General features: G+C 71.1%; 57 protein-coding genes (2 of these 57 running past the window's edge). 34 read left to right on the top strand and 23 right to left on the bottom strand.

Going from position 1 to position 55596, the window contains the following annotated elements; translation table 11 throughout:
* The 4 genes from O5O46_RS01995 to O5O46_RS01980 all read right to left on the bottom strand — a co-directional run.
* On the bottom strand, positions 1-749 hold the 5' portion of the coding sequence (locus tag O5O46_RS01995; protein WP_269853422.1) for an ABC transporter permease. It extends 229 nt beyond the left edge of the window; the window shows 749 of its 978 coding nt (coding positions 1-749); its start codon is at positions 747-749; the stop codon falls past the left edge of the window.
* Positions 750-896: 147 nt separating this feature from the next.
* Positions 897-2660, bottom strand: a complete 1764-nt coding sequence (locus tag O5O46_RS01990; protein WP_269853421.1) for an ABC transporter substrate-binding protein — start codon at positions 2658-2660, stop codon at positions 897-899.
* 82 nt (positions 2661-2742) lie between these two features.
* A complete protein-coding gene (locus O5O46_RS01985) occupies positions 2743-3768 on the bottom strand; it encodes an ABC transporter permease (RefSeq protein ID WP_269853420.1) in 1026 nt (341 codons plus the stop codon).
* A gap of 473 nt (positions 3769-4241) precedes the next feature.
* Positions 4242-6368, bottom strand: coding sequence for a S9 family peptidase (locus O5O46_RS01980; protein WP_269853419.1), 2127 nt, complete (start codon positions 6366-6368; stop codon positions 4242-4244).
* A gap of 631 nt (positions 6369-6999) precedes the next feature.
* On the opposite strand from O5O46_RS01980, the gene O5O46_RS01975 reads away from it, so the two are divergent.
* The 8 genes from O5O46_RS01975 (at position 7000) to O5O46_RS01940 (ending at position 14543) form a co-directional block, all read left to right on the top strand.
* Complete coding sequence (locus O5O46_RS01975) at positions 7000-7194, top strand: hypothetical protein (protein ID WP_269853418.1); 195 nt, start codon at positions 7000-7002, stop codon at positions 7192-7194.
* Between the two features lie 25 nt (positions 7195-7219).
* Positions 7220-8122 (top strand): N-acetyl-1-D-myo-inositol-2-amino-2-deoxy-alpha-D-glucopyranoside deacetylase, encoded by a 903-nt coding sequence (gene mshB, locus O5O46_RS01970; protein ID WP_269853417.1) that lies wholly within the window; start codon positions 7220-7222, stop codon positions 8120-8122.
* A complete protein-coding gene (locus O5O46_RS01965; protein ID WP_269853416.1) occupies positions 8119-8493 on the top strand; it encodes a DUF6113 family protein in 375 nt (124 codons plus the stop codon). The genes mshB and O5O46_RS01965 overlap by 4 nt, the downstream gene beginning before the upstream one ends.
* Positions 8494-8632: 139 nt before the next feature.
* Positions 8633-10735, top strand: coding sequence for a hypothetical protein (locus O5O46_RS01960; protein ID WP_269853415.1), 2103 nt, complete (start codon positions 8633-8635; stop codon positions 10733-10735).
* A 171-nt stretch (positions 10736-10906) separates the two neighbouring features.
* On the top strand, positions 10907-11857 hold the full coding sequence (locus O5O46_RS01955) for an ABC transporter ATP-binding protein (protein WP_269853414.1): 951 nt from the start codon (positions 10907-10909) through the stop codon (positions 11855-11857).
* Positions 11854-12609, top strand: a complete 756-nt coding sequence (locus O5O46_RS01950; protein ID WP_269853413.1) for an ABC transporter permease — start codon at positions 11854-11856, stop codon at positions 12607-12609. Before O5O46_RS01955 ends, O5O46_RS01950 begins: the two co-directional genes overlap by 4 nt.
* Before the next feature lie 10 nt (positions 12610-12619).
* Complete coding sequence (locus O5O46_RS01945; protein ID WP_269853412.1) at positions 12620-13891, top strand: sensor histidine kinase; 1272 nt, start codon at positions 12620-12622, stop codon at positions 13889-13891.
* A gap of 46 nt (positions 13892-13937) precedes the next feature.
* Positions 13938-14543 carry a response regulator transcription factor gene (locus tag O5O46_RS01940; protein WP_269853411.1) on the top strand — a complete coding sequence of 202 codons (606 nt, stop codon included), beginning with the start codon at positions 13938-13940 and terminating at the stop codon, positions 14541-14543.
* A gap of 18 nt (positions 14544-14561) precedes the next feature.
* Here the strand turns inward: O5O46_RS01940 and O5O46_RS01935 are convergent, their stop codons facing one another.
* Both O5O46_RS01935 and O5O46_RS01930 read right to left on the bottom strand, forming a co-directional pair.
* On the bottom strand, positions 14562-15407 hold the full coding sequence (locus O5O46_RS01935; protein WP_269853410.1) for a SirB1 family protein: 846 nt from the start codon (positions 15405-15407) through the stop codon (positions 14562-14564).
* Between the two features lie 10 nt (positions 15408-15417).
* A complete protein-coding gene (locus O5O46_RS01930) occupies positions 15418-16434 on the bottom strand; it encodes a GNAT family N-acetyltransferase (RefSeq protein ID WP_269853409.1) in 1017 nt (338 codons plus the stop codon).
* 135 nt (positions 16435-16569) lie between these two features.
* Between O5O46_RS01930 and fdxA the strand changes: the two genes are divergently transcribed.
* Both fdxA and dapC read left to right on the top strand, forming a co-directional pair.
* A complete protein-coding gene (fdxA, locus tag O5O46_RS01925) occupies positions 16570-16899 on the top strand; it encodes a ferredoxin (RefSeq protein ID WP_269853408.1) in 330 nt (109 codons plus the stop codon).
* A gap of 105 nt (positions 16900-17004) precedes the next feature.
* Complete coding sequence (gene dapC, locus O5O46_RS01920) at positions 17005-18108, top strand: succinyldiaminopimelate transaminase (protein ID WP_269853407.1); 1104 nt, start codon at positions 17005-17007, stop codon at positions 18106-18108.
* 68 nt (positions 18109-18176) lie between these two features.
* Here the strand turns inward: dapC and O5O46_RS01915 are convergent, their stop codons facing one another.
* Positions 18177-18593, bottom strand: coding sequence for an ATP-binding protein (locus O5O46_RS01915; RefSeq protein ID WP_269853406.1), 417 nt, complete (start codon positions 18591-18593; stop codon positions 18177-18179).
* A gap of 298 nt (positions 18594-18891) precedes the next feature.
* Positions 18892-19857 carry a hypothetical protein gene (locus O5O46_RS01910; protein WP_269853405.1) on the bottom strand — a complete coding sequence of 322 codons (966 nt, stop codon included), beginning with the start codon at positions 19855-19857 and terminating at the stop codon, positions 18892-18894.
* 79 nt (positions 19858-19936) lie between these two features.
* On the opposite strand from O5O46_RS01910, the gene dapE reads away from it, so the two are divergent.
* Together dapE and O5O46_RS01900 are read left to right on the top strand one after the other, a co-directional pair.
* Positions 19937-21004 (top strand): succinyl-diaminopimelate desuccinylase, encoded by a 1068-nt coding sequence (gene dapE / locus O5O46_RS01905; protein WP_269853404.1) that lies wholly within the window; start codon positions 19937-19939, stop codon positions 21002-21004.
* A gap of 69 nt (positions 21005-21073) precedes the next feature.
* Positions 21074-21907 (top strand): TIGR00730 family Rossman fold protein, encoded by an 834-nt coding sequence (locus O5O46_RS01900; protein ID WP_391858320.1) that lies wholly within the window; start codon positions 21074-21076, stop codon positions 21905-21907.
* A 37-nt stretch (positions 21908-21944) separates the two neighbouring features.
* Here O5O46_RS01900 and folP read toward each other — a convergent pair whose 3' ends face one another.
* A complete protein-coding gene (gene folP / locus O5O46_RS01895; protein WP_269853890.1) occupies positions 21945-22805 on the bottom strand; it encodes a dihydropteroate synthase in 861 nt (286 codons plus the stop codon).
* 203 nt (positions 22806-23008) lie between these two features.
* Between folP and O5O46_RS01890 the strand changes: the two genes are divergently transcribed.
* Both O5O46_RS01890 and O5O46_RS01885 read left to right on the top strand, forming a co-directional pair.
* Positions 23009-23377: a DivIVA domain-containing protein gene (locus O5O46_RS01890; protein ID WP_269853403.1), complete on the top strand. Its 369-nt coding sequence runs from the start codon at positions 23009-23011 to the stop codon at positions 23375-23377.
* On the top strand, positions 23370-23960 hold the full coding sequence (locus tag O5O46_RS01885) for a DNA-3-methyladenine glycosylase I (RefSeq protein ID WP_269853402.1): 591 nt from the start codon (positions 23370-23372) through the stop codon (positions 23958-23960). Before O5O46_RS01890 ends, O5O46_RS01885 begins: the two co-directional genes overlap by 8 nt.
* Before the next feature lie 43 nt (positions 23961-24003).
* On the opposite strand, the gene O5O46_RS01880 is transcribed toward O5O46_RS01885, so the two are convergent.
* Positions 24004-24801 carry an enoyl-CoA hydratase/isomerase family protein gene (locus O5O46_RS01880; RefSeq protein ID WP_269853401.1) on the bottom strand — a complete coding sequence of 266 codons (798 nt, stop codon included), beginning with the start codon at positions 24799-24801 and terminating at the stop codon, positions 24004-24006.
* A 328-nt stretch (positions 24802-25129) separates the two neighbouring features.
* Here O5O46_RS01880 and O5O46_RS01875 point away from each other — a divergent pair, with 328 nt between their 5' ends.
* Positions 25130-25297 carry a DUF3117 domain-containing protein gene (locus tag O5O46_RS01875; RefSeq protein WP_126915881.1) on the top strand — a complete coding sequence of 56 codons (168 nt, stop codon included), beginning with the start codon at positions 25130-25132 and terminating at the stop codon, positions 25295-25297.
* A gap of 102 nt (positions 25298-25399) precedes the next feature.
* On the opposite strand, the gene O5O46_RS01870 is transcribed toward O5O46_RS01875, so the two are convergent.
* Positions 25400-25939 (bottom strand): O-methyltransferase, encoded by a 540-nt coding sequence (locus O5O46_RS01870; protein WP_269853400.1) that lies wholly within the window; start codon positions 25937-25939, stop codon positions 25400-25402.
* Between the two features lie 311 nt (positions 25940-26250).
* Between O5O46_RS01870 and sigE the strand changes: the two genes are divergently transcribed.
* From sigE to O5O46_RS01845, 5 genes are all read left to right on the top strand, one after another.
* The gene (sigE, locus tag O5O46_RS01865) at positions 26251-27063 is read left to right on the top strand and encodes an RNA polymerase sigma factor SigE (RefSeq protein ID WP_269853399.1); all 813 of its coding nucleotides are present in this window, start codon (positions 26251-26253) and stop codon (positions 27061-27063) included.
* Positions 27060-27938: an anti-sigma factor family protein gene (locus O5O46_RS01860; RefSeq protein WP_269853398.1), complete on the top strand. Its 879-nt coding sequence runs from the start codon at positions 27060-27062 to the stop codon at positions 27936-27938. The genes sigE and O5O46_RS01860 overlap by 4 nt, the downstream gene beginning before the upstream one ends.
* A gap of 140 nt (positions 27939-28078) precedes the next feature.
* The gene (locus tag O5O46_RS01855; RefSeq protein ID WP_269853397.1) at positions 28079-29782 is read left to right on the top strand and encodes a trypsin-like peptidase domain-containing protein; all 1704 of its coding nucleotides are present in this window, start codon (positions 28079-28081) and stop codon (positions 29780-29782) included.
* A 121-nt stretch (positions 29783-29903) separates the two neighbouring features.
* Positions 29904-30353 carry a sec-independent translocase gene (locus O5O46_RS01850; RefSeq protein ID WP_269853396.1) on the top strand — a complete coding sequence of 150 codons (450 nt, stop codon included), beginning with the start codon at positions 29904-29906 and terminating at the stop codon, positions 30351-30353.
* 160 nt (positions 30354-30513) lie between these two features.
* A complete protein-coding gene (locus O5O46_RS01845; protein ID WP_443072349.1) occupies positions 30514-31197 on the top strand; it encodes a hypothetical protein in 684 nt (227 codons plus the stop codon).
* Positions 31198-31228: 31 nt separating this feature from the next.
* Here O5O46_RS01845 and O5O46_RS01840 read toward each other — a convergent pair whose 3' ends face one another.
* The 3 genes from O5O46_RS01840 to O5O46_RS01830 are packed head-to-tail and all read right to left on the bottom strand — an operon-like array spanning position 31229 to position 34262.
* Positions 31229-32386 (bottom strand): Mrp/NBP35 family ATP-binding protein, encoded by a 1158-nt coding sequence (locus O5O46_RS01840; RefSeq protein ID WP_269853395.1) that lies wholly within the window; start codon positions 32384-32386, stop codon positions 31229-31231.
* A 29-nt stretch (positions 32387-32415) separates the two neighbouring features.
* Positions 32416-32967 (bottom strand): DUF1003 domain-containing protein, encoded by a 552-nt coding sequence (locus tag O5O46_RS01835; RefSeq protein WP_269853394.1) that lies wholly within the window; start codon positions 32965-32967, stop codon positions 32416-32418.
* Positions 32964-34262, bottom strand: a complete 1299-nt coding sequence (locus O5O46_RS01830; protein ID WP_269853393.1) for a magnesium transporter MgtE N-terminal domain-containing protein — start codon at positions 34260-34262, stop codon at positions 32964-32966. Before O5O46_RS01830 ends, O5O46_RS01835 begins: the two co-directional genes overlap by 4 nt.
* Positions 34263-34499: 237 nt before the next feature.
* Between O5O46_RS01830 and O5O46_RS01825 the strand changes: the two genes are divergently transcribed.
* On the top strand, positions 34500-35153 hold the full coding sequence (locus O5O46_RS01825; RefSeq protein ID WP_269853392.1) for a hypothetical protein: 654 nt from the start codon (positions 34500-34502) through the stop codon (positions 35151-35153).
* On the opposite strand, the gene O5O46_RS01820 is transcribed toward O5O46_RS01825, so the two are convergent.
* Positions 35140-35706 (bottom strand): hypothetical protein, encoded by a 567-nt coding sequence (locus O5O46_RS01820; RefSeq protein WP_269853391.1) that lies wholly within the window; start codon positions 35704-35706, stop codon positions 35140-35142. The two genes, O5O46_RS01825 and O5O46_RS01820, sit on opposite strands and share 14 nt — an antisense overlap.
* Positions 35707-35853: 147 nt before the next feature.
* Here O5O46_RS01820 and O5O46_RS01815 point away from each other — a divergent pair, with 147 nt between their 5' ends.
* A complete protein-coding gene (locus O5O46_RS01815; RefSeq protein WP_443072348.1) occupies positions 35854-36819 on the top strand; it encodes a DMT family transporter in 966 nt (321 codons plus the stop codon).
* 9 nt (positions 36820-36828) lie between these two features.
* On the opposite strand, the gene O5O46_RS01810 is transcribed toward O5O46_RS01815, so the two are convergent.
* On the bottom strand, positions 36829-37932 hold the full coding sequence (locus tag O5O46_RS01810; protein ID WP_269853390.1) for a magnesium and cobalt transport protein CorA: 1104 nt from the start codon (positions 37930-37932) through the stop codon (positions 36829-36831).
* Positions 37933-38198: 266 nt separating this feature from the next.
* On the opposite strand from O5O46_RS01810, the gene O5O46_RS01805 reads away from it, so the two are divergent.
* The 4 genes from O5O46_RS01805 (at position 38199) to O5O46_RS01790 (ending at position 41351) form a co-directional block, all read left to right on the top strand.
* Positions 38199-38792 (top strand): suppressor of fused domain protein, encoded by a 594-nt coding sequence (locus tag O5O46_RS01805; RefSeq protein ID WP_269853389.1) that lies wholly within the window; start codon positions 38199-38201, stop codon positions 38790-38792.
* A gap of 213 nt (positions 38793-39005) precedes the next feature.
* Complete coding sequence (locus O5O46_RS01800; protein ID WP_269853388.1) at positions 39006-39644, top strand: DUF6758 family protein; 639 nt, start codon at positions 39006-39008, stop codon at positions 39642-39644.
* 135 nt (positions 39645-39779) lie between these two features.
* Positions 39780-40637, top strand: coding sequence for a PHP domain-containing protein (locus O5O46_RS01795; protein WP_269853387.1), 858 nt, complete (start codon positions 39780-39782; stop codon positions 40635-40637).
* A gap of 105 nt (positions 40638-40742) precedes the next feature.
* Positions 40743-41351, top strand: a complete 609-nt coding sequence (locus tag O5O46_RS01790) for a MarC family protein (protein WP_269853386.1) — start codon at positions 40743-40745, stop codon at positions 41349-41351.
* Between the two features lie 87 nt (positions 41352-41438).
* On the opposite strand, the gene O5O46_RS01785 is transcribed toward O5O46_RS01790, so the two are convergent.
* The 3 genes from O5O46_RS01785 to O5O46_RS01775 form a co-directional block, all read right to left on the bottom strand.
* The gene (locus O5O46_RS01785) at positions 41439-41579 is read right to left on the bottom strand and encodes a hypothetical protein (RefSeq protein WP_269853385.1); all 141 of its coding nucleotides are present in this window, start codon (positions 41577-41579) and stop codon (positions 41439-41441) included.
* 188 nt (positions 41580-41767) lie between these two features.
* Entirely contained in the window at positions 41768-42640 is an 873-nt protein-coding gene (locus tag O5O46_RS01780) for an alpha/beta fold hydrolase (RefSeq protein WP_269853384.1), read from the bottom strand.
* An 85-nt stretch (positions 42641-42725) separates the two neighbouring features.
* On the bottom strand, positions 42726-45260 hold the full coding sequence (locus O5O46_RS01775) for a DEAD/DEAH box helicase (RefSeq protein ID WP_443072347.1): 2535 nt from the start codon (positions 45258-45260) through the stop codon (positions 42726-42728).
* Between the two features lie 287 nt (positions 45261-45547).
* On the opposite strand from O5O46_RS01775, the gene O5O46_RS01770 reads away from it, so the two are divergent.
* Positions 45548-46276: a ferritin-like fold-containing protein gene (locus O5O46_RS01770; protein WP_269853383.1), complete on the top strand. Its 729-nt coding sequence runs from the start codon at positions 45548-45550 to the stop codon at positions 46274-46276.
* Positions 46277-46290: 14 nt separating this feature from the next.
* Here O5O46_RS01770 and O5O46_RS01765 read toward each other — a convergent pair whose 3' ends face one another.
* The 4 genes from O5O46_RS01765 to O5O46_RS01750 form a co-directional block, all read right to left on the bottom strand.
* On the bottom strand, positions 46291-46563 hold the full coding sequence (locus O5O46_RS01765; protein ID WP_269853382.1) for a hypothetical protein: 273 nt from the start codon (positions 46561-46563) through the stop codon (positions 46291-46293).
* Positions 46564-46719: 156 nt separating this feature from the next.
* Complete coding sequence (locus O5O46_RS01760) at positions 46720-46947, bottom strand: DUF3107 domain-containing protein (protein WP_269853381.1); 228 nt, start codon at positions 46945-46947, stop codon at positions 46720-46722.
* Between the two features lie 80 nt (positions 46948-47027).
* Positions 47028-47669, bottom strand: coding sequence for a TetR/AcrR family transcriptional regulator (locus O5O46_RS01755; RefSeq protein ID WP_255927554.1), 642 nt, complete (start codon positions 47667-47669; stop codon positions 47028-47030).
* Between the two features lie 179 nt (positions 47670-47848).
* A complete protein-coding gene (locus O5O46_RS01750; RefSeq protein ID WP_269853380.1) occupies positions 47849-48028 on the bottom strand; it encodes a hypothetical protein in 180 nt (59 codons plus the stop codon).
* Positions 48029-48202: 174 nt separating this feature from the next.
* On the opposite strand from O5O46_RS01750, the gene O5O46_RS01745 reads away from it, so the two are divergent.
* The 7 genes from O5O46_RS01745 to O5O46_RS01720 all read left to right on the top strand — a co-directional run.
* Positions 48203-49189 (top strand): alpha/beta fold hydrolase, encoded by a 987-nt coding sequence (locus O5O46_RS01745; RefSeq protein ID WP_269853379.1) that lies wholly within the window; start codon positions 48203-48205, stop codon positions 49187-49189.
* Between the two features lie 8 nt (positions 49190-49197).
* The gene (locus tag O5O46_RS01740; protein ID WP_269853378.1) at positions 49198-50142 is read left to right on the top strand and encodes a DUF3152 domain-containing protein; all 945 of its coding nucleotides are present in this window, start codon (positions 49198-49200) and stop codon (positions 50140-50142) included.
* A 64-nt stretch (positions 50143-50206) separates the two neighbouring features.
* Positions 50207-50299, top strand: coding sequence for an Ms4533A family Cys-rich leader peptide (locus tag O5O46_RS35280; RefSeq protein ID WP_313880997.1), 93 nt, complete (start codon positions 50207-50209; stop codon positions 50297-50299).
* A 124-nt stretch (positions 50300-50423) separates the two neighbouring features.
* Positions 50424-52133 (top strand): ABC transporter substrate-binding protein, encoded by a 1710-nt coding sequence (locus O5O46_RS01735; protein ID WP_269853377.1) that lies wholly within the window; start codon positions 50424-50426, stop codon positions 52131-52133.
* The gene (locus O5O46_RS01730) at positions 52130-53200 is read left to right on the top strand and encodes an ABC transporter permease (protein WP_269853376.1); all 1071 of its coding nucleotides are present in this window, start codon (positions 52130-52132) and stop codon (positions 53198-53200) included. The genes O5O46_RS01735 and O5O46_RS01730 overlap by 4 nt, the downstream gene beginning before the upstream one ends.
* Positions 53197-54186: an ABC transporter permease gene (locus tag O5O46_RS01725; RefSeq protein WP_269853375.1), complete on the top strand. Its 990-nt coding sequence runs from the start codon at positions 53197-53199 to the stop codon at positions 54184-54186. The genes O5O46_RS01730 and O5O46_RS01725 overlap by 4 nt, the downstream gene beginning before the upstream one ends.
* Positions 54183-55596, top strand: the 5' portion of a protein-coding gene (locus O5O46_RS01720) for an ABC transporter ATP-binding protein (RefSeq protein WP_269853374.1). 245 nt of this gene lie beyond the right edge of the window; 1414 of the gene's 1659 nt are visible here — the first part of the coding sequence; the start codon lies at positions 54183-54185; the stop codon falls past the right edge of the window. The genes O5O46_RS01725 and O5O46_RS01720 overlap by 4 nt, the downstream gene beginning before the upstream one ends.

Below are 55596 nucleotides of genomic sequence, written 5' to 3'. Positions count from 1 at the left end.
ATGGGGCCCATCGCACCGCGCAGCGCGTACCGGAAGAAGACGTAGCGCCAGCTCATGCCCTTCGCCCGGGCGGTGCGCACATGCTCCTCGGAGAGCTGCTCCACCATCAACGACCGGGTCTGGCGGCTGTAGTTGGACCAGAAGATCACCGACATCACCAGCGCGGGCAGGATCATCCTGGTGATGGAGCCGACGGGGTCGTGCGCCCAGTCCACGTCATGACCGCGGTCCAGCCAGCCGAGGGTGTCGGCGAACAGGTAGATGGCGAGCGGGCCGATGAAGTAGATCTGCACCGACTGGCCGGTGAGGGAGATACCGCTGGCGACCTTGTCGAACAGCGAGCCCTGCTTGGCGGCCGAGATGAGGCCGAGTCCGACACCGATGGTCAGGAAGATGGCCGCGCCCATGATGGCGAGGGTCAGCGTGGTGGGGTAGCGGTCCTTGATGATGTCCCACACCGGCTGCTGGTTGGCGAAGGAGAAGCCGAAGCACGGGGCGTTGCAGTGTCCGATCGGCATGTCACGGCCGGCGAACAGCCCGACCATGTAGTGCCAGTACTGGACCGGGATCGGCTGGTCCAGCCCCAGGTTGTGGTGGATGAGCGCGACTTGCTGCGGCCCGCAGTTCTTGCCGCAGGACAGCAGCGCTGGATCGGCCGGGAGGGCGAAGAAGAGGAAGTAGGTGACGGCGCTGATCAGGATGAGGATGACGATGGCGCCGAGCACCCGGCGTACGAGAAATCGGAGCATTGGTCGGGATCTTCCGTAAGGGGGGCGGCGCCGTTGGCGTCGGCGTCACGGTCGGAGGGGAAGTGGTTCCAGGCCGATCCGGCCGGAGGCGGCCGGTCCCGCCCCCGTCGGGACAGGACCGGCGCGCCAATCCGGTTGGTGCGGTTCCTACTTCACGTAGACGGTGTTGGCGTTGATGACACCGAGGTCCTGGCGGTAGGTCACGCCGCCGAGGCCCTCACCGTAGATCCCGAAGAACTTGTCGTAGGCGTAGGGGATGGCCGGGACGTCGTTCTTCACGATGTACTCCGACAACTGCTCCCAGGCGGCCTGTTGCTGCGACAGGTCGGTGATCGCGTTGATCCGGTCGATCTCGGAGTTCACGTGCGGGTCGTTCAGGTGCGAGTAGTTGGGGTTGCCGTCGGCGATCTGCCGCCCGTCCTCGGTCGGCGGGATGACGGTGGAGCCGTTCGGCCAGTCCGCGCCCCATCCGGTGCGGTACAGGTCGTACGGGTTGTTCACCTTGCCGACCAGCGTGTAGTACGACGTCAGGTCCAGCGACTGCAGCTGCAGGTTGATACCCGCCTTGGCGAAGGCGTTCTTCAAGGTGCTGGCGAAGTTCTGCCACTTGTCGTTGTTGGCGAAGGCGAGGGTCAGCTTCAGGTTGGAGACCCCGGCCTCCTTCAACAGCTCCTTGGCCTTCTCGGGGTCGCCGTTGGGGTGGGTCAGCTTGCCGAACGGGTCGTAGGGCTTGAAGCCGCTGACGGTCGGACTGATCAGGTTGCTGGCCATCTCCCCCTGCGCCTCGCCGCCGAGTGCCTGCTGCACCTGCTTCATCGGGAAGGCGTACTCGATCGCCTGGCGCACCTTCGGGTCCTTGACCCGAGAGGTGTTGATGGAGAGCACGTCGACGAACGGCTGGTACTGGTTGACGGTGCGCGTCTTGTACTTCGGGTCGCTCAGGATCGCCGCCATCTGCGTCGGGGCCGCGGACTGGGAGAGCGACAGGGCGTCCTTGTCGTCACCGGCGCCGGCCATCAGACGCTCGGTCAGGCCCGGGTCCGGAACGTTGATCTCGAAGTTCCACTTGTCCGGGTAGGCGTCGCGGATCGGGTCGGTCTTGGGGTCCCAGTAGGTGTTGCGGGTGAGGACCAGCGACTTGCCCGGGTTGTAGCTCTCGATCTTGTACGGGCCGGTGGAGACCGGGTGCAGGTCGTACTTCTGCTTGGTGTCCTTGGACTTGGGGATCGGCGAGATGTTCGGCATCGACATCGCGTACGGAGCGTCCGCGTGCGGGGCCTGGAAGTGGAAGACGATGGTCTTGCTGTCCGGGCAGGAGATCAGCGAGTCCGGCAGGTCCTTGCCGCCGTACGGTCCCGGGTAGGTCTTGCGGTAGTCCGTGCCCGACAGCCAGGTCTGGACGTAGATCGGGCCCTCGGTCTCGAAGTCGGCGTAGAGGCGCTCGATGCCGTACTTGATGTCCTGGGACGTGATCGGGGTGCCGTCCTCGTACTTGAGGCCGTCCTTGAGGTGGTACGTCCAGGTCTTCTTGTCGGCCGAGGGGTCACCGGTGTCGGTCGCCAGGTCGCCTACGAGCTTCTCGGAACCGGTCTTCGGGTCGATCTTGTACCCGGTCAGTGTGCGGCTGTAGAGCGAGGCTATCGCCTGCTGGTTGCTGACGTAGAGCTGGCCGGGGTCGAGGTGGTTGAAGTCGGACTGCTCCAGGTCGTTGACCGTGCCGCCCTTCTTCGCGCCGTCGACCGCCAGAGCCGGGCCCTGCGAGTCGGCCGCCGTGCCCACGGTGATGGTCTGCACCGTGGGCTTCGCGACGTCGGCCGTGCCCCCGCCCGCACCCCCGCCGCCCCCACTGCTGCACGCGCTCAGGCTCAGCGCCCCCACCGCCAGCACCGCGGCGTAATGAGTCTTACGCATTCTCATGGATTCCTGCCTGTCACTGATCTGCGACTGCCTGGAAGTCGGCCTGCCGGGACCCGGCTGCGGCGACCTTGGACACTCAACGGATGGTCTTGGGATCGAGAGCGTCCCGGACCGAGTCCCCGAGCAGGTTGAAGGCGATGACGAAGACCGCCATCGCGATGCCGGGGAAGAACATGTAGGTGATGTCGGACTGGTAGAACTGCGCCGCGTCCTGGAACATCAACCCCCAGTCGGGAGTGGGGTTCTGCATGCCGACGCCGAGGAACGACAGGCCCGCCTCCGCGGTGACGTTGACCGGAAGCAGCAGGGTCGCCTGGACAAGGATCGTGCTCCAGACATTGGGCAGCAGCTCCTTGCGGATGATGCGCCACGAGGACGCGCCGCTGAGCTTGGCCGCCTCGATGTACTCGCGCTCGCGCAGGCTGAGCACCTGGGCGCGTACGAGGCGCCCGAGGCTCATCCAGCCGAGCGCGAACTGGACGAGCACCAGCGCCAGGAAGCGGATGGTCGTCGACTCCTGGTCACCCGGCTTGACGAAGACCGCCGCGATGACCGGGGTGAACGCGATGAAGAACAGCTGCTGGGGGAAGGACATCATCAGGTCGGAGAACCGGCCGACGAAGTAGTCGGTCCTGCCACCCGCGTAACCCTGGAAGAGGCCGACCGCGACACCGGCGACCACCGACAGGATCGTCACGCACAGCGCGATGCCCAGCGAGGTGCGGATACCGTAGACCAGCAGCGCGAAGATGTCCCGGCCCAGGTTCGGTTCGATGCCGAACCAGTGGCTGCCGTCGATCCCGCCGTTCGGCTTGATCGGGTAGCCGTAGGAGTTGAGCAGGTTGTCGTCCTGCCCGTAGAGCTTGTACGGGCTCTTGCCGGTGACCGCGGTGATCACCGGCGCGAAGATCGCGATCAGGATGAAGATCCCGACGATGACGGCGCACACGATGCCGGTCCGGTCCCGTTTGAAACGGAGCCAGGCCAGTTGCCTGGGGGAGCGCCCTACGAGTTCCGGGGCGATCTTGGAACCGGAACTGTTCGCTGTGGCGTCCTCAGGAACGGGCTCCGGCTCCGTCGCTGCCTGAGTAGGACTGGTCATTGGGCTTCCATCCCCGCGCAGTGGGTCGACGCGGCTTTGAGTGAATGCCGCGGGTTGTGCGGACTTTCGCAATGGATTCATTGCGGAGTCAAGAGGGGGAACCCCGGGAAAGTGATGTTCTTCAGCTTCTTGAGCGAAGATTTTGCGGATTGCCGCGCCCGCGTGCTTGACAATGATCAATTCATTGGGGCGAAGGTGCCTAAACGGGCATCAAGTGACTTAACATTCCGGCAACTTGACTGTCGCATCACCGATATACGGACGCTTCACGCTGAACACCGTACGGCCGTGCGGGTGCCGTGGATCGACCGGGGTGGTCCGCTTATGCCCCGGTCGATCGCCCGTGTCCCGGTCCGGTCCCGCGGCCTGCTGGAGTCCTCGGGGAATTTCGTCAACGGTAGTGACACCACCCCCAGTGGTGTCCTACTGTTCGGAATTCTCGGGAGGACGCCGGAACCATTCCTCGCCGGTTGTCACGCCATGCCCAGAGACTTCTTGAGGAAGTCGACCTGGAGCAGCAGCAAGTTCTCCGCCACCTGCTCCTGCGGAGTCATGTGCGTTACGCCGGACAACGGAAGCACTTCATGGGGGCGGCCCGCGGCCAGCAGTGCCGAGGAAAGTCGCAGCGTGTGCGCCGCGACTACGTTGTCATCGGCCAGACCGTGAATGATCATCAATGGCCGCGCGTGTTCCGCTGGTACGGACAAGCCCGCTTCTGTGACGAGCGAGTTGGCGTCGTACACGTTCCCGGATTCCGCCGGATCCCCCAGGTACCGCTCGGTGTAGTGGGTGTCGTACAACCGCCAGTCGGTGACCGGTGCGCCCGCGACGCCCGCGTGGAAGACGTCGGGACGGCGCAGCACCGCGAGCGCCGCCAGATAACCGCCGTACGACCAGCCGCGGATGGCCACCCGGCCGAGGTCCAGCGGATGGTCGGCGGCCAGCGCGCGCAGCGCGTCCACCTGGTCGTCCAGCGTCGCCCCGGCGAAGTCCCCTGCGATGGACTTCTCCCACGCCGGAGAGCGGCCCGGCGTGCCGCGGCCGTCCGCGACGATCACCGCGAAGCCCTGGTCGGCGAACCACTGCGAGGTCAGATGCGCGTTGTGCGCGGCCACCACCCGCTGGCCGTGCGGGCCGCCGTACGGATCCATGAGCACCGGAAGCGGACCGTCCGACGCCTGGTAGCCGGTGGGCAGCAGCACGGCGGCCGGGATGCGGCGCTCGGCCGCCGCCACCAGCGTTGGCCGCGCGGTCAACAGCGGGGGCTCGGCGTGCGAGGCGATCCGGGCGATCTCCTTGCCGTCGCGCAGTACCCGCACCCTCACGCCGGGGTGCTCCAGGGAGGAGGAGGACACCACCGTCAACGGGCCGCCGCGTACGGCCGAGTGCACGCCCGGTGTCGGGGACAGGCGCTCCACGGCGCGCTCCGTGACCCGGTAGACATGCACCTCGCCCAACTCACCCGCCTGCGCCTCCGGTTGGGATTCCGCTTCGGTTCCGGACGAGGCCGACACCAGGATGCCGTCCTCGGCCACGTCGAGCACCGCCCGCACGTGCAGCCGCGCATCGGTCAGCGCCCGTTCGGCCACCATGAGCACCCGGGCGCCGTCCTGGTCGGCGATCCGGACCAGTTCACCGTCCGGGGTCCAGGCCGGGGCGCCGGAGAACAGCTCCAGCCACACCGGGTCCGTCTCCTGGCGGACCGGCGTCGTCCCGCCGGTCTCCGGGTCCACCGACAGATACACCTGGGAGCGCTGGTCGCGGGACTGCACCAGCAGCAGCGGCGGACCGGACGCCGACCAGTGCGCCCGGGCCAGATACGGATAGCGGTCCTGGTCCCAGGCCACCTCGGTGCGTGTGCCGTCCAGGTCGAGCAGCGCCAGGGTGACGCGCGCGTTGGGGGTACCGGCGGCGGGGTAGCCGACCTCGGCCGGGGGGTTCGACGGATGCGCCGGGTCGGCGATCCACCAGCGCCGCACCGGGGACTCGTCCACGTGCGCGGCCAGCAGCCGGTCGCTGCGCGGCGACCACCAGAAGCCGCGGTGGCGGCCCATCTCCTCGGCGGCGATGAACTCCGCCAGGCCCCAGGTGTGCCGCGGGTCCCCGGGCTCCGCAAGCGCGCGGTCGCCGCCGCCGTCGGCGTGGACGACGCGCAGGGCGCCCTGCGCGACATATGCGATCAGGCGGCCGTCGGGGGAGGGCCGAGGGTCCATCACCGGTCCGGGCACGGGAAGTTCACGCGTGGTGCCCACACGCAGCTCGGTGGCGAACAGGCGGCCGGAGAGGGTGAACGCGGCCAACTCGACGGCCTGGTCCACCGCGTAGCCGACGATCCCGGCCGAGCCCTCCCTGCTGCGTTCCCGCCGCGCCTGCTCCTGCGGGCTCAGTTCCTCTTCCGCGCCCGCGAGGAGGGTGCGGGGGTCGGCCACGACGCGTTCGTCGCCCGTCGCGGTGTCCAGGAGCCAGAGCAGGTTGGTGCGGTTCGTACCGGACGGTGAGCGGAGGAAGGCTACCCGGTCGCCGTCGGGTGAGGGGGAGAAGGATCTGGGGGCGCCCAGGGTGAACCGCTGGGTTCTGGCGTGCTGTTTGGGGAAGGTCATGCGGTGACGCTATGCGCTCGCGGTGGCGTTGCGTATGGTTCGCCCGTCCGCCCACCCGTTTGCCCTCGCCCTCTGTCCGCCGTTGCGCACGGTCGGCCTCGGGTGCCGGTGCGCGACTGCGCCGTGGCGGCTTGTGCTTCCCCGGCCACGTTGCCCTGCGCCTCTGCCTGGCGTTGCGCTCCGCTGCCCGGGGCGGGGGTGAGTGCCCGGGAACCGCGCACCGCGTGCTTCGTCGGACGGTCGCGGTGCTTCGCGGGTCGCGTCAGGAGACTCCGGCACACCCCACGTTGAGTCCGCGCCGCGCCTGGGGCGGTGGTCGGGGCAGGTGGGCAGGGACTTCCCTGACCTGTTGCGTAGAACACATCGCACCAGTGATGGAGGCCCCGTCGGAGAGGTGTCAACACGGTGATTTCTCAGAGGAGTTACCCAGGAAGCCCTCATCTTCCCAGGCAGGCGGGGGGCGTTGCCCCCGAGGCCGCGAAGTGCGCACCGTAGGTGCGCACAAGCGTGCGCCCCCACATGCATCCGTGCACCGAGGTATGCGGACTCACGGAAAGTTATGATCAGTTGCCGTAGGTTGTAATACCCGGATGGCAAGGTCCCGTGGGTGCGTACCTGGAGGTGAGCCGTTGTGGCACTCTCGATTTCGGCGGTGCTGCTGCTGCTGATCATCGTGGTCCTGCTGGTCAACAAGTCCGGACTGAAGGGCCTGCACGCCCTCGTCTGTGTACTGCTCGGGTTCTTCCTCGCCAGTTCCTCCGTGGCACCCACCATCCGGGAGCTGACCACGAACGTGGCGAGCATGATCGGCAACTTCAAGTTCTGACCGGCTCAGGCCATACGCTGCGGGTATGACCGAATCCGACGGCCCGGACGGGCTGCCCGCTCGACGACTGCTGCTCGTCCACGCGCACCCCGACGACGAGTCCATCAACAACGGCGCCACGATGGCCAAGTACGCCGCGGAGGGTGCCCACGTCACCCTGGTGACCTGCACCCTGGGCGAGGAGGGCGAGGTCATCCCGCCCGAACTGGCGCACCTGACGTCAGACCGGGACAACATCCTCGGCGAGCACCGCATCGGCGAGCTGGCCGCCGCCATGCGCGAACTCGGGGTCACCGACCACCGCTTCCTGGGCGGCCCCGGCCTGTACCGCGACTCCGGGATGATGGGCGCCCCGCAGAACGAACGCCCGGACTGCTTCTGGCAGGCCGACCTGGACGAGGCGGCCGGGCATCTGGTCGCCGTGATCCGCGAGGTACGGCCGCAGGTCATGGTGGCGTATGACCCGAACGGCGGATACGGGCACCCCGATCACATCCAGGCCCACCGGATCGCCATGCTCGCCGCCGACCTGGCCGCCGAACCCGGCTTCCGGCCGGACCTCGGCGCGCCGCACGCGATCGCCAAGCTCTACTGGAACTGCGTACCGCGCTCCGCGGCCGAGGAGGGCTTCGCCCGGCTGCGGGCGGCGGGCTCGAACACCGGGTTCGCGGGCGTCGCGTCGATGGCCGACGTACCAGGCGTGGTGGACGACGACGAGGCGACCGTCGCCGTGGACGGCTCGGCGTACGTCGAGCGGAAGGCCGCGGCGATGCGCGCGCACGCTACCCAGATCGTGGTCGACGGCCCGTTCTTCGCCCTGTCGAACGACCTTGGACAGCCGCTGTTCGCCGTGGAGTACTACCGTATGGTGCGTGGTCACCAGCCGGCCGGGAGGGCCGGCGACCTCTTCGCCGGAACGGAGGTGTGAACGCGGCAGTGCGCATCGTGCAGTACGTGGTCCTGGGGATCCTCGGGGTGCTGGTCGCCGCCGCCGGGGCGGTCGCCCAGGACGGCTGGTTCCCGGGAGGCCTGATCCTCGCGCTGGCGGGCTGCGTGGGACTCTTCTACGGTGGTTCCCAACTCACCCGTAACCGACTGGGTGCCGCGGTGCCGACCGTGCTGTGGTTCCTCACGGTCATGTATCTCAGCGTCACCCGCCCCGAAGGCGACTTCCTGTTCGCGGCGGGCCTCGGCCCGTACATCTACCTGTTGGGCGGTATGGCGGTGGGCGTGATCTGTGCCACTCTACCGCGTCAAACGCCTCCGGGCGCCCCGGGCGCCCGACTTGGTACCGGATGACACCTGTGTGATGGGCTGACGGTCGGTCGGATCGGCGGTCGCCGGGCCGTTCCCGACGCTGGCCAGTATGGTGGTGCGCGCTGGCGAGCCGCCTGCTGATGGCCGTGACGGGTGGCGAAGCTAACCGGGAGAACCTGCTTTGAGCCGTGAAACTGACAGTTCGTCCTCAGGACCCCAGGGTCGCGGCGGCGCCGCGTACCCGTCCGGGACACCGCCGTACGGAACCCGCCAGTATCCGTCGCCGCGACCGCAGGAGGAACCGCGCGTCGGCGGGGTACCGGGCACCCCGGCAACTGCCGCGGGCGGCCAGGAGACTCCTGAGCCCGCGCCCGCCGAGCCGAAGACCGAGACCACACTGACCACCCGGATCCGGATCAACATCCCGGGCTCGCGGCCGATTCCGCCGGTGGTGGTGCGCACCCCGGTCTCCGAAGGAGCCGAGGGCGAGAGCGGTCAGGACGATTCCGCTTCTGCTTCCGCTTCCGGTCGCGGCAGTGCGCGGGCCAACTGGACGCCGCAGGGCGCCTCCTCGCCCGCGGACGGTGCTGCCGCCCCGCGCGGCACCGAGGCGGCGCAGACCGGCACGGGCGGTGCGGACAAGGGCGGGGCGGGTGCCAGCGACTGGTTCGCGCCGCGCAAGCCGGTGGCTCCAGCCGCCCAGCCCGCGGCCCGGCAGAAGCCCGCGACGCCGCCGGGGGGTTCGGCGCCGGGCGCGGGTGGGCCGGGCTCCGGGCAGCCCAACATCCCGTATCTGGACGACAGTCCGGGTGCGCCGGGTTCTTCGGCGTCTGGTGATCCGCTCTTCCCCGGGGCGGGTCCCGCGGCCTCCGGGCTGTCGTCCGGTTCGGGCGATCCGTTGTTCCCGGGGGCGGCTCCTTCGGCCTCCGGTTCGGGCGATCCCGTCTTCCCTGGTGCCGGTTCGCCCGCGTCCTCGCCGGAGCCGTTCGGAGGGCGGCTCGGTGGCGACGGCGGCGCGGGTGAGCATGGGCCGTTGGGCGGGCCGCCGCCCGGTAGCGTGCCGTTCCCCGGCTTCCCCTCGGCGGGCGGCGCGCCGGACATTCCCGAGGTGCCGAGCGGTCCGACCACCGGGCCCGTGACCGGGGGCATGTATATGCCGTCGGCCGCCGCCGAGGCACGCGACGGTGCGGCGTCCGACGGGTTGGCCGACCACGTCTCCGGCGACACCCTGGTCAGCGGCATCCCCGCGGTCACCGCGCCCGTTCCGCCCGCCGCGCCGAAGCCGCCCGCCGGGTCGGACGGAGGCGGGAAGTCCAAGCCGTCGGCCAAGGCCGCGCGCAAGGGCCGCTCCAAGGTGGCACTCGCCGGGATCGCGGTGCTGGCCGTGGCCGGCGTCGCCTACGCGGCGGGGCTGCTGATGGACCACGCCGACGTGCCGACCGGCACCACCGTGCTGGGCGTCGACATAGGCGGCAAGACCCGGGACGAGGCGGTCAAGGCACTGGACGCGGCGGTGGGCGACCGGGGCACCGCTCCGATCACCGTGCACATCGGGAACCAGGACAAGCAGCTCAAGCCGGAACTCGCCGGACTGTCGATCGACACCCGGGGTTCGGTCAGCCAGGTCGCGCACCGCGACTACAACCCGATCTCCGTGATCGGCTCCCTGTTCGGCGGCAAGCACGTGGTGGCGCCCACGGTCAACGTCGACCAGGAGAAGCTGCGCAGCCAGCTGCAGACCCTGTCGCCGAGCACCGGTGGCTCGGACGGCATGGTCAAGTTCGTGGACGGCAAGCCGGTCGGCGTACCCGGCACCCCGTACCAGGCCGTTGACGCGGACGCCTCGGTGCAGAAGATCACCGCCGCCTACACCCAGCGCGCGGAGACCGGCAAGAACGACCCGGTCGACCTGGCGGTCACCACGCACCAGCCGCAGGTCACCCAGGCCCAGCTCAACGAGGCGATCAAGAACATCGGCGATCCGGCGATGTCCGGGAAGATCACCGTGACGGCCGGAACGCACTCGGTGCTGTTCAGCCCGCAGAAGTCGCTGAGCAAGATCCTCACGATCGTCCCCGTGCCGGGCAACGGGAAGATGACGCTCCACATCGACCTCGCGGTCCTGAGGGAGCTGTACGGCAACGCCTTCGACGGTGTGCTGCTGGAGCGCGGCATCGGCACCAAGACGCCGGTCACCCCGCAGGACGTGGCATCGGCGATGCTGCCGGCGCTCGCCAAGACCGCGCCGGAGAAGACCGCGGTGATCCAGAACGTGGCCAACTGAGGTCGCGGCGAAAGCTCCACCGGGGCCGCGGTGGTCGCAGGACGACCGCCGCGGCCCGGCTCGTGGGAGCGGCATGGGAGCGCCGTCATGGTCCGGGTATGACATCTGTCATCCCCAGAACACGATGACCGGCACTGCCGCCGCCTCGCGGGACCCGCGAGGATTGTCCCCATGAGCGCAACAGCCGCACCGACGCCGCAGAAGCGGGACACGGCCACCCCGGCCGTCCGCTTCTCGCGGGTGAACAAGTCCTTCGGCCAGGTCAAGGCCGTCAACGACGTCAGCCTCGACCTGCACCCAGGCGAGACGGTGGCGCTGCTCGGGCCGAACGGCGCGGGCAAGTCCACCGCCCTCGATCTGCTGCTCGGCCTGCGCAACGCGGACTCCGGGACCATCGAGGTCTTCGGCACCACTCCGGCGCGGGCGATCGCCGAGGGCAAGGTCGGCGCGATGCTGCAAAGCGGCGGGCTGATGGAGGAGGTGAAGGTCCGCGAGCTGGTCAAGCTCGCCTGTGACCTGCACCCGAAGGCCTACCCGGTGCAGCGGGTGCTGGAGCACGCCGGGATCACCGAGATAGCCGACCGGATGGTCAACAAGCTGTCCGGCGGCCAGGAGCAGCGGGTGCGCTTCGCCATCGCCACCGCCGGGGCCAACGACCTGATCATCCTGGACGAGCCCACCACGGGTATGGATGTCACCGTGCGGCAGAGTTTCTGGGCCACGATGCGCCAGCAGGTGGCGCAGGGCCGTACGGTCCTGTTCGCCACCCACTACCTGGAGGAGGCGGACGCGATCGCCGACCGGGTGATCGTGCTGCACCGCGGTCGGGTGCTCGCCGACGGCTCGGCGACTGAGATCAAGGCGAAGGCCGGTGCCCGCCGGATCGTCTTCGACCTCGACGGCCAGGTGGACGAGGCCCCGCTGCGCGGGCTGCCGTTCCTGACCGCGCTCAGCGTCTCCGGACGCACGGTGCGCATCCAGTCCACCGACGCGGACGCCACCACGCACGCCATCTACGGGCTGGGCCTGTACCCCCGCAATCTGGAGGTCGCCGGGCTCGGACTTGAGCAGGCCTTCATAGCGATCACCGACGCTGCGACCGCTGAGGAGGCGGCACGATGAACACCTTCGCCTCTGGCGCCCTGATCAAGCTGGAGATCACGCGCACGCTGCGGAACAAGAGGTTCATGTTCTTCTCCGTGATCTATCCGGCCGCGCTGTTCCTGATGATCTCCGGCTCGTCCAGCAAGACGGACATGATCCCGCACACCAACCTGTCCATGCAGCTGTACTACATGGTCGGGATGGCCTCCTTCGGTGCGCTGACCGCCGTGCTGATGGGCAACAGCGAGCGGATCGCCAAGGAGCGGGAGAAGGGCTGGGTGCGGCAGCTGCGGCTGACCGCGCTGCCCGGCCATGGCTATGTGATCTCCAAGATCGCCTCGATGGCGACCGTCACCCTGCCCGCGATCGTGATCGTGGAGGTGGTCGCGGCGGTGGTCAAGGGCGTCCACTTGCAGGCCTGGCAGTGGGCCGCCCTCACCTTCGCCATCTGGGCGGGCAGCATGGTCTTCGCCGCCCTCGGTGTCGCCATCGGCTACATAGCCTCCGGTGATGCGGTCCGCCCGATCACGATGATCACGTACTTCGCGCTGTCCATCCTCGGCGGTCTGTGGATGCCGTCCACGGTCTTCCCGCAGTGGCTGCAGAACATAGCGAAGTGGCTGCCCACCTACGCCTACGCCGGTCTGGGCCACGCCATCGAGCAGGGCAACGCTCCTCATCTGCGGGACATCTCGCTGCTCGTCGTCTACCTGCTGGTCTTCGCAGGTGGGGCAGCATGGCTGTACCGCAAGGACACCCTCAAGGCGTAAGGGACAACGAATGACGGTGGACGAGCGCACGGACGCGGGGAGGGGCAGGGAAGTCTTCCTCGCGACAATGGGGCGCGCCCCGGAGAACCGTCTCCAGCAGTGGAGCAAGCTGTGCTGGGCGCTCATCTACCTGCTCTACCTGGGGTCGGCGGTGGGCGACCTGGCCTCGGGACGGCACTCGACGGTGGCGGTCGCGCTGGGCTGGGCGGGGCTGGTGCTGTTTGTCGGTTCGTATCTGTACCTGCTGCTGAACCGGCGGCCGCGGCGCGACATGCCGGCCTGGTGGCAACTGGCCATCGTGTGCGGCCTGTTCGCGCTCGCGCTGACCCTGTCCCTCACCCTCGGTGCGCCGTGGCTGGTGATGTTCACCTATGTGACGGTCAGCCTCGGGGTGCTGCTGCCGATCCGGCATGTGCTGTGGGCGGTGCCGCTCTGCGCGTTGACGATCCTGGCGGTCGGTTCGCTGCTCGGCACCAGGGAGTGGGACGTCTACTCGATCTTCTTCCCCGCGCTGCTGGGCGGCGCGGCGATGACGGGCGTCGGTCAGATGGGCCGGATGGTGCGGGAGCTGCGGGAGGCGAGGGAGACCGTCGCCCGGCTCGCGGCGGCCGAGGAGCGGCTGCGGCTCGCCCGCGATCTGCACGATCTGCTGGGCCACTCGCTGTCCCTGATCACGCTCAAGAGCGAACTGGCCGGGCGGATGCTGCCGGACAAGCCCGAGGAGGCGGCCAAGCAGGTGGCCGACATCGAACAGGTCAGCAGGCAGGCCCTGGTTGACGTCCGGGAGGCGGTCAGCGGCTACCGACGGCCCACGGTCGGCGTGGAGTTGGCCGGGGCGCGCACCGCGCTGCGGACCGCTGGCATGGAAGTGGACATCTCGCCCTCGCTGGACCTGCCGCTGGAGGACCAGTACCCGGGGCTCGGCGCCGAGGAGCAGGGCGCGCTGGCCTGGGCGCTGCGCGAGGCGGTGACCAATGTGATCCGGCACAGCGGCGCCAAGCACTGCTCGCTGACGCTGGACGAGGTCTGGGAGGCGGACGAGAGCCGCTATCTGCGCCTGGAGGTCGCCGACGACGGCCGTGGCCCCGGCCGCTCCCACCATCTGGGCAACGGCCTGGGCGGCCTGGAGGAACGCCTGACGCTCTCCGGCGGATGGCTGCGCACCGGCCCCTCGAAGCGTGGTGGCTTCTCGCTCGGCGCCTATGTGCCGCTGCGTACCGTGTGGCACGAGCGGCCCGACACTGACGAGATGCCCGGGGCGGCGCGTTATCCACAGGCGTGATCCACAGCCTTGCCGGGGTGTCCGGATGGCTCGCTACGCTGCACCAATGATCAGGGTGCTGCTGGCCGAGGACCAGTCCATGGTGCGAGAGGCGTTGGCGACGCTGCTCGGGCTGGAGGAGGACATCGATGTTGTCGCGCAGGTCGCGCGGGGCGACGAGGTGGTCGCCGCGGCCCGTGAGCAGGCGGTGGACGTGGCGTTGCTGGACATCGAGATGCCGGGGATGACCGGCATCGACGCCGCCGCGCAACTGCGCAGGGAGCTACCGGGCGTCAAGGTCGTCATCGTCACCACATTCGGGCGCCCGGGATATCTGCGCCGGGCCATGGAGCAGGGCGCCGACGCCTTCCTGGTGAAGGACGCCCCGGCGGCCCAACTCGCCGACGCGGTACGGCGGGTGCTGCGCGGGGAGAAGGTCATAGACCCGATGCTGGCGGCTGCGGCCCTCGCTGAGGGCGCCGATCCGCTCACCGCCCGGGAGCGCGATGTGCTGCGTGCGGCTGCCGATGGCGCGGTCAACTCCGAGATCGCCAAGGCGCTGCACCTGTCGGAGGGCACCGTGCGCAACTACCTGTCCACCGCCATCCAGAAGGCCGGGGCACGCAACCGCTCCGAGGCGGTCCGCATCGCCAAGGAGAAGGGCTGGCTCTGACCGGGCCTGCCCGGTAGGTCAGTTGAGCAGGGCGCGGGCCGAGCGGGCGCGCTGCCGGATGCCGTCGGCGATCGCCGGATCCATCGAGGCGACCAACTCGGCGTAGGCCTCCATCTCCGCCGCGCCGGTGGCGAACTCGCCTCGCTGCACCAGCAGTTGGGCGCGCTCCAGGCGCAGCCCGGCCGGATGGTGGGGCAACAGCAGGCCGAGTTCGATCGCCCAGAGCTGCACCCCGCTGTGCTCGGGGCGGGCCGCCGCCCACGCCCGGATGTTGTTGAGCACCCGGGCGACGATGTCCAGCGGTTCCGCGGGCGCGAACATGCCGGCCGACAGCGCGGTCCCGGTGCTGCCGAGGGCGCCCGCCACCAGGAGTTCGGCGTCCCCGGCGGCCAGTTGGCGTCCGCCGTTGAACGGGTCGACGAGCACTTGGCCGTCGTCCGGCTCACCGATGCCGACCACGAAGTGCCCGGGCAGCCCCACCCCGTACACCGGCGCGCCGAGGCGGCGTCCCACCTCGATCCACACCACCGACAGCAGGATCGGCAGCCCGCGTCTGCGCCGCAGCACATGGTGGAGCAGCGAGGACTCCAGCCGCCCGTAGTCCGAGGGCAGGCCGCGGAATCCATGGCGCCCGCCCAGTACCTCGGCCAGCACCTGGGCCCAGGCCCCCGGCCCGTCACCGGTGCGCTGCCGGGCGACCTCGTCGGCCAGCCGGTCGAGTTCGCCCAGGGCGTCGGCGATCACGGTCTGGTCGAACCCGGTCGCGGCCTCCGCTCCGACCAGCAGGCACAGCAGTGCGAGGTCGGGGCACTCACCGCGCGCGGCCTCAGCGAACCGGCGCCGCCTGTCGACGATGTTGTCCATGACGCGCCACCTACCTGGTGCCGCCCTGCGGGGCGCGGCGGTAGTGGTAGCCGTGGTGGGCGGTGAAGCCCATCCGTTCGTAGAGGGCGCGGGCGCCCTCGTTCTCCTCCTCCACTTGGAGATACCCGCCCGTGGCGCCTTCATCCAGCGCTTTGCCCGCGAGTGCCGCGAGCACCGCGGTGGCCAGCCCCGACCGCCGTCGCCGTGGGTCGACCTCCACCGCGCCGAACTGCGCCCAGCGCCCGTCCACCACGCACCGCCCGATCGCCGCCGGGCCCGTCTCGTCGCCGGGCACCGTGGCGAACCACACCGACGGTCCCCCGGTCAGCACCCGCACCGCGGCTTCGGCCAGCTCGCCGGTGCGGTGGTAGCGGGCCAGCCAGCCGGCGTCCGGTGCCCGGCTGAGCGTGACCCGCTCGGCTCCCGGACCGTCGGCGACCGGTGCGACGGGGCCGGTGTAGACCAGGGTGTGCGCCTCCGCGGTCCAGCCGTCCCGGGCCAACCCGTCGTCAAGACGTTCATCGGAATCCGTCGTTCCGGTGGCGACCTGGACGTACGGGACCAGCCCGCGCTCGCCGTACCAGTCCCGGACCCGGCGGATCGCGGTATCGGGTGGCAGCCCCGGATCGCCCAGCGGCAGCACGGAGTTGGCCCTTCTGGTGAACCCCTCGGAGGCGCGTAGCAGCCAGTCGCCGAGCCGCTCGGTCTCCAGCGCGGGCCAGCCGCGCGAGGCGAGTTCCTGCAGTTCGTGCGCGGTCGCGGCGGGCGGCGCCAGACGGCGTGGGCGGGCCGGACGGTCGGGGACCACCTTGCCCGCTACCAGCGACCGTTCCGGAATGTGGACGGTCTCGCCGTTCCGTCGTGTGATGATGAGCACACCCTCGTTCCAGGATGTGAGAAGCCCTACGGCGTCGGTGAATACCGGGCGAGCGCCGACGATCTCCGCTACCCTCCGCACCGATACACGTTTTCCCACGTCAGAGGGGGTAATGCGGACTTCGAGCCGTCCACCACCAGCGAACTCCACCGATCGGTCAACCCCTCTTGTTCGTATGCGGCCCGGGAACGGAGATACTAGGAGGTGGGCATCGACGCCGCGCTCCCGCGCGCCACGCGGCGGAGCCGCACCGGTCCGCCGGCCCTATCGAGGAGGAACGACAGCGTGACCTACGTCATCGCGCAGCCTTGTGTCGACGTCAAGGACAAGGCATGCATCGAGGAGTGCCCCGTCGACTGCATCTACGAGGGCTCGCGGTCCTTGTACATCCACCCGGACGAATGCGTCGACTGTGGGGCCTGTGAGCCGGTCTGCCCGGTTGAGGCGATCTTCTACGAGGACGACACCCCCGAGGAGTGGAAGGACTACTACAAGGCGAACGTCGAGTTCTTCGACGAGCTGGGTTCGCCGGGTGGTGCCTCCAAGCTGGGCCTGATCGAACGTGACCACCCGTTCATCGCCGCCCTGCCGCCGCAGAACCAGGACCACGGGTAAGTCGGCTGACTACCGGTCCGCATAGCGATCGATGATGGCGTCGGTCCCGTACGGCTGTGGGCCGTGCGGGACCGACGGCGTAGCACGCGAGAAAGCGAGCTGTACGTGGCGCGAGTGACTGACCGCCTTCCGGTCTTCCCCTGGGACCGCCTTGAGCCCTACAAGACCGCGGCCACCGCGCACCCCGACGGTGTGGTGGACCTGTCGGTGGGCACCCCCGTAGATCCGGTGCCCGCCGTGATCCAGCAGGCGCTGACCGACGCCGCCGACAGCCCCGGCTATCCGCTGACGTACGGCACGGCCGCGCTGCGCGAGGCGATCGCGGGGTGGCTGCACCGGCGGCTCGCGGTGGACGCGGATCCCGCCGCGGTGCTGCCGCTGATCGGCTCCAAGGAACTCGTCGGCTGGCTGCCGGTACTGCTCGACCTGCGCGAGGGCGACCAGGTCGGCTATCCGCAGCTGGCCTACCCGACCTACGAGATCGGGGCGCTGGTGGCCCGCGCCGAGGCGGTCACCTATGCCGACCCGGTGGCGGACCTCGACCCCACGCGTGTCCGGCTGCTCTGGCTCAACACCCCGTCCAACCCGACCGGCCGCACCCTGGACGCCGCCGAGCTGCGCCGGATCGTGGCCTGGGCGCGCGAGCACGGGGTGCTGGTGGTCTCCGACGAGTGCTACGTCGAACTCGGCTGGGAGACCGAGCCGGTGTCGATCCTGCACCCCGAGGTCTGCGGCGGCAGCCATGACGGCCTGATCGCCGTGCACTCGCTGTCCAAGCGGTCCAACTTCGCCGGTTACCGGGGGGCGTTCCTCGCCGGTGACCCGACGGTGGTCAAGGAACTGCTGGCGGTACGCAAGCACCTCGGAATGATCGTCCCGGCGCCGGTGCAGCGGGCGATGATCGCGGCGCTGGGCGACCAGGCGCACGCGGACGAGCAGTACGAGCGCTACGCCCGCCGCCGAGCCGCGCTGCGCACCGCGTTCGAGGGCGCCGGCTTCCGCATCGAGCACAGCGAGGCCTCGCTGTACCTGTGGGCGACCCGCGACGAGCCGTGCTGGGACACCGTCGGCGACCTGTCCAAGCAGGGCATTCTGGTGGCACCCGGAGAGTTCTACGGCCCGGCGGGCGAGCGGCACGTACGCATCGCCTTCACGGCCACCGACGAGCGGGTGGCCGAGGCGGTGCGCCGACTGGGCGGCGACGCGTAGGGCCGAACGAACAAGCGTCAGGGCCTGGGAAGCACGCGCTTCCCAGGCCCTCACGCTTGTTCGTGCTGTCAGCCGCCCAGGGACGGCAGGTCGGCGCCGCCGACCGGGAGGTTGCTGGTCGGCAGCTTGCTGGCGGTGGCGGACTTGGCGGCGCCGCCGACGACGTTGCCAGCCGTCTGGTTGGCCTGGCCGACCAGCTTGTTGGCGGCCGGGCCGGCGCTCTGGCCGGTCTTGCTGACGGCGTTGGTGGCGGCCGGCAGCACCGTCTTGGCCGCGTTGGAGCCCGCCTCGTTGACCACGCCCACGGCCTTGTGCGCGGTGGCGTCGGCGTTGTGGATGGTCTCCGGGCTGCTCAGTCCGCTCAGGCCGTTGGTCGCGGGCATCTCGGCGGCCTGCGCAGCGCTGGCGCCCATCCCGATGACGGGGGCAGCCGCCGCCACCAGCACGGCGGCCCGGGCGATCCGGCTCTTGAGGGGGAGAGACATGGTGCTCCTTTTACGGAGAGATGAGGACATGAGGTGTCCGCAGGCGGACGCCGTGACTACCGCGTGAGAAGCCCTAAAGTTGCGGTTGTTCGAGGTAAAGAGTTGGCAATGTGTCGCATAATAGACTTTCGGGAGAATAGGGCATTCCTGCTGGTTCTCGGGCAGCGGAGGAAACGTCACCGCGCAGGTGCCCCAAGGGAGTTGAGGGATTGCGTGGAATGCGCGGGCGTGGTGCTCAAGGAGTCTTGCCGAGCGCTCCGTATTCCCCTTGCGGGGTAACATCCGGAACTTTGCGCGACTAGTGCTCGACGGTGATCCGAACATCCCCGTACGAATGTCCGGGCCGTGCCGCGTCCTTCACCCAGCCGCTGCCGGATTCCCGTGCCCGCCAAATCCGGCCGCGATATGCCACCTCGGCGATCCGCAGCTCCGGCGCGTGCGCCACCGCCCACTGCGCCAGCGCCCAGCCGTGCTGCGTCGGGTCCTCGTCCGTCGGGTCGGCGGCCGCGTCGCCGGGCACCGTCACCGTGGAGCCGCTGGTGTCCCCGGGCAGGGCGCCCGTGCCCGCCGCCTCGGCCGGGGCGCCGTCCGCGCTGTCCTGCCGCTCCAGCACCTGCGCGCCGAACTCGCGCGCCAGCCGCTGCCGTACCTCCGCCGGATCGCCCGGGCTGCCGCCCGACGGCACCCGGCAGCTCAGGCTGGGCTCCCGCCCGTACAGCGCGGCGGCCAGCATCGAGGCGTCCGCCTCGTGCTTGGCGTAGGCCTGCGGGAAGCCGCTGTGCTGCACCTTCTGCGCGGCGGCGGTCAGCGGAAGCCGTGAGTAGCCGGGGATCTTGACCAGCTCGTCGAAGAACTCCCCGGACGAGTAGACCGGGTCCAGGATCTGCTCCGCGGTGCCCCAGCCCTGGGACGGGCGCTGCTGGAACAGGCCCAGCGAGTCGCGGTCGCCGCCCTTGATGTCGTGCAGCTTCGACTCCTGCATCGCCGTAGCCAGGGCTATCGTCAGCGCCCGCTCCGGCAGGTCGCGCGAGGAGGCCACGGCACCGATCGTCGCCGCGTTCGCCGCCTGCGGCTGCTGGAGGCCGAGTCGCGTGCCGTTCGCCTCCACGTAGCAGTCCAGACCGTGCGAACCCGTCCAGTCCACGAAGACCACGTACCCCACCACCGTGAGCAGCGCCAGCAGCGCGGCGGCGCACCGGATGCGACGGCCGCGCGGGGCACGAGTGCCCCCGGAGGTCTGGTGCGATGGCTGGGATACGGGCACGGACGACACCGTACTTGAGCCCGCCGCACCGCCGAATTCCCGGACCCGGCCCGGGATGGCCCCAGGTAGGGTCGCCGACATGAGCACACCCGCACTCGATCTCAGCCAGGACGCGGCGGCCGTCACCGCGCAGCTCGTCGACATCCCGTCGGTCAGCCGGGCGGAGAAGCCGCTCGCGGACGCCGTCGAGCAGGCGCTGCGCGAACTGCCGCACCTGACCGTCGACCGGGACGGCGACGCGGTGGTGGCCCGCACCAACCTCGGGCGGGCCGAGCGGGTCGTACTGGCCGGGCACCTGGACACCGTGCCGATCGCCGACAACGTGCCGTCGCGGCTGGTGGACGGGGTGCTGCACGGCTGCGGCACCAGCGACATGAAGTCCGGCGTCGCGGTCCAACTGCGGCTGGCAGCCACGCTGACCGAGCCCAACCGCGACCTGACCTTCGTCTTCTACGACGCCGAGGAGATCGCGGCCGAGTTCAACGGCCTCAAGCGGCTCGCCGAGCACCGCCCCGAGTGGCTGACCGGTGACTTCGCGGTGCTGATGGAGCCCACCGACGCGCTGGTCGAGGGCGGTTGCCAGGGAACCCTGCGGGTACGGGTGGAGACCACCGGCCGCCGCGCCCACTCGGCGCGCGCCTGGCTCGGCGAGAACGCCATCCACGCCGCGGCGCCGGTGCTCGCACGGCTGGCGGAGTACCAGCCGAGGCAGGTGGAGATCGACGGGCTCACCTACCGCGAGGGGCTGAACGCGGTGCTGATCGAAGGCGGTCACGCCACCAACGTCATCCCCGACAGCTGCGCGGTGACCGTCAACTACCGTTTCGCGCCCAACCGTTCGGAGGAGGAGGCGCTGGCGCACGTGCGGGAGGTCTTCGAGGGCTTCACCGTGGTGCTCACCGACTCCGCGCCGGGTGCCATGCCGGGGCTGTCGCATCCGGCCGCCGCCGCGTTCGTCGCGGCGATCGGCGGCAGGCCCGCGCCGAAGGACGGCTGGACCGATGTGGCCCGGTTCTCCGCCCTCGGCATCCCGGCCGTCAACTACGGTCCCGGTGACCCCAAGCTCGCCCACACCCGTGAGGAACACGTGGCCACCTCGGCGATCCTGGAGTGCGAGGACCGGCTGCGCCACTGGTTGGGGGCGTAGCGGGCCCTGGGTACGTACGCTGCAATCGGTGGCCCGCAACGGGCCGGGCGCGGGAAGGAGCGGTACGACGTGGGCAGTGGCAACGCGGAGGACCCGGGGCGGGAGCGCAGCTTGCGCGAGGCACAGGAGGCCGCCGCGGCGGCGAACGCGACCGCCGAGGCCGTCCCCTGCGGCCAGGGCTGGCCGGAGCGGCACACCGGGCCGGTGGTGCGGCGCCGGGGCCAGGTCCAGACGGGGACGACGGACCAGCGGCTGCTGGACAGCCAGGGGCCGACGGACTGGCTGCACGGCGATCCGTGGCGGGTGATGCGCATCCAGTCCGAGTTCGTCGAGGGCTTCGGCGCGCTGGCCGAACTCGGGCCCGCGATCAGCGTGTTCGGGTCCGCCCGCACTCCCGCCGACTCGCCCGAGTACGAGGCGGCGGTACGCATCGGACGGGCGCTGGCCGGGGCCGGGTACGCGGTGATCACCGGAGGCGGTCCCGGGGCGATGGAGGGCGCCAACAAGGGGGCGTGCGAGGCGGGCGGCGCCTCGGTCGGCCTCGGCATCGAGCTGCCCTTCGAGCAGGGGCTCAATCCCTATGTCGACGTGGGCATCAACTTCCGCTACTTCTTCGTGCGCAAGACGATGTTCGTCAAGTACGCGCAGGGGTTCGTCGTGCTGCCGGGCGGCTTCGGCACGCTGGACGAACTCTTCGAGGCGCTGACACTGGTCCAGACCAAGAAGGTGACCCGCTTCCCGATCGTGCTGTTCGGCGTGGACTACTGGCGCGGCCTGGTGGACTGGGTACGGGACACCCTGGTCGCCGAGGGCAAGGCGTCCCGGCATGACCTGGAGCTGTTCCAGCTCACCGACGACGTGGACGAGGCGGTCAAGTTCGTCACCAAGGAGGCGGACCGCTGAGCGGCGGCGGCCCCGTCCGTCCCAGGGCGGGCCGCCGTTACGCCAGGCCGCGGCGGGCCACGGCCGGAGGGCGGTGGCCCGCGATGGTGGCCACCATGTCCAGGATCTGGCGGGTCTCGTCGACCTCGTGCACCCGGTAGACCCTGGCGCCCAGCCAGGCCGAGACGGCGGTGGTCGCCAGCGTGCCCAGCAGCCGCTCCCTGACCGGCTTGTCCAGGGTCTCGCCGACGAAGTCCTTGTTCGACAGCGAGACCAGCACCGGCCAGCCGGTGCCCACCATCTCGCCCAGCCGCCGGGTCGCCTCCAGCGAGTGCCGGGTGTTCTTCCCGAAGTCATGGCCGGGGTCGATCATGATCCCGTCCCGCCGCACCCCCAGCTCCACCGCCCGTTCCGCCAGCCCCAGGGTGACCCGCAGGATGTCGGCCATCACGTCCTCGTAGCTCACCCGGTGCGGGCGGGTCCGCGGCTCGGCGCCGCCCGCGTGCGTGCACACCAGGCCCACCCCGAAGCGCGCCGCGACCTCGGCCAGCTTCGGGTCCACCCCGCCCCACGCGTCGTTGATCAGGTCCGCGCCCGCCTCGCAGACGGCCTCCCCGACCTCGTGCCGCCAGGTGTCGACGCTGATCACCACGTCCGGAAACCGCCGGCGCACCTCGGCGACGAACGCGGCCGTACGACGGATCTCCTCCTCGGCCGACACCTCCTCCCCAGGACCGGCCTTGACCCCACCGATGTCGATGATCGCAGCACCCTCTGACACCGCCCGGTCCACCCGGGCGAGCGCAGCCTCGTCGGTGAAGGTGGCGCCCCGGTCGTAGAAGGAGTCCGGCGTCCGGTTCACGATCGCCATGATCACCGGTTCGTGGTCCCCGAACTCGCGCTTGCCCAACCGCAGCATGCTGTTCACGCCCTCCTCGATCGGCCGCCCCGCGCACGGGAGCTCCACCCGGTGCCGACACTCCTCGATGCGCCCGTCGCGACCCTAACCCGTCGCCCGCCGCACGACCGTCTACAGCGCGGCATGGCACGATCGGGGCGGACACTTGGACACCAAAGGCACCGACGCTTCAGGTATTGAGGCCGGACCCGGGAGAGATCGTCTTGTTCTGGTTCATGCTCATCGCGCTGGTCGCGGTGGTCGGCGCCGTCGCCGTCGCGGTGCTCGGTGACGGGGGCACACTGCGCGACGCCGAGCCGGACCGCCTGTCGGACCCGCTGCCCGGGGACCGGCCGGTCAGCCGCGCCGACATCGACGACCTGCGGCTCGCCGTGACGCCGCGCGGCTACCGGATGGACGCGGTGGACGACGTGCTCGACCGGCTCGCCGCCGAACTCGCCGAACGGGACGCGCGCATCGCCGAGTTGGAGGCCGCTTTGGCGGGCGCCCAGGACGCGGCGCTCGGCGCGCCGTCACTGGTGAAGGAGCACCCGCGGGACGCCGCGGCGAACGGGGAGCAGCCGCATGACTGAGGGCGGGCCGGTCACCGGCGCCGACGGACGGACCCGCTGCCCCTGGGCGCGGGACGCGGACGGCTACGCGGACTACCGGGCGTACCACGACACCGAGTGGGGGCATCCGGTGCACGGCGACGTGGAGCTGTACGAGCGGCTGTCGCTGGAGGCGTTCCAGTCCGGTCTGTCCTGGCTGACGATCCTGCGCCGCCGGGCCGGGTTCCGTGCCGCCTTCGCGGACTTCCGGCCGGAGGCGGTGGCCAGGTTCACCGACGCCGACCGGGAACGGCTGCTCGCCGATCCCGGCATCATCCGCAACCGGGCGAAGATCGACGCGGTCATCGCGAACGCCCGCGCCGTCCTCGACGTCGCCGAGTCCTACGAGGGCGGCCTGGACGCGCTCATCTGGTCCTACGCACCGGGCGATCGTCCGGCGCCGCGGACGATCGCCGATGTTCCGGCCACCACGCCGGAGTCCACCGCCCTTGCCATGGACCTCAAGAAGCGCGGCTTCCGCTTCATCGGTGCCACCACCGCGTACGCCACGATGCAGGCGTGCGGACTGGTCAACGACCATTTGGCGACCTGCGACTTCCGGTAGCGGGGGCTGCGCCCCCGCCCCCGCCGGGGCGCGGCCCGAACGGCTAGCGGCCGATGTACTTCGGCCGCTCCTTGTTCAGGAAGGCCTCCACCGCGATGCGGTGGTCCGCCGAGGTTCCGGCGCGCTCCTGCAGCTCGTCCTCCTTGGCCAGGGTGTCGACCAGGGAGTGCGAGGCCCCGTAGGCGAGCGACTCCTTGATCGCGGCGTAGGCGACCGTCGGCCCCTCGGCCAGCTCGCGGGCCACCGCCAGGGCGGTGGCGGGCAGTTCCTCGGCCGGCACCACCTTCTGCGCGATGCCGAGTTCGAACGCCTCCCGCGCGGTGATCTTGCGCGGGAACATGAGCAGGTCAGCGGCGCGTGCCGGGCCGACCAGGCGCGGCAGCGTCCATGACGCCCCCGAGTCGGCGGTCAGCGCCACCCCGGCGAAGGACGTGTTGAAGCTGGCGGAGTCCGCCACCACCCGGTAGTCGGCGGCGAAGGCGAACCCCGCGCCCGCGCCCGCCGCGACCCCGTTCACCCCGGCCACCACCGGCTTGGGCATGGTCGCGATGGCCGTGACGATCGGGTTGTAGTGCTCCTGGACGGTGCTCATCGTCTTGCCGCCCGGTGCCGACGGCTGGCGCAGCGTGCCGACGTGCTCCTTGAGGTCCTGGCCGACGCAGAACGCCCGCCCGGTCGCGGTGAGCAGCACCGCCCGTACGGACTGGTCGGCGGCCGCCTCCCGGAGGGTGTCCCGCAGCGCGTCCTTGGTCTCGTTGTCGAGGGCGTTCATCGCTTCGGGCCGGTTCAGGGTGATGGTCGCGAGCCCTTCGGCCACCTCGTAGAGCACGGTGTCGGCCATGGCAGTCAGTCCCCTCCGTCGCGGCTGTGGCGCGGTGTGCGCTGCGGTCAGCATGCCGGAGATCGTCACGGGCCGACATGTGACCTGCGTCAAAGAATCCGTTCGGCCCGTTCGGCCCGTTCGGCCCGAAGCGGAACGAGGGGTGGGAGTATCGCAGCCACCTCGCCGGATTGGGTGGTTTTGCGAGCGGGTGTCGTCGCGTGGCCTGTCCCCGATGTTGGTCATAGGGGACTGGCATGCGGGATAATGGCCTGGAACCAATGTGTTCGAGTCCGGCGGCGCCTGGGCCGCCGGTTGCGAGGAGCTGGTTTCAGGAAGGGGAACGAGCATGGCGGCCATGAAGCCGCGGACGGGTGATGGCCCGCTCGAGGTGACAAAGGAGGGGCGGGGCATCGTCATGCGCGTTCCGCTCGAAGGCGGCGGACGACTCGTCGTCGAGCTGACACCCGATGAGGCCAAGGCCCTGGGCGAGGCCCTGGAGAAGGTAGTCGTCTGAAATACGGCGTCATGAGCCGCGAGCGCGGCTCGGACCTTCGGATTTTCCGGCTCCGGGCTTTTGTGAACACCGGGAGGTGTTCACAAAAGCCCGGAGCCGTCTTCATGTCCCTTTCTTCACCGCGCACAGCAGCCCGTCATCGGTGGGCAGCAGTACCGGTACCAGCGCCGTGCTGTCGCGCACCACGCGCATCACCTCACGCACCCCGTGCACCTCGGTCTCCTGGTGGGCGGCGTCCATGGCCCGGCCCTGGGCGAAGACCCCCTCGAAGCAGACAAGTCCGCCCGGCCGCAGCAGGCGCAACGATTCAGCCAGGTACTGCGGGTACTCCAGCCGGTCGCCGTCGCAGAAGACCAGGTCGTAGCCGCCGTCCGCGAGCCGTGGCAGGACATCCAGGGCGGGGCCGGGTATGAACCGGGCGCGGTTCGCCGCGAAGCCCGCCTCCCGGTAGGCCTCGCGGGCCAGCTGCTGGCGGTCCGGCTCGGTGTCCACCGTGGTCAGCACACCATCCGGGCGCATCCCGTGCAGCAGGTGGATGCCGGACACCCCGACCCCGGTGCCGATCTCCGCGACGACCCGGGCATCCGCGGTCGCCGCCAGCATCCGCAGGGCGGCGCCGGTGCCGGGGGAGACAGAGCGCACGCAAACCTCCCGGGCGCGCTCCCGGGCCCGTAGCAGCGCCTCGTCCTCGGCGACGAAGGCGTCCGCGAACGCCCAGCTCGCCTGCCGGTTGCCGGTAATGGCCCTCTCCTGTCCCCGTTTGTCCCCGCGGTCGTGCGTGAAGTCGCTCGGCGACTGTATCCGCTGCCGACGGGAACCTGCGGAGGGGACCGTGCGTTGACGCTGGTGGGATGGGTACGGGAGAACGCGCAGGGCTTCCGTATTCACCGACGGTTCCAACGGACCAGAGCCGGGACAATGTTGCTTATCCGGAGCTAACGGGCGAGGTGGATATGGTAGGGGCTCTACTGGACACCACCAGAGCCGACAGGGGAGGTGCGGCTGCCGACGGTGACCGGGGAGTGCTCAGGCGTTTCCGTCGGTCGGCCGGGCAGCCGAGATCCGTGAACAACAACGCTGACCGCTCCACCGCCGCCACCGCAGGCTCCGAGACCGCGCCCGTGAACGCCACCGCGACGTTCGCCGCCACGGCCTCCTTCGGGACCGACGGCGAGACGTGGACTCCGCCCTCCTGGGAGGAGATCGTCAGCACGCACAGCGCACGGGTCTACCGCCTCGCCTACCGCCTGACCGGCAACCAGCACGACGCCGAGGACCTCACCCAGGAGGTCTTCGTCCGCGTCTTCCGGTCGCTGTCCACCTACACTCCCGGCACTTTCGAGGGCTGGCTGCACCGCATCACCACCAACCTGTTCCTGGACATGGTGCGGCGCCGTCAGCGGATCCGGTTCGACGCCCTCGGCGAGGACGCGGCGGAGCGGCTGCCCAGCCGTGAGCCGTCGCCCGCACAGCACTTCAACGACACCCACTTCGACGCGGACGTCCAGCAGGCGCTGGACACCCTAGCGCCGGAGTTCCGGGCGGCGGTGGTGCTGTGCGACATCGAGGGCCTGTCGTACGAGGAGATCGCGGCCACCCTCGGGGTCAAGCTGGGTACCGTCCGCAGCCGCATCCACCGCGGCCGCTCCCACCTGCGCAGCGCCCTGCAGCACCGTGCGCCCGCCGCCCGTCCCGGGCGCGCGATGGCCGCGGTGACCGCGGGCGCACAGAGCAGCGAAGGACCGGCGACGCGGGGGAGAGCGTGAGCGGCAAAGGCCCATTCCGAAGTGGTACGAGCGGCGCGGCCCGCTCGACGGCTGAGGAACACCTCGGCGACCGCCTGGCGGCGTTCGTCGACGGCGAGCTGCGCGACGACACGCGCGAGCGCGTGCTGGCCCATCTGGCCACCTGCGAGCAGTGCAAGGCGGAGGCCGACGAGCAGCGGCGGCTGAAGAACGCGGTCGCCGACGCGATGCCCCCCGCGCTGTCCGCCGGGCTGCTGGCCCGGTTGCAGGGGCTGCCCGCCAACGGCCCCGGAGGCGGTGACGGCCCGTACTTCGGCGGCGGCCTGTTCGGGCCGCAGGACGAGTTCGGCCCGGCGGAGCGGCCGGGGGCACGGGACGAGTACCGGCCGTTCGGGCGCCGGGAGGGCGCGGAGACGTATCTGCCGCCGAGCGGGGCCAGCGCGCTGACGCCGTCCAGCGGGCGGCTGGACGGCTTCCGGTTCCGCATCCATGAGGTCAACCGGGCGGCCTCGCGCGGACGGCGGTTCGCCTTCGCGGCGGCCGGGGCTTTCTCGCTGGCGGCGATCGCGCTGGGCGGCGCGCTGCCGCTGGACGCCGCGGTCGAGGGCGGCGGTGCGGCCGACGCGGGCGGAGGCTCCGCGGTCACTCCGCTCGGCGGGGGCAACGGCGCGCTGCTGGCGGGCCGGGAGCGGCCGGGCGGGCTGCTCAGCGGGTCCGCGGCGCACGCCAGGCCCCTGTCGGTCTCCGCGCCGATGCTGCTGCCGCAGGGTGGCCGCGAGCCGGTGTCGCTCGCCTCCACCACCCCGGAGGCGGTGCCGCAGCCGCCCATGCCGCTGACCGCCCGGTCGGTGGCGCCGTCCCCGCTGCCGCTGCTGGGCAGCGGCCCCGCGCGCTGATGCGCCTTCGTATGCCTGATTGAATTCCGGCTGCGTAGCCTGCCGCGTTGCGCCCTCGGGGGTACGGGTGTGGGCTGAGAGGTGGGAGAGGCTGCTGAGCCCTCCCGTGCCCGGGGGGACCGCGGAAAACAGGGGAGAACATGGACGAGGGGAAGGCCGCCCGGCCGCACTGGTGGAGTCGCCCGCAGGAGGCGCCGCGGTCCCAGGACCCCACGGCGCCGTCCGACCCCGAGGCGCCCGCCGGGGTCCCCCAGATGGCCCAACCCGCTCCCGCCCAGCCCGCGCCGACGGACGGTGACGACGCGGTTCCGGACTCCGGGGACCGCCCCGACGGTACGCCGCCCACGCCCGCCGACGCCGCGCGCGGCGGCGCGCAACGGCCGTCGCTGTCGAAGGAGGCCGCGCCGGAACCCTCCGAGGCCGCCGAACCGTCCGACCGGCCCGCCATCCCGCCCGCTCCCGCCGTGCCCCCCTCCGAGCCCGTGCCCGCAAACCCCTACGCCGCGCCGGTGGCGGGCGCCGGCCACCCGGCGGACGCCGCCGCGCCGCGGCACCCCGCGGACCCCTACGCCACCCCGCCGTACGGCCGCCCCGGCCCCTGGGCGCCCGCGCCGCCGGTGCAGCGCCCCACGGCGCCGCCCGCGTATCCCGCCGCGCCCCCGGCGGCCCCGCCGCCGGGCGACTGGCACCGGTACGACCCCTGGGCGCCGCCCGCGCAGCCCACGCCGACGCCCAAGCGGCGCGGGCTGGTGGTCGCGGTCGCGGCGGCCGCGATCATGGCGGGGCTCATCGGCGGGGTCGCCGGTGCGTACGTCCAGCGGCAGGAAGCCGGCCCGGGGATCACCCTGCCGCAGGCGCCCGCCGACCACGGCGGGCGCGCGCCGGGAACCGTCGCCGGGATCGCCGCCCGCACACTGCCGGGCGTGGTCTACATCCACGTCAAGGGCAACGGCGAGGAGGGCACCGGCACCGGGTTCGTCCTGGACACCCAGGGCCACATCCTCACCAACAACCATGTGGTGGCCCCGGCCTCCTCCAGCGGCGACATCTCGGTCACGTTCAGCGGCGGCGCCACCCACAAGGCGACCATCGTCGGCCGGGACACCGGTGACGACCTGGCGGTCATCAAGGTCGGCGGGGTGTCCGGCCTCAAGCCGCTGCCGCTCGGCAACTCCGAGTCGGTGCGGGTCGGCGACCCGGTGGTCGCCATCGGCGCCCCCTACGACCTTGAGGGCACCGTCACCTCGGGCATCATCAGCGCCAAGGACCGGCCGATCACCGCGTCCGGCGGCGCGGGCGGCGCCGGTGAGGTCAGCTACGTCAACGCGTTGCAGACTGACGCGCCGATCAACCCGGGCAACTCCGGGGGCCCGCTGATGAACGCCCAGGCCCAGGTCATCGGTATCAACAGCGCGATCCGCGCGGCGGACAACGGCTCACCGGACGGTGCCGGAAGCCAGGGCGGCAGCATAGGGCTCGGCTTCGCGATCCCGATCAACCAGGCGAAGCGGGTCGCCGAGGAGCTGATCAACACCGGCAAGGCCGTCCATCCGGTGATCGGTGTCACCGTCGACATGCGCTACGTCGGCGACGGCGCCCGGATCGCCGACCAGGGCCCGAACGGCGCGCCCGCCGTCACCCCGGGCGGCCCCGGCGCCAACGCCGGGCTCAAGCCGGGCGACATCATCACCCAGGTGGACGGCGAACCGGTGCACACCGGCGCCGAGTTGATAGTGCGCACCCGCAGTCACACGCCCGGCGACCACATCAAGCTGACGGTCAGGAGCGGTGACGCGGCGCCCCGCCCGGTCGACCTGGTGCTGGGCGGCTCGACCACCGGATGACCCGCGGCGCGGCGCGACCCGTTGTCCCACCGACGCACCCGACGTTCACCGGGCACCCTCCCGAGCCGCCCCGACGGACGGGTACCGTTGGTGTCCAAAGACGTCCCAAGGAGCCGCAACGGTGTTCTTCAACATAAGTCCGTTGGATTTTGTTGCCATCATGCTCCTCGCTGTGATCATTTTCGGGCCGGACAAACTCCCCAAACTGATCCAGGACGCCAGCCGGATGATCCGCAAGCTCCGTGAGTTCTCCGACAGCGCCAAGGAGGACATCCGCAAGGAGCTGGGTCCGGAGTTCAAGGACTTCGAGTTCGAGGACCTCAACCCCAAGACGTTCGTCCGCAAGAACCTCATGGACAACGACAGCCTGGGGCTGAAGGAGATCCGCAACAGCTTCGACCTCAAGGACGAGATGGCGACCGTCAAGGACGCCGTCCAGGAGGGACGCCACACGGTTCGCACCGCCGGCGACCCCGCGAGCGCTCCCGGGATGAACGGCACCGACCGCCTCCACAAGAGCGAACCGCTGCGGCCCGGCGAGCACCCGCCGTTCGACGCGGACGCCACCTGAGTCGACCACCTGCCCGGATCGCCACCTAAGAGTGGCTATTCTCACTTAGGTTGTCCATTACTTTTGTATTCGTTTTGGATTCGCCCGAGGGGTGGGGCGCATCGGCTGGCGCACCCCGCGCCGGCCGATGAGACGTGCGGGCAGTGGAGGAGGCGCCGCGGTGGAGACCACGAGTCGTGCGGGGGCTACGGCAGCAAGTGGTGAACGGGACCCGGGGGTGGACGGCAGGGCGCCGGAAGGCGGCCGTCCGGTGGACGGCTATCTGCTGGCGTCCTTTCCCTGGTACGGGCTGGACCAGGCGTTCGCCGGACCGCGCTGGCTCATGCAGGTGGGGACCAGCGCGGACGGCACGGTGGAGCACGGCGCCCTCGGCCACGGCGACATGCCGACGCTGAAGTCCTCGCTGCCGATGGCGGACCCGGCGCCGGACGCCCAGCGGTTCGCCGTCGTGGTCACCCTGGCGCACCGTCCGCTGCGGCGCAGCGCGGACGGCACCGGCGTGCTGGAGGCCACCTCGGTGAACTCGGCGGCCTGGCTGGCCGGTTCCGGGCTGCTGTCGTACACCTGGCCGCACCGGATGGAGCGGTCGCTGCGGCAGGACTGGCTGGAGCAGCAGACGGCGATCGCCTGGGAACTGGCGGACGACCTGGCCGGCTCCGCCTGGTCCACGCTGACGCTGCCGGTGGACGGCGTGCCGACGCCGTTCCACTACCGCGAGTCGGAGTACGGCTGGGTGCTGGCCGGTTCGGCCTCGACGGCGCACATCGGCGCGTACGGGCGCGGTATGAGCGCCTACGGCCTGGCGTTCGCCGTGGTGCCGGACATCACCGCCTACGAGGGGTAGCCCACGCCGGCGGTGACGCCCGGCCGAGGGGTCAGAACTTGTTGCGCGGCGTGATGCCCAGGGACATCCCAGCCAGGCCGCGCTGGCGGCCACCGAGCTTGCCCGCGATGGTGCGCAGCGCGGACCCGGCCGGGGACTCCGCGTCGGTGAGCACCACCGGGCGGCCGTCGTCGCCGCCCTCGCGCAGCCGTACGTCGATCGGGATCGAGCCGAGCACCGGCACGTTGGTGCCGGTGACCTTGGTCAGGCCCTCGGCGACCCGCTGGCCGCCGCCGGTGCCGAAGACGTCGACGAGCTCGCCGCAGTGCGGGCACGGCATGCCGGACATGTTCTCGATCACGCCGACGATCTTCTGGTGGGTCTGCACCGCGATGGTGCCCGCCCGCTCGGCCACCTCGGCGGCGGCCTGCTGCGGCGTCGTCACCACCAGGATCTCGGCGTTCGGGATCAACTGCGCGACGGAGATGGCGATGTCACCGGTGCCGGGCGGCAGGTCGAGCAGCAGCACGTCCAGGTCGCCCCAGTAGACGTCGGCCAGGAACTGCTGGAGCGCGCGGTGCAGCATCGGGCCGCGCCAGACCACCGGCGTGTTGCCGGGGGTGAACATGCCGATCGAGATGACCTTCACGCCGTTCGCCGACGGCGGCATGATCATGTTCTCCACCTGGGTCGGCCGGCCGTCCGCGCCGAGCATGCGCGGCACCGAGTGGCCGTAGATGTCGGCGTCGACCACACCCACCTTCAGGCCGTCGGCAGCCATCGCGGCGGCCAGGTTGACGGTCACCGAGGACTTGCCGACACCGCCCTTGCCGGAGGCGACCGCGTAGACCCGGGTCAGCGAGCCCGGACGGGCGAACGGGATCTCCCGCTCGGCCTGTCCGCCGCGCAGCGACGCCGCCAGCTCACGGCGCTGCTCGTCGCTCATCACGTCCAGCTCGACCTCGACACCGGTGACGCCCGGCACCTTGGAGACCGCGTCGGTGACCAGGCTGGTGATCTTGTCCCGCAGCGGGCAGCCGGAGACGGTCAGGAAGACGCCGACCCGCACCAGACCGCCCTCGGCGATGTCCACGGATTTGACCATGCCGAGATCGGTGATGGGCTTGTTGATCTCGGGATCGTTCACCGTCGCCAGCGCGGCGCGCACCGCGTCCGTGCCGGGAAGGGTGCCGTACGTGTCGGTAGCCATACGACTGATGGTACGGCGACCCCGTGACACTACGGGCGGGGTGCCCCGTCGGCTTTGTCACTCCGTTCGGTCTCGGGCTGCCTGCGTTCCTCCAGCTCCTTGAGCATGTCCTGGAGCTCGGAGCGGATCCAGTCGCGGGTTGCGACCTCGCCCATGTTCATGCGCAGCGCCGCGATCTCCCGGCTCAGGTACTCGGTGTCGGCGATGCTGCGCTCGTTGCGCCGGCGGTCCTGCTCCAGGTTGACCCGGTCCCGGTCGTCCTGCCGGTTCTGCGCCAGCAGGATCAGCGGGGCCGCGTAGGCGGCCTGCAGCGACAGCGCCAGGTTCATGAAGATGAACGGATAGCTGTCGAACCGCAGGCCGTTGGGCGCCGAGGTGTTCCACACCACCCACAGGAACAGCAGCACGCTCATCCAGATCAGGAACCGCCCGGTCCCCAGGAAGCGCGCGACGCGTTCCGACATCCGCCCGAAGGTCTCCGGGTCGTACGACGGCAGCACGCTGATCCGCACCTCACGCGGTACGTCCAGCCGGACCCTGGAGCGGGCCGGTCCTGAGGCCTTGGTCCGTTCCATGGTCATGCGCGACCTCCTCCGTCTTCGCTCGCGTGCGTCAGCTCGTGCGGCATCTTGGCGACCGCCACCTCACGCCAGTCGTCGGGCAGCAGATGGTCCAGTACGTCGTCCACCGTGACCGCGCCCAGCAGCGAACCGCTCTCGTCCACCACCGGCGCGGCCAGCATGTTGTACGTCGCGAGATAGCTCGTCACCCCGGGCAGCGGGGTGTCCGGCGGCAGCGGGCGCAGATCGGTGTCCACGACCGAGCCGACGAGGGTGAACGGCGGCTCGCGCAGCAGCCGTTGGAAGTGCACCACGCCCAGGTACTTGCCGGTCGGTGTGTCGTCCGGTGGACGGCACACGTACACCTGCGCGGCCAGCGCGGGGGTCAGGTCCTTGTTGCGGACCCGGGCCAGTGCGTCGGCGACCGAGGCGTCCGGGCGCAGCACGATCGGCTCGGTGGTCATCAGACCGCCCGCGGTGCGCTCCTCGTACGACAGCAGCCGCCGCATGTCGGCCGCGTCCTGCGGCTGCATCAAAGTCAGCAGCCGCTCCTGGTCGGCCTCCGGCAGCTCGGACAGCAGGTCGGCGGCGTCGTCCGGGTCCATCGCCTCCAGCACGTCGGCGGCGCGCTCCTCGGCCAGCTTGCCCAGGATCTCCACCTGGTCGTCGTCCGGCAGCTCGCCCAGTACGTCGGCGAGCCGGTCGTCGTCGAGCGCGGCGGCCACCTCGGAGCGCCGCTTGGGCGACAGGTGGTGCAGCACGTTGGCCAGGTCGGCCGGGCGCAGCTGCTCGAAGGTGGCGAGCAGATTGGCGGCGCCCTGCCCCTGTTCCTCGACGGAGAAACCGGTGACCGCCGACCACTCGACGGTCCGCGCCTCCCCCCGCCGCCGCAGCGCGCCGCCCTTGCCCAGGCGGATGAAGACCTTGTCGATCTCCCAGTCGCGGCGGGCCGGGAGCTGGGTCATCGCCACGTCGAGGACGGTCACCTCCTCGTTGGTCTCCACCAGTCGCACCCGTCGGTCCAGCAGCTCGCCCAGGACAAGCGTCTCCGCGGCGCGCTGCTCGAAACGTCGCATGTTCAGTACGCCGGTGGTGATGACCTGGCCGGACTCCAGGCTGGTGACCCGGGTCATGGGCAGGAAGATCCGGCGTCGGCTGACCACTTCCACGACCAGCCCGAGCACCCGGGGCGGCCGTCCGCCGACCCGGAGCATCACGATGACGTCCCGGACCCGACCGACCTGATCGCCGTTGGGGTCGAAGACGGCGACACCCGACAGGTGAGAGATGAATACCCGCGGGGCTCCTGCGACCATGCCGAGCCTCCGTTACGTGTCACTGCCAGAAGGAAGGATCAAATGACCAGAGGTAAGGGTAACGGCCTGAGCAGGCGGCTCGGCCTCGGCGCGTAGGCCTCGGTAGTGCTCGGTTGCCGGTGGTGGGGGTGGCGGGTGAGTTCGGGCAGTGGAGCGCAGGGCCCTCCGTTGAGGTGGTGGGGGGCGACGGGTGGGCGGTAGCGTTCGCTACTCGTCGCTATAGGAGGTGTGCGTTAAGTGACTGCCGCCCGGCGGACGGCCCTGGTTGCGCTGGCCGGCCTGCTGCTTGTGGGGTGCGGTGACGCCGACCAGGGGACCAACGGCGTCGGCAGCCTGGCACCCGACGCCATAGTCTCCGAGGCCCGCGGCGCCGCCGAGCGGGCCGACACCGTGCGGCTGTCCGGCTCGGTCAGCAGCGGCGGCCAGACCTACCGGCTGGACATGCGGCTGGCCCCGGACGCCGGATCCGGCCGGGTCAGCACCGACCGCGACACCTATGAGCTGCTGAGGATCGGCACCGACCTCTACCTGAAGGACTCCCGGCTGACCGGCAGGCTGGGCGGCAAGTACATGAAGGTGCCCACCCGCGATCCCGCCTACCGGCGGTTGTCCGGCCTCACGGACAAGCGGCAACTGCTGGACGGCCTGTTCTCGCTCGGCCCCAACCCGGCCCGCGGCGGCCACCGCTCGGTCGGTGGCACCCCCACCGTCGCCGTGAGCGCGCCCAGCGGCACCCTGGACGTCGCGCTCAGGGGCCGCCCCTACCCGCTGCGCTACGAGCGCTCCGGCGGCTCCGGGTCGCTGCAACTCACCGGCTGGGGCGAGGAGTTCACCGTGCGGGCACCGGACAGCGGCCGGGTGCTGGACTACGGGAAGGTCAGCGGTTCCTGACCGCCCGCTTGGCGCCGCGCCTGCCGAACAGCAGCCGGGGCAGTGCGGCCGGGACCGGTCGGCGGGTGGTCGCCGGGGTGGGTACGGGGGCGGCGGCGCCGCTGTCGTCCGGCATGGCGCCGGGCCGTTCGCTGGGCGAGCCGTACGGCTCCAGCCGCAGCACCCGGCACTCGCGGGCCCAGCGCTCCGCCATGGTGTCGGCGTCCGGCGCGTTGAGCCGCTTGCCCTTGAGTTCCTCGACGGCCGACTCCCAGGGCTCGCTGTGCGGTGCCAGCTCGCTGACCCGGGCCTCGAAGGCGACGAGTCGGCCGCCCTTGTCCTTGCTGCGGACGGTCACGGTGGCCGTACCGCCGTCCACGAGCCCCGGCAGCGGCTGTTCGTCCGGGCCGCCGCCGACCACGCACACGGCGCCGTCGTGCCAGAGGTGCCACAGCGCCAGGGTGCCTTCGGTGCCGCGCACCCAGAGCAGCCCGGACTTCTTGGCGGCCTCCTCGATCAGCGCCCGGTCCAGCAGGTGCTCGTCCGGCTGTCCGGCCTGTCCCGTCTGCGTCATGCCAGAAGTATGCCTGGCGGCCTCGGGGTGCCGCCCGCGCGGCTGTTGACCAGCGGATCTCACGCAGGCGGCCTAACCTGGAACGGCTCCGCGCGCCAAACGCCTCGCGAGCCCCGAAACCCCGCACCACGAACGGAGCCGCCGCCCGTGTCCGCTGGATCCCGAGTCACATCCGACCGCTCTCCGGTACGGCGGGGCGCGGCCCCGACCGCCGCCGGGGCCCGGCGGACCGACCTCCTGCTGCTGGCGGTGGCGATATCCGGGGTCTCCTTCTCCGCGCCACTGGTCGCCGCCACCGCCGCGCCCGCGCTGGCCATCGCCTTCTGGCGCAACGCCATGGCGGTCGGTGTGCTCAGCCCGTTCGTCCTGCTGCGCGGGCGCGGGGAGTTGCGGCGGATGGGCCGGCGGGCGGTGCTGCTGTCGATGGCGGCCGGAGTGATCCTGGCGCTGCACTTCGGCCTGTGGCTGCCGAGCCTGTCGATGACGTCGGTGGCCTCGTCCACCGCGCTGGTGACCACCACCCCGATATGGACCACGGTGATCCTCCGGCTGCGCGGGCGGCGCCAGCCCGGCCTGGTGTGGGCGGGGGCGGCGCTGGCGTTCGCCGGTGTGCTGATGGTCTCCGGGGTGGACCTGTCAATGTCCACCCGGGCGCTTGCGGGCGACGCGCTGGCACTCGCCGGTGGCATCGCGGCGGCCGGTTACGTGCTGCTCGGCTCCGAGGTGCGGCGCACGGTCAGCACTTCCGCGTACACGTTCGTCTGCTACACCACGACGGCCGTGGTGCTGCTGGTGGTGTGCCTGGTGTCCGGGACGTCACTGGGCGGCGGATACACCGGGCAGACCTGGCTGAAGCTGGTCGCGCTGACCGTCGCCGCGCAACTGCTCGGGCACTCCCTGATCAACCGGGTGGTACGCGGCCTCGGCCCCTCCGTCACCTCCACCGCGATCCTGCTGGAGACCCCCGGCGCGGCGCTGGTCGCGGCGCTGTGGCTCGGTCAGCTACCGCCGGTGGCCGCCTACCCGGCGCTGCTGGTGATCCTCGTCGGGCTCGTCCTGGTCATCAGGGCCGAGCGCAGCCCCCAGCCGCTGCCGCCGGAGTCGGGCGCCTGAACAGGGCTGTCACAGCCAGCCGTTGCGCCGGAAGCCGCGGTGGATGGCCGCGCAGATCAGCACGGTGACGCCGAGCACCACGTAGTAGCCGTAGCGGGTGCGCAGTTCCGGCATGTGCTCGAAGTTCATGCCGTACACACCGGTGATCATCGTCGGCACCGCGAGGATCGCCGCCCAGGCGGTGATCTTCCGCATGTCCTCGTTCTGCGCGACGGTCGCCTGCGCCAGGTTCGCCTGGAGGATCGAGTTGAGCAGGTCGTCGAAGGCCGTCACGTGTTCATGTACCCGGGCCAGATGGTCGGCCACATCGCGGAAGTACTCCCGGATGTCCGCGTCGATCACCGGCATCGGGCGCTCGCTCAACAACTGCGTGGGACGCAGCAGCGGGGTGACGGCGCGCTTGAACTCCAGTACCTCGCGCTTGAGTTGGTAGATCCGCCCAGCCGTGTCGCCGCCGCCCGCGGGCCGGGTGCCAGGGTCGGAGAACACGTCGAACTCCATGTCGTCGATGTCCTGCCGAACGGCTTCGGCGACCAGTAGGTAGTCGTCCACCACCTGGTCGGCGATCGCGTGCAGCACCGTACCCGGCCCCTTGGCCAGCGACTCGGGCTCGGCCTCCAGCCGCTGGCGCAGCGGGCCCAGCGCGCCGTGGTCACCGTGCCGGACGGTGATCACGAAGCCCTGGCCGGTGAAGACCATCACCTCGCCGGTCTCCACGATGTCGCCGGCCGCGGTCACTTCGCTGTGCTCGACATGGCGCAGCGTCTTGAAGACGGTGAACAGCGTTCCGTCGTAGCGCTCCAGCTTCGGCCGCTGATGGGCGTGCACCGCGTCCTCGACGGCCAGCGGATGCAGCCCGAACTCGCCCGCGATTCCGGCGAGTTCCCGCTCACCCGGCTCGTGCAGGCCGATCCACACGAACCCCTCGCCGGTCTCCCGTACCAGGTCCAGCGCCTCGCGCGGGGTGAGCCGCCCGGTGTGGCGGCGGCCACCGAGGTACGCCGCGCAGTCGACCACCGGGCTCGCCGCGGCGGGCGCGCTCCGCGGTGCGTGGCTGGCGCTCTTGCGCGCGGTGGGGCGTACCGCCGAACGCAGGCCGTTGATCATCGGCATCTGGGGCTCCTACGCGGCCGCGTAGAAGCGGCCGTCAAACGAGTGCGCGGGCGGTCGCGTCGAGCGGCGGGCACGCCGGGCGCTGTACGGAAGGGCTGCCGGTACTGCACGGTCGACTGGGATCCATCGCAGCCCCACCTCCTCCGGCCGGTCCCCCTGGGGAGCACCACGTTCCGCCGTCGGGTTCGCGGACGACGGGCGCCCAAACCCTACCAAGCGGGTACCACGCGCCCTGGGGCGGCTGTCGAGCGATCTATGCTCGCCGCATGGCTGATGTGGTGGAGTTGACCGAGGCGCGGCTGCGCACGGCGCTCGGTGAACCGGACGCGCGGGCGGCGGTGACCTTCCTCGGCACCGAGCGCATCGAGGTGCTGCGGTTCTTCGACGCCGAGGCGGGCGTGGTGCGTTATGCGACCCTCGGCATGTCCCGGCAGCCGATGGGCGATCCCACCTCGGTCACCGCGGACCCGGTGCGCGGCCCGCGCGCCGAGTTGGTCCTGACGGTACGGGCCGGGTACGCCGACACCGACAAGGTGCTCAGGCCGCTGGCCGTACTGGCCGCCTCCCCGCAGGTCGAGGGTCTCGTGGTGGCACCGGGCGCCTCCCTGGACGTGGGCGAACCGCTGTGGCCGGGCGCGCCGTTCTCCGCCGTGCTGGTCGCCGAGTCCGGCGGCCTGGTCGAGGACCTGGCGCTCGACCCGCCCATGGAGCCGGTGCGGTTCTTCCCGCTGCTCCCGATGACCGCCAACGAGGCCGCGTGGAAGCGGGTGCACGGCGCCGCCGCGCTGCACGACCGCTGGCTGTCCGCCGGAACCGACCTGCGCGACCCGGTCCGCGGCACCGTTCCGCTCACGGACTAGGCGGGTTCTGCACCGCCGGTCCGCCGCTGTCGTCGGCCGCCGTCGCGGCGGATCCTCTTGGGGCAGGCCCCCGAACTCCCAGTGCGGAGCGTCCGGACGCTGACGGCCCGCCACCACCGGTGCGCTTGACGGTGCTTGCCCGCCGCCGTGACTCGCTGCGGACGGGTGATCGTCCTTGACGCGAGGGCGAGAAGAAGAGGACCGTGGGGCGCTATGAGGGGCGAACCCAGTTGCCCAAAGTGCGGGGGCCGGGTGCGGGCGCCCGGCCTCTTCGCGGATTCATGGCAGTGTGACGTTCACGGCAGTGTGCACCCGCTGCAACCTGTCGTGCCGCCGAGCGTCGAGGCGCTCAGTGTCGTGGTGCGCCGTGCGCGGGTACCGGTGTGGATGCCCTGGCCGCTGCCCGTCGGCTGGCTGTTCACCGGAGTCGCCTGCGCGGGGGACGACCGCAGCGGCGGCCGGGCCACCGCCGTCGCCTGCTCCGGGCCCGGGCCGCTCGGGGGCCCGGGGGAGCTGGTGCTGGTGGCGGAGGAACTGGGGGTCGGGCTGGGCGCCCGTTACGCGGGCATCCCCGGACCCGACCCCGGCCCGGGTATGCCGGTGGACCAGCCGCCGCACGCCAAGGTGCTGGCCGCCGGTCGCCCGACGCCGCTGTGGCACGTCGCGGACGCCCCGGCCGACCGGGCGGTCTTCGCGGGCGAGGCGTTCGGCCTGTGGCTGTGGGCGATCGTCTGGCCGGAGCAGTCCGGGCTGTTGATGTACGACGAGCTGATACTGACCGACCTACGGGAGGCGGGAGCGGAGATCGACCTGCTGCCCTGCGGGGCGCTGTCACCACGGCTGCTGGACTGAGCTCCGTCCCACTGCGTGGACTCCTCGGATTTACGGGTTGCCATCGCCGTTATCCTTGGCTTTCAAAGGCGGTACTGGCCGACCGAAGTCGGCTGCGACCGCACCCCGTACCGAGGCAGTGGAAGGATCAGCGCCGTGCGCATCGACCTGCACACGCACTCCACCGCCTCAGACGGTACGGACACCCCCACCGAGCTGGTGCACAACGCCGCGGCGGCCGGTCTTGACGTCGTCGCGCTCACCGACCACGACACCGTCGGCGGGCACGCCGAGGCGACGGCCGCGATACGCGCGCTGGACAAGCCCCTCACCCTGGTCACCGGCGCCGAACTGTCCTGCCGGATCGGCGGCGTCAGCATGCACATGCTCGCCTACCTCTTCGACCCCGACGAGCCCGAGCTGGCCCGCGAGCGCGAACTGGTCCGTGACGACCGGGTGCCGCGCGCCCAGGGCATGGTCGCCAAGCTGCGCGAACTCGGGGTTCCGGTGACCTGGGAGCAGGTCGCCCGGATCGCCGGTGACGGCGCGGTGGGACGGCCGCACGTGGCCACCGCGATGGTGGAACTCGGCGTCGTGCCCACCGTCTCCGACGCCTTCACCGACGAGTGGCTGGCCAACGGCGGACGCGCCTACGTCGAGAAGCACGAACTCGATCCGTTCGACGCCGTCCGCCTGGTCAAGGGCGCGGGCGGGGTCACCGTGTTCGCGCACCCGGCCGCCGCGAAGCGCGGCCAGACCGTGCCGGAGAGCGTGACGGCCGAACTCGCCGCCGCCGGTCTGGACGGTCTGGAAGTCGACCACATGGACCACGACGAGCCCGCTCGCGCCCGGCTGCGCGCCCTCGCCGGTGAACTGGGTCTGCTGGTCACCGGGTCGAGCGACTACCACGGCAGCCGCAAGACCTGTCGCCTTGGCGAGTACACCACGGACCCCGAGGTCTACCGGGAGATCTTCCGCCGGGCGACCGGCGCAGTTCCGATCAGCGCCATCTAGCGCCGCTTACCTGACCTCGGCCCTCCCTTCCCCCGTACCCGAAGCGTCCCGTCGCGCCCCGCCGCGCCGCCGCACAGCCCCCGACCGCGGAAAGCACCACTGAACATGTTCGACCTCACCCTCTTCGGGTCGGTATTCGTCACGCTGTTCGTGATCATGGACCCGCCCGGCATCACCCCGATCTTCATCGCCCTCACCGGTGGCCGCGCCGCCAAGGTGCAGCGCCGGATGGCGCTCCAGGCCGTACTGGTCGCCTTCGGCGTGATCGCGGTCTTCGCCGTCTGCGGCCAGCAGATTCTCGACTACCTGCACGTCTCGGTACCCGCGCTGCGGATCTCCGGTGGACTGCTCCTGCTGCTCATCGCGCTGGACCTGCTGACCGGCAAGGCGGACGAGCCGACCGCGACCAAGGACGTGAACGTGGCGCTCGTGCCGCTGGGCATGCCGCTGCTCGCCGGGCCCGGCGCCATCGTGACGGTGATCCTCGCCGTGCAGCACGCCAGCGGTGTGGGCCAGCAGATGTCGGTGTGGGCGGCGATCCTCGCCATGCACCTGGTGCTCTGGCTGACGATGCGCTACTCGCTGGCGATCATCCGGCTGATCAAGGACGGCGGCGTGGTGCTGGTGACCCGGCTGTCCGGGATGCTGCTCTCGGCGATCGCGGTGCAGCAGGTGGCCAACGGCGTGATGGGCTTCATCCACGGCGGAAGCTGAGGCACCACGGCGGAGTCCGAGACGCCGCCACTTCATGCGAAAGCGCCCCGTACCACGGTGTACGGGGCGCTGCGCGTTCGTCCGGACTTACTCCGCGGGGCGGATGTAGAGGCGCTGGCCGGTGGCGGCCGCCTGCTGAACGATCGTCTTGACGGAGGCGGCGTCCACCACGGTGCTGTCCACGGCCGAGCCGTTGGCGTCGTCGAGTCGCATGATCTCGAAGCGCATGAGTTCTCCCTTTCGTCCGTCCCGCGTCGACCACGGGGTTCTGACTGGCGGACACTCCTCATTGAAGTTCGCGGCTGCTTCGCCACGATGTCGTGCCCGTTACATCTGGGTACAACGAATGTACCGAGGAAAACATTCCCTACGCTAACGAAATTTTTTAACCGGCTAACGATGGACTGCCGACGTGGTCAGACCGAGCCCCAGAAGGCGTCGAGCACGGCCGCGGTCGCGTCGGGCCGCTCGGCGTTGGGGGAGTGCTCGGCGCCCGCGACCACCTCACGGCGGGCGCCCAGCCGCTCCGCCATCTCGTCCAGCCACGGGACGGGCCAGGCGTAGTCCACCTCACCGGAGACGACCAGTTTCGGCACTTCGACCGCCGCCAGTTCGGCCACCCGGTCCGGCTCGGCGGTCATCTGGCGGCCAGCGGCGATCAGCTGCTCGGGGACGTTCGACAGCCAGCGCCGGTGCAGGAACTCCTCAAGCCCCGGCGGCTCGACGCGGGGCCTCGACGCGTCGGCGGCCGGGCCGGCTTCCTGGACGTCCAGTTCCCGCATGGCCTGCCAGACGCTTTCCATGTCCATCACCGCGAGCGCGTCCAGCAGCGTCTTCGTGCGCTGCTGCTGGCTGGTCTCGATGGCGGCCGGTCCCGAACTCATCAGCGTCAGCGACGCCCACGGTCCGGCGCCGCTGAGGAGTACGGCGGCCCGGCTCACCAGGCCGCCGAACGAGTGTCCCAGCAGGTGCACCCGGTCCGCGCCAAGCGCTTCGGCCTGCGCGACCACATCGGCCGCCAACTCCCGCTGCGTGTAGGCGCTTTCGTCGCGCGGGCCACCGGTCTCGTACTGGCCCCGGCCGTCGACGGCCACAACTCGCCAGCCCGCCTTGGCCAGTGGCCCGAGCAGACCGTTGAAGTCCTCCTTGCTACCGGTGAACCCCGGCACGAGAAGGGCCGTGCCGCGCCGGGCGTCCCCCGCGTCCAACACGGCGAACGACCCACGGGAGGTCGGCAGATGGTACGTGCGCACGCATCGCGGCAGCTCAAGCAGAGGCGGTCGACTCATGCGGCGAGACTACGGGGCGGGTGCGGCGGGACGGAAAAAGGTGTGCCGGTTCCCGCACGGGAACCGGCACACCGTCGTGCCAACGTCACGCCTCCACGGGCGCCTTGGCGGCGGCCTTCCGGGTACGGCGGCGCGGGGTGGCCTCCTCGGTCGCCGCCTCCGCCGTGGGTGCCTTGGCGGTGGCCTTGCGGGTGCGGCGCGCTGCCGGGGTGGTTTCCTCGGCGGGGGCCGTTTCGGCGGCCTTGGCGGCGGCTGTCTTGCGGGTGCGGCGGGGTGCCGGGGTGGCCTGTTCGGCGACTGCCTCCGTCACCTCGGCGGCCGCCGCCTTGCGGGTGCGGCGGCGAGGCGCCGGGGCGGCCTCCTCGGTCGCTACCTCCGCCGTGGGTGCCTTGGCGGTGGCCTTGCGGGTGCGGCGCGCTGCCGGGGTGGTTTCCTCGGCGGGGGCCGTTTCGGCGGCCTTGGCGGCGGCTGTCTTGCGGGTGCGGCGGGGTGCCGGGGTGGCCTGTTCGGCGACTGCCTCCGTCACCTCGGCGGCCGCCGCCTTGCGGGTGCGGCGGCGAGGCGCCGGAGCGGCCTCCTCGGTCACCGCCTCCGCCGCGGGCGCCTCAGCCGGAGCCTGCTCGACCGCCTCGGCGACGGCCTTCTTGCGGGTGCGACGCGGTGCCGGGGCGGCCTCCTCGGCCACAGCTTCCGCCGCGTCCGCGACCTTGGCGGCCGCTGCCTTGCGCGTGCGGCGACGCGGGGCGGGAGCCGCCTCCTCGGCGGGCGTCTGCGGGGCGGGCGCCTCCTCGGCGGGCGTCTGCGGGGCGGGAGCCGTCTCCTCGGCCACCACCTCGGCGGTCGCAGCCTTGCGGGTGCGGCGGCGACGCGGCGCCGGGGGCGCCTCCTCCGAGGCCGGGGCCAGGGCCGGTGCGGGCACCGCGGCCAACGCGGCCTCCTCCGGCTTCGGCGCCACCTCGGCGGCCGAGGCCTTCGGCGTGGCCGCGAGGGCGCCGCCGCCACGCGTACGGCGGCGTCGGCGCGGGGCCGGACGGGACTCGGATTCCTCGGCAACCGGAGCGGCGGCCTGCGTGGCCGCCGCTTCCGCCGCCTCCACGACCGGCTCGCCGCTGCGAGTGCGGCGGCGCTGGCGCGGGGTGCGCTCGCGCTTCGGGCGCTCGGTTTCGGCGGCGGGGGCGGACTTGCGGCCACGGCCGCGGCCACCCGTCTCGCCCAGGTCCTCGATCTCCTCGGCGGCCAGACCGGCCCGGGTACGCGCGGCGCGCGGCAGCACGCCCTTCGTACCCTCCGGGATGCCCAGCGCCTCGTAGAGGTGCGGAGAGGTGGAGTAGGTCTCCAGCGGCTCGTGGAAGGACAGGTCGAGCGCCTTGTTGATCAGCTGCCAGCGCGGGATGTCGTCCCAGTCGACCAGGGTGAGCGCGGTACCGGACGCCCCCGCGCGGCCGGTGCGGCCGATGCGGTGCAGGTACGTTTTCTCGTCCTCGGGCGTCTGGTAGTTGATCACGTGCGTGACGCCGTCGACGTCGATGCCGCGCGCCGCCACGTCCGTGCAGACCAGCACGTCGACCTTGCCGTTGCGGAAGGCCCGCAGCGCCTGCTCGCGTGCGCCCTGGCCGAGGTCGCCGTGGACCGCGCCGGAGGCGAAGCCGCGGCGGGCGAGCTGCTCGGCGATGTCGGCGGCGGTGCGCTTGGTGCGGCAGAAGATCATCGCGAGACCGCGGCCCTCTGCCTGCAGCACCCGGGCGACCAGCTCGGGCTTGTCCAGCGAGTGCGCACGGAACACGTGCTGGGTGATGTTGGCCACGGTCGCGCCCTCGTCGTCCGGCGCGGTGGCGCGGATGTGCGTGGGCTGCGACATGTAGCGGCGGGCGAGCGAGATGACCTGACCCGGCATGGTGGCCGAGAACAGCATGGTCTGCCGCTTCTTCGGAAGCATGTCCATGATCTTCTCGACATCCGGCAGGAAGCCGAGGTCGAGCATCTCGTCGGCCTCGTCCAACACCAGGGTGCGCACCGCGGACAGGTCGAGCTTGCGCTGGCCCGCGAGGTCAAGCAGTCGGCCGGGGGTGCCGACGACCACGTCGACGCCGCTCTTCAGCGCCTCGACCTGCGGCTCGTACGCCCGGCCGCCGTAGATCGCCAGCACCCGCACGTTGCGGACCTTGCCGGCGGTCAGCAGGTCGTTGGTGACCTGGGTGCACAGTTCGCGGGTGGGGACGACGACCAGGGCCTGCGGGCTGTCGGTCAGCGCCTCGGGCGCGGCCCGCCCGGCCTCGACGTCAACGGGGACGGTGACCCGCTCCAGCAGCGGCAGGCCGAACCCGAGCGTCTTGCCGGTACCGGTCTTGGCCTGGCCGATGACGTCGTTTCCGGCCAGCGCGACCGGGAGCGTCATCTCCTGGATGGGGAACGGATTGGTGATGCCGACGGCTTCGAGCGCCTCGGCGGTTTCGGGGAGGATCCCCAGATCACGGAAGGTCGTGGTGGACAGGATGCTTGCCTCTTCTATGAGCGCGGCACTGTGCTGTGAGGGGGGTCGAGCATCCGTCTGCCGGATGCTGACCGCGCCGGAGTGTCGTACGGCCGTAGGCGGCCGGGAGCGCGGGACCGCGGCCCTCACACGTGCCGCGAGCGGGCCCCTCCCACCGGGAGGTGGGCAGGACGGTCGGTTCGGAGCCGATCGGGCCACCGACCGGGCATCCGCATTCATGCGAAAGCCTGCCGTAATCCGCGAAGACTAGGCGGGCTTGTATCACTGTACCCCGGAAACGCCCAGCCGCCGAGGACGGGTTTTGTTTGGATTCGGGAAAATGTTCGGCGCGCCGGGCGGGTGCGGGCGGCGCGGCCCGGCTGGAACGCGCCTGACAGGGGCTTTCGTCTCCCCGTCGGCGGACTATTGTGCCCACCATGGAGACGCCTGACGAGAGCACCGCAACCGCAACCGGGATCGCCGCCCAGAACTGGGACACCGCCGCCGCCGACCCGCAGTACCGGGCCGCGGTCGTGGACCTGCTGGGCGCGCTGGCCTACGGCGAACTGGCCGCCTTCGAGCGGCTGGCGGATGACGCCAAGCTCGCGCCGACCCTGGCGGACAAGGCGGAGCTGGCGAAGATGGCGTCGGCTGAGTTCGGCCACTTCGAGCGGCTGCGCAACCGGCTCGCGGAGGTCGGTGAGGACCCGACCGGCGCGATGGAGCCGTTCGCGGCCGCGCTGGACGGCTTCCACCGCCAGACCGCGCCTTCGGACTGGCTGGAGGGCCTGGTCAAGGCGTACGTGGGCGACTCGATCGCCAGCGACTTCTACCGTGAGGTCGCCGCCCGCCTGGACTCCGACACCCGTGGCCTGGTGCTGGCGGTGCTGGACGACACCGGGCACGCCACCTTCGCGGTGGAGAAGGTGCGGGCGGCCATCGAGGCCGAGCCCCGGGTGGGCGGCCGACTGGCGCTGTGGGCGCGGCGCCTGATGGGTGAGGCGCTCTCGCAGGCGCAGCGGGTGGTCGCGGAGCGGGACGCGCTGTCCACCATGCTGGTCGGCGGCGTCGCCGACGGATTCGATCTGGCCGAGGTCGGTCGGATGTTCACCCGTATCACCGAAGCGCACACCAAGCGAATGGCGGCGCTGGGGCTCGCGTCCTGACGGCGCGGTGGCCCTCAAGCGGCCCTGGGCACAGCTGATCGGCGCTGCCCAGGGTCGCGGACCAGCAGCGAGAGCATGGCGGCGCCCACACCGAGCGCGGCGAGCAGGGTCACCGCCGGATTGCCGGGGCCGACGACGAAGCGGGTGATCACGCCGCCGAGCAGCGCCGCCACCACGCCGGTCACCAGGGTCAGGGCACGGGACGGGAAGCGGCGCGGGAACAGCCGGAGGGCGGCCCACGCCGCGCCCAGCCCGATGATCGCGCTGCCCAGTGCTTCCCAGACCATGAGTCCTCCCGTGGGCCCTTACGTCCGGCACAACGTCGTAACCAGTCGTAAATCAGACGCTTCCGGTCCTACCCACGGCGGCGGGGTGCCCAAACGGACGGCGGCCGACCCGGTCATCCCACCGGGTCGGCCGCCGTACGTCGGCTGCGGGCGTGCTCAGAGGGCGCCGAAGCCCACCCGGTGCTTCGACGGCTCGCCGATCTCCACGTAGGCAAGTCGGTCGGCCGGAATCAGCACCTTGCGGCCCTGCTCATCGGTCAGCACCAGCAGCTTCTCGGTGCCGGACAGGGCCGCGGCCACGGCCTTCTCGATCTCCTCGGGAGTCTGCGTGCTCTCGATGTGGATCTCGCGCGGCGCGTTCTGCACGCCGATCTTGACCTCCACGGCTTTCCCTCCGATGGTCTGGCGGTGTGCGCGACAAAACCGCGCTGTACGCGGCCAACATTACTGCCCGGAACGGGTGGTCAGTGCTGGCCCTCGGCACCGTGCAGCGGGAAGCCGGCGATGCCGCGCCAGGCCAGCGAGGTGAGCAACTGCACCGCCTGGTCGCGCGGGATGGGGCTGCCGCTGGACAGCCAGTAGCGGGCGACGACCTGCGAGACGCCGCCGAGGCCCACCGCCAGCAGCATCGACTGCTCCTTGGCCAGGCCGGTGTCCTCGGCGATCACCTCGCTGATCGCCTCGGCGCAGTCCAGCGCCACCTTGTCCACCCGCTCCCGGACCGCCGGTTCGTTGGTCAGGTCGGACTCGAAGACCAGCCGGAAGGCGCCGCCCTCGTCCTCGACGTAGGCGAAGTAGGCGTGCATGGTCGCCTCGACGCGCTTCTTGTTGTCCGTGGTCGAGGCGAGCGCCGCCCGTACGGCCTGCACCAGCGCCTCGCAGTGCTGGTCGAGCAGGGCCAGGTAGAGCTCCAGCTTGCCCGGGAAGTGCTGGTAGAGCACCGGCTTGCTGACCCCGGCCCGCTCGGCGATGTCGTCCATCGCCGCCGCGTGGTAGCCCTGTGCGACGAAGACCTCCTGGGCCGCACCCAGCAACTGGTTGCGTCGGGCGCGACGCGGCAGGCGCGTCCCGCGCGGGCGCGCCTCGGTCTGCTCGATGGCTGTCACGCCGCCTCCCAAATAGTCGCGCTGACGTCCTGCGAAGTGTGTGCCGGCATGCGCTGCATATCGCGCATGCGCTGGACATCGTACTTTTCGGTAACGGGACTGCGCCTGGGGCGGACGCAGAATCTCATCCCCTGGTACGTACCGGGAGCCCGCGGGCCCCCTCCGCTTTGGGGCGTCTGTCAGCGGTAGTCGTCTTCGTCCAGGGGAACCGGGCGGTGCTGTTCCGCGGCGTCCGCCTCGTTGGCCTCGTCGGGGACCGGCTCGGCCGCCGTCTCGTCGTCCTCCAGAACGTCCAGCCGCTGCTCGGCGGCGTCCGCCTCGTTGGCCTCCAGATCGGCAGTGAGCTGTTCTTCCGACATGACACCCTCCTCGGCCGATGACCGACCTCGTGTAGGAGCCTAGCTACGAGCGTAGGAGAGGGTGCCCACGAGCGCAGCGTGGCATGCGAGCCAAAGAGCGCTCACCGGCGGTGTGAGGGCTGCCACACGTCCCGTCACGTCTGGGGCGGCGTGATCAGCTCGTAATATTGCTCCATGTCCTCGACCGAGTCGACCGAAGCCGCAGTGGCCGATCCGGCCCCGACCGTCCCGGTGGCGGGAGCGACGGCGGACGGCGAGACGCTGCGGACGGTTTCGCTGCCGGGCCTGTCGCTGACCGTGCGGTCCCGGGCGCCGCGCACCGACGGACGGGCGCCAGTGCTGTTCGTGCACGGGCTCGGCGGCTCCTCGCAGAACTGGTCCGCGCTGATGGAACTGCTGGCGGACGAGGTGGACGGCGAGGCCGTCGACCTGCCCGGCTTCGGCTTCTCACCGCCGCCGGACGACGGCGACTACTCGATCAACGGCCACGCGCGGGCCGTGGTCGCCCTGCTGGAGTCGGAAAGACGCGGGCCGGTCCATCTGGTCGGCAACTCGATGGGCGGCACCATCGCCACGCGGATCGCGGCGCTGCGCCCCGACCTGGTGCGCACCCTCACCCTGGTCTCCCCGGCGCTGCCGGAACTGCCACCGCAGCGCTCCGCCTGGCCCACCGCGCTGGCCTCGGTGCCCGGCCTGCCCCGGCTGTATGCGCGGGCCACCCGGGACTGGTCGACGCAGCGGCGCACGCACGCGCTGATCTCGCTGTGCTACGGGGACCCCTCGCTCATCAGCGCCGAGGAGTTCGCCGAAGACGCGCGGGAGTACGAGCGGCGGCTGGCGCTGCCCTACTTCTGGGACGCCATGGTGCGCTCCACACGCGGACTGGTGAACGCCTACACCCTCGGCGGGCAGCACTCGCTGTGGCGGCAGGCGGAGCGGGTGCTGGCGCCCACGCTGCTGGTGTACGGCGGGCGGGACAAGCTGGTGTCGTTCCGGATGGCCGCGCGGGCGGCGAAGGCGTTCCGTGACTCCCGGCTGCTGGCCATCCCGGACGGCGGCCATGTGTCGATGATGGAGCACCCGCAGCTGGTGGCCAGGGCCCTGCGCGACCTGCTCGCGGAGGACCACCGGGTGGACGACGCGCCCCTGAACAGGAGCTGATCGCCCTCGTGGGACGCCATAGCGCGACCGGCCGCGCCCCGGCGCGCGCCGCCGAACCCAACGCCGCGTCGCCACCGGACACCGGCGCCCCCACCGCTCCCCGGGTGCCCGGCCCCCGGCAGCCGAGCCGACCCGACGGGCCGTCAACTCGGCGCGGGCGGAACCCGAACCGCCGCGTCGCCGCCGGAGTCGCCGCCCTGGCCACCGTGCTGGCCGTCGTGCTCGCCGTACGGTTCACCGGTGGCGGCCACCCGCACAACGCGGCTGACGCGGCGCCGGGCGGCGCCGGGCGGAAGCCGGCCGACGGCGGCGCGGCGTCCCGTTCCGACCAGCGGGTCACCCCGACGCCCGGCTACGACCAGGCCATGGCGCTGCGGTACCCGCTGGACGCCAAGCTCGCGCTGGGCGGCGGCTTCGACGCGGTGCCGGGGCACGATCCGGCGCCGGGCCGGGGTCAGGTGCTGCGGTACCGGGTGGACGTGGAGCAGGGGTTGCCGTTGGACGGGCGGCTATTCGCCGACGCGGTACAGAAAACCCTTAATGACGACCGGAGTTGGGGGCACGGCGGCACTCGGACTTTCGAGCGGATCTCCTCCGGAACACCGGATTTCGTGATCACGTTGGCGAGTCCGGTGACCACCGGGAAGTGGTGCGCCAAGTCGGGACTCGACACCTTGGACGAGAACGTCTCCTGTGACTCCGCGGCCACCGACCGGGTGATGATCAACGCCTATCGCTGGGCACAGGGCTCGGACACCTACGGCCCCGACAAGATGCACATGTACCGGCAGATGCTGATCAACCACGAAGTGGGGCACCGGCTCGGCCACAACCACGAGCAGTGCGACAAGCAGGGCGCACTGGCGCCGGTCATGATGCAGCAGACCAAGTTCCTCAGCACGGACGGCCGCACCTGCCGACCGAATCCATGGCCGTTCCCCGCCGAGAACTGAGGAATCCCGGGCTTCCATCAGCCTTGCTTTGACATTCCCAAAGAAATACTTCAGTCTTCTGGGCATGCACAGAAGCCATGTCACCGAGCGCGCCGCGATCAAGCTGGCGCTCATCGGCGTGGCCGAGCACTGCGTGTCCGACATTCACTGTCGTTGACCCCGCCCGTTCCCCATCCACGGGGAACGCCGATTCCCGCGCGGGCGCAGTGCGTGTTCCGTTCCGACCTTGCCGCTGCCCGCGTTCCGCATGCACCAACTCCGGCAGCGAGAGGCCATTTCCCATGTCCAGAAGTCCCCGCATACCCCGCCGCATCGGCGCGGCGGCCGTCACCGTGGCCCTGGCCGGAGGGGCCGCGGCATGCGGCCCCAAGAGCGGGGACGCCGGAGCGGACGCCGCACCGCACCGCGGCGGCACGCTGACCATCCTCAACCAGGACCCCCAGGACAGGTTCGACCCGGCGCGTGAGTACACCTCCGGTGGAGGAAACGTTCCCTCGCTGGTCTTCCGCACCCTCACCACCCGCGCCCGCGTCAACGGCGCCCCCGGTACCAAGGTCGTCCCCGACCTGGCCACCGACACCGGTACCCCGTCCAAGGACGCCACGGTGTGGACGTACCACCTCAAGGACGGGCTGAAGTACGAGGACGGCTCGCCGATCACCTCCGGCGACATCAAGTACGGCATCGAGCGCTCCTTCGCCCCCGAACTCTCCGGCGGCCCGCCGTACTTCCGTGACTGGCTGGTCGGCGCGGAGAACTACCAGGGGCCGTACAAGGACCCCAAGGGCCTGGACTCGATCGAGACGCCGGACGCCAGGACGATCGTCTTCCACCTGAACAAGCCCGAGGGCGACTTCCCCTACCTGGCCACCGCGACCCAGTTCGCGCCGGTGCCCAAGGCCAAGGACACCGGGGTGAAGTACGCCGAGCACCCGATCTCCTCCGGACCGTACGAGGTCGTCAAGAACGAGAACGACGGCGCCCACCTCGTCCTCAAGCGCAACCCGTACTGGTCGTCCAAGACCGACGACCAGCGCAAGGCGTACCCCGACACCATCGACGTGCAGTCCGGGCTCGACCCCGCGGTGATCAACCAGCGGCTGTCCACCGGCTCCGGCGCGGACGCCGCCGCCGTGACCACCGACACCAACCTCGGCCCCTCCGAGCTGGCCCAGATCGGCAATGACAAGGAGCTGGCGGGCCGGGTCGGCACCGGGCACTTCGGCTACACCAACTACCTGGCGTTCAACACCAAGGTGAAGCCGTTCGACAACCCCAAGGTGCGCGAGGCCATCGCCTACGCCATCAACCGCACCTCGGTCGTCAACGCCGCGGGCGGCTCCTCGCTCGCCGAGGCGGCCACCACGTTCCTGCCCAACCAGCCCACTTTCGGCTACACGCCGTACGACCCGTTCCCGGCGGGGCCGAACGGTGACCCGGCCAAGGCCAAGGAGCTGCTGAAGGAGGCCGGTTACCCCAACGGTCTGACCGTCACCCTCACCCACTCCAGCTCCAACGCGGACCAGTACGGCCCGGACATCGCCACCGCCGTCCAGGACGGCCTCAAGGCGGCCGGGATCACCGTCAAACTCAACGCCCTCCAGCAGAGCGGCTACCGGCAGGCCGTCACCTCGGTCAGCAGCGAACCCGGCTTCTTCCTCAGCGGTTGGGGCGCCGACTGGCCGTCCGGCGGGCCGTTCCTCGCGCCGATCTTCGACGGCCGGCAGATCGTCACCAACGGGTCGAACTTCAACAGCGCCCAGCTCGACGACCCCTCGGTGAACGACGAGATCGACGCCATCAACAAGATCACCGACCATGCCACCGCCGCCAAGCAGTGGGGCGCGCTGGACCAGAGGATCGGCCGGCAGGCACTGGTCGTCCCGCTGTTCCACCCGGTCTACAAGCGGCTGTACGGCAAGGACATCCGCAACGTGGTGATCAGTGACTGGACCGGTGTGCTCGACGTCTCGCAGGTCGCGGTCAAGTGAGCGGCACCGCAGGCCTGTTGGCCGGGGAGACCGCCCAGGTCTCCCCGGCCGCCGGGGCGTCCCAGGTATGGCGGCGACTGCGCTCGCGGCGCGCCGCCCTCGCGGGCGCCATCGTGCTCGCCGCCCTGGTGGTGATCGCGCTGACCGCGCCGCTGCTCACCGCCATCGAGGGCCAGGACCCCACCACGTACCACGACACCCTGGTCAACTCGGCGTCCGGCGGTGTGCCCATCGGCTCGTTCGGCGGCGTCAGCGCCGACCACTGGCTCGGAGTGGAGCCCGGCACCGGCCGCGACGTGTTCGCCCGGCTGGTGTACGGGGCGCAGATATCGCTGCTGGTCGCGGTGGGATCGACGGTCGTACAGGTGCTGATCGGCGTTGTCGTCGGGCTCACCGCGGGCCTCGGCAACCGCTTCCTCGACCAACTGCTCAGCAGCACCACCGACGTGATGCTCGCACTGCCCTCGCTGGTCTTCGCCATCGCGCTGATGGCCGTGGTGCCCTCCGGCTTCCCGCGGCCGGTACTGCTGATGCTGGTCATCGGACTGCTGGGTTGGGGCGGCACCGCCCGCGTGGTGCGCGCGCAGACCCTGACCCTCAAGGAACTCAACTACGTGGCCGCCGCACGGCTCGGCGGCTCCTCACGCTGGCGGATCGCCCGCCGCGAACTGCTGCCGTCCATCGCCGCGCCGGTCATCACCTACGCGGCCCTGCTGCTGCCGACCAACGTGGTCAGCGAGGCCGGACTGTCCTTCCTCGGCGTGGGCGTCAAGCCGCCCACCTCCTCGTGGGGGCAGATGCTCTCCAGCGCCACCACCTGGTTCCGCGCCGACCCCGCCTACGTGCTGCTGCCCGCGCTGATGCTGTTCGCCACCACACTGGCGTTCACCGTCGTCGGCGACGCGGTGCGCACCGCGCTCGATCCGCGGGCGGCCTCCCGGATCAAGGTCGGTACCAAGGGAGCGGACGTGAGCGACGCACGGGCGGCCACCGGGCCGCAGGCGGCGACGGTGGCCGCACCCGTACGCCGCGCGGGCGCGAACGCGGACAACCGGGGGGAGGCATGACCGGATACCTGACCCGCCGGTTCCTCGGCATGGTCGCCGTACTGTTCGCGCTCACCGCGGTCATCTACGCGGTCTTCTACGTCGCGCCCGGAGACCCGGCCCAGCTGGCCTGCGGCCTGAAGTGCAGCCCGGTACAAGTGCACCAGCTGCGCGGCCAGTTGGGGCTCGACGAGCCGGTCTACCTGCAGTACGCGCACTTCCTCAAGGGGCTGTTCGCGGGACGCGACTTCAGCGCGGGCGCGGGAGTGCTGCACTGCGACGCACCCTGTCTCGGGATCTCGTACCGCACCAACGAGCAGGTCACCGACATGATCCTGAACAGGTTGCCGGTGACCGCGTCGCTGGCGCTGGGCGCCATGGTGATCTGGCTGCTGCTCGGTATCGGCAGCGGACTGCTGTCGGTACTGCGCCGCGGACGTCTCACCGAACGCCTGCTGACCTCGCTGACACTGGCCGGAACGGCCGTCCCGGTGTTCATCATCGGGCTGCTGCTGCTCCTGCTGTTCTGCGCCTACCTCCAGTGGCTGCCGTTCCCCACCTATGTGGGGCTCAGCCAGGATCCGCAACAGTGGTTCTGGGGACTGCTGTTGCCGTGGACGTCCCTGGCGCTGCTCGAGTCCGCCAAGTACGCCCGGCTGACCCGCTCCTCGATGCTGGAGACCCTCGCCGAGGACCACATCAGGACCTTCCGGGCGTACGGCGTCAGCGAACGGCGGCTGGTCACCCGGCACGCGCTGCGCGGCGCGCTCGCTCCGGTGATCGCGCTGTCCGCGCTGGACCTCGGCACCATGTTCGGCAGCGCGGTGCTGACCGAGACGCTGTTCGGACTTCCGGGCCTCGGCAAGCTGATCGTCTCGTCGGTCAACATCCTCGACCTGCCGGTCGTCGTCGGGGTGACCCTGGTCACCGGATTCAGCGTGGTACTCGCCAACGCCGTCGCGGACGTGCTCTACGCGGCGGCCGACCGACGGGTGGTGCTGACATGAGCGAGCATCTGGTCGAAGTCAGCGGCCTCACCGTCGAGTTCCCGGTCGCGGACTCCTTCGTACGGGCCGTGGACGGACTGGACTTCACCCTGGAGGCCGGGCAGGCGCTCGGTATCGTCGGAGAGTCCGGTTCCGGCAAGAGCACGGTGGCCTTCGGGCTGCTCGGGCTGCACCGGGGCACCGGTGCCCGGGTGCGCGGCTCGGTGCGGGTCGCGGGCGTGGACGTGGTCGACGCCGACGACACCGAACTGCGCCGGGTACGCGGTGGGTTGGCCGCCATGGTCTTCCAGGACCCGCTCTCCGCGCTCGACCCGTACCACCCGGTCGGCGACCAGATCGCCGAGGTCTACCGGGTGCACCGCAAGGTGACCCGGCGGGCGGCGCGGGCCCGGGCCGTCGAGGTGCTGGACCGGGTCGGCATCCCGGACGCGGCACGCCGGGCGCGGTCCCGGCCGCACGAGTTCAGCGGCGGCATGCGGCAGCGCGCGCTGATCGCCATGGCACTGGCCTGCGAGCCGCGGCTGCTGATCGCCGACGAGCCGACGACCGCGCTGGACGTCACCGTCCAGGCGCAGATCCTCGACCTGCTGCACGAACTGCGTGCCGAGACCGGTGCCGGACTGCTGCTGGTCACCCATGACCTGGGAGTGGTCGCGGGCAGCGTGGACCAGGTCCTGGTGATGAAGGACGGCCGCGCGGTGGAGCGCGGCCCGGTCGCCGAGGTCCTGGGCACCCCGCGTGAGACGTACACCCGGGAACTGCTTGCGGCGGTGCCGCGGGTGGACGCTCCGGTTGCGGTGCACGTCCACCCCGGCGGCGGTTCGACCGCCGAGGATGACGGCGTTCTGCTCGAAGCGGTCGACCTGCGGCGGGAGTTCGGGCGGCGCGGCGCCACGGTGGCCGCGGTGGACGGCGTGTCGCTCACCGTACGGGCGGGCGAGACGCTGGGCGTGGTCGGCGAGTCGGGTTCCGGCAAGACCACCCTCGGGCGAATGCTGGTGCGGCTGCTTGACCCCACCGGGGGTCAACTGCGGTACCGGGGGAGGGACATCGGGACGCTGGGGGAGAAGGCGTTGCGTCCGCTGCGGCACGAGTTGCAGATGGTGTTCCAGGACCCGGCATCCTCGCTCAATCCGCGCCGCAGTATCGGAGAGTCCATCGCGGATCCGCTGCGGGCCGCCGGGGAGTTGGACGACCGGCGTATCCGGGCGCGGGTCGGCGAACTGCTGGAGCGGGTGGGGCTCGACCCCGACTGGTACCACCGCTATCCGCACGAGTTCTCCGGCGGTCAGCGGCAGCGGGTCGGCATCGCTCGCGCCCTCGCCCCGGAACCCCGGCTGATCGTCTGCGACGAGCCGGTCTCCGCGCTCGATGTGACGACGCAGGCGCAAGTCGTCGAGCTGCTGGGGC

It is taken from the genome of Streptomyces sp. RPT161 (assembly GCF_027533845.1).
Classification (GTDB): domain Bacteria; phylum Actinomycetota; class Actinomycetes; order Streptomycetales; family Streptomycetaceae; genus Streptantibioticus_A; species Streptantibioticus_A silvisoli_A.
Note: the sequence above shows the minus strand (reverse complement) of the source record. Positions and strands in the feature narration are given on the sequence as shown.

What these genes read in the sequence shown, in the direction of transcription:
- O5O46_RS01990 (WP_269853421.1), bottom strand. Translation starts at nt 2,660, where the DNA reads ATGCGTAAGACTCATTACGCCGCGGTGCTGGCGGTGGGGGCGCTGAGC.
- O5O46_RS01985 (WP_269853420.1), bottom strand. Translation starts at nt 3,768, where the DNA reads ATGACCAGTCCTACTCAGGCAGCGACGGAGCCGGAGCCCGTTCCTGAG.
- O5O46_RS01980 (WP_269853419.1), bottom strand. Translation starts at nt 6,368, where the DNA reads ATGACCTTCCCCAAACAGCACGCCAGAACCCAGCGGTTCACCCTGGGC.
- mshB (WP_269853417.1), top strand. Translation starts at nt 7,220, where the DNA reads ATGACCGAATCCGACGGCCCGGACGGGCTGCCCGCTCGACGACTGCTG.
- O5O46_RS01955 (WP_269853414.1), top strand. Translation starts at nt 10,907, where the DNA reads ATGAGCGCAACAGCCGCACCGACGCCGCAGAAGCGGGACACGGCCACC.
- O5O46_RS01950 (WP_269853413.1), top strand. Translation starts at nt 11,854, where the DNA reads ATGAACACCTTCGCCTCTGGCGCCCTGATCAAGCTGGAGATCACGCGC.
- O5O46_RS01945 (WP_269853412.1), top strand. Translation starts at nt 12,620, where the DNA reads ATGACGGTGGACGAGCGCACGGACGCGGGGAGGGGCAGGGAAGTCTTC.
- O5O46_RS01940 (WP_269853411.1), top strand. Translation starts at nt 13,938, where the DNA reads ATGATCAGGGTGCTGCTGGCCGAGGACCAGTCCATGGTGCGAGAGGCG.
- O5O46_RS01935 (WP_269853410.1), bottom strand. Translation starts at nt 15,407, where the DNA reads ATGGACAACATCGTCGACAGGCGGCGCCGGTTCGCTGAGGCCGCGCGC.
- O5O46_RS01915 (WP_269853406.1), bottom strand. Translation starts at nt 18,593, where the DNA reads ATGTCTCTCCCCCTCAAGAGCCGGATCGCCCGGGCCGCCGTGCTGGTG.
- dapE (WP_269853404.1), top strand. Translation starts at nt 19,937, where the DNA reads ATGAGCACACCCGCACTCGATCTCAGCCAGGACGCGGCGGCCGTCACC.
- folP (WP_269853890.1), bottom strand. Translation starts at nt 22,805, where the DNA reads ATGCTGCGGTTGGGCAAGCGCGAGTTCGGGGACCACGAACCGGTGATC.
- O5O46_RS01885 (WP_269853402.1), top strand. Translation starts at nt 23,370, where the DNA reads ATGACTGAGGGCGGGCCGGTCACCGGCGCCGACGGACGGACCCGCTGC.
- O5O46_RS01880 (WP_269853401.1), bottom strand. Translation starts at nt 24,801, where the DNA reads ATGGCCGACACCGTGCTCTACGAGGTGGCCGAAGGGCTCGCGACCATC.
- O5O46_RS01875 (WP_126915881.1), top strand. Translation starts at nt 25,130, where the DNA reads ATGGCGGCCATGAAGCCGCGGACGGGTGATGGCCCGCTCGAGGTGACA.
- sigE (WP_269853399.1), top strand. Translation starts at nt 26,251, where the DNA reads ATGGTAGGGGCTCTACTGGACACCACCAGAGCCGACAGGGGAGGTGCG.
- O5O46_RS01855 (WP_269853397.1), top strand. Translation starts at nt 28,079, where the DNA reads ATGGACGAGGGGAAGGCCGCCCGGCCGCACTGGTGGAGTCGCCCGCAG.
- O5O46_RS01840 (WP_269853395.1), bottom strand. Translation starts at nt 32,386, where the DNA reads ATGGCTACCGACACGTACGGCACCCTTCCCGGCACGGACGCGGTGCGC.
- O5O46_RS01835 (WP_269853394.1), bottom strand. Translation starts at nt 32,967, where the DNA reads ATGACCATGGAACGGACCAAGGCCTCAGGACCGGCCCGCTCCAGGGTC.
- O5O46_RS01830 (WP_269853393.1), bottom strand. Translation starts at nt 34,262, where the DNA reads ATGGTCGCAGGAGCCCCGCGGGTATTCATCTCTCACCTGTCGGGTGTC.
- O5O46_RS01820 (WP_269853391.1), bottom strand. Translation starts at nt 35,706, where the DNA reads ATGACGCAGACGGGACAGGCCGGACAGCCGGACGAGCACCTGCTGGAC.
- O5O46_RS01810 (WP_269853390.1), bottom strand. Translation starts at nt 37,932, where the DNA reads ATGCCGATGATCAACGGCCTGCGTTCGGCGGTACGCCCCACCGCGCGC.
- O5O46_RS01805 (WP_269853389.1), top strand. Translation starts at nt 38,199, where the DNA reads ATGGCTGATGTGGTGGAGTTGACCGAGGCGCGGCTGCGCACGGCGCTC.
- O5O46_RS01800 (WP_269853388.1), top strand. Translation starts at nt 39,006, where the DNA reads ATGAGGGGCGAACCCAGTTGCCCAAAGTGCGGGGGCCGGGTGCGGGCG.
- O5O46_RS01790 (WP_269853386.1), top strand. Translation starts at nt 40,743, where the DNA reads ATGTTCGACCTCACCCTCTTCGGGTCGGTATTCGTCACGCTGTTCGTG.
- O5O46_RS01785 (WP_269853385.1), bottom strand. Translation starts at nt 41,579, where the DNA reads ATGCGCTTCGAGATCATGCGACTCGACGACGCCAACGGCTCGGCCGTG.
- O5O46_RS01780 (WP_269853384.1), bottom strand. Translation starts at nt 42,640, where the DNA reads ATGAGTCGACCGCCTCTGCTTGAGCTGCCGCGATGCGTGCGCACGTAC.
- O5O46_RS01770 (WP_269853383.1), top strand. Translation starts at nt 45,548, where the DNA reads ATGGAGACGCCTGACGAGAGCACCGCAACCGCAACCGGGATCGCCGCC.
- O5O46_RS01765 (WP_269853382.1), bottom strand. Translation starts at nt 46,563, where the DNA reads ATGGTCTGGGAAGCACTGGGCAGCGCGATCATCGGGCTGGGCGCGGCG.
- O5O46_RS01750 (WP_269853380.1), bottom strand. Translation starts at nt 48,028, where the DNA reads ATGTCGGAAGAACAGCTCACTGCCGATCTGGAGGCCAACGAGGCGGAC.
- O5O46_RS01745 (WP_269853379.1), top strand. Translation starts at nt 48,203, where the DNA reads ATGTCCTCGACCGAGTCGACCGAAGCCGCAGTGGCCGATCCGGCCCCG.
- O5O46_RS35280 (WP_313880997.1), top strand. Translation starts at nt 50,207, where the DNA reads ATGCACAGAAGCCATGTCACCGAGCGCGCCGCGATCAAGCTGGCGCTC.
- O5O46_RS01735 (WP_269853377.1), top strand. Translation starts at nt 50,424, where the DNA reads ATGTCCAGAAGTCCCCGCATACCCCGCCGCATCGGCGCGGCGGCCGTC.
- O5O46_RS01725 (WP_269853375.1), top strand. Translation starts at nt 53,197, where the DNA reads ATGACCGGATACCTGACCCGCCGGTTCCTCGGCATGGTCGCCGTACTG.